This window comes from Paraoerskovia marina DSM 21750, assembly GCF_000701465.1.
GTDB lineage: Bacteria > Actinomycetota > Actinomycetes > Actinomycetales > Cellulomonadaceae > Paraoerskovia > Paraoerskovia marina.
In genome coordinates this window covers 397,190-453,265 of sequence record NZ_JNIY01000004.1, presented here as the reverse complement: position 1 = coordinate 453,265, position 56,076 = coordinate 397,190, and the positions used below count along the sequence as shown (strand labels likewise).

Below are 56,076 nucleotides of genomic sequence, written 5' to 3'. Positions count from 1 at the left end.
CGGGACGGCGCAGACCTACGACGGGGTCCTGCGTGCCGCGGTGCCCCTCTTCGCGTCGACGATCGAGAAGGCCGCGGCCCAGGCGGTACGTGACGCGCTTTCCGCCGAGGAGGTCGCGGGCCGCGAATGGCTCACGGCGCCATAACACCCCGGTAACGATCCGGAAACGAGCCGGACCCCCACAGGTCGCTGACCTGCGACGACGCTTCTTCAGCATTCCGCATCTCCCACCGGCAAGGTCGCTGTCGGTTGACACGCAACCGTGGTAGCGCTTCCATGAACCCACCGATGGAAGCGCTACCACGGCGTTGCCGTCACCGCCCCACAAGACAAGGGAGTCACCGTGCACCGCAGCACACGCACCCGTCGCCTGACCGTCACCGCGACGGCCGGCGCAGCAGCACTCGCGCTCACGCTCACCGCTTGCGGCTCGTCCGACAGCGACGACACCGCCGACAGCGGATCCTCGAACGGCGACGAGGAGATCACCCTCACCGTCGCGACGTTCAACGAGTTCGGCTACGAGGACCTCCTCACCGAGTACGAGGACCTGAACCCGAACATCACGGTCAAGCAGAAGAAGGCCGCCACCGCGGACGAGGCGCGCGACGCGCTGCGCAACTCGCTCGGCGCCAACTCGGGTGCGTCGGACATCGAGGCCATCGAGGTCGACTGGCTCGCCGAGTTCAAGCAGTACCCGGACAAGTTCGCAGACCTGACGAGCGACAGCGTCGAGGGCCGTTGGCTCGACTGGAAGACCGAGGCCGCCACGCTCGAGGACGGCGCTCTGATCGGCTACGGCACCGACATCGGCCCGGAGGCCGTCTGCTACCGCGCCGACCTCTTCGAGGCCGCCGGGATCCCGAGCGACCGCGAGGGTGCCGCCGAGTTCATCGGCGAGTCGTGGGACGACTACTTCGACGCGGGCAAGGAGTTCATGGCGAGCTCCGACGTCCCGTGGTTCGACTCCGCGGGCGCCACCTGGCAGGGCATGATCAACCAGGTTCAGAACGCCTACGAGGAGAACGACGGCACGATCATCGCGACCGAGAACCCCGAGGTCCGCGAGACGTACGACGCCGTCCTCACCGCCGCGGTCGACGAGAACCTGTCCGCCCACCTCGGCCAGTGGTCGCAGGACTGGACCGACTCGTTCCAGAACGACGGCTTCGCCACGATGCTCTGCCCGGGCTGGATGCTCGGTGTCATCGAGGGCAACGCAGCCGGCGTCGAGGGCTGGGACATCGCCGACACCTTCCCCGGTGGCGGTGGCAACTGGGGCGGCTCGTACCTCACCGTCCCGAGCCAGGGCGAGAACGTCGAGGCGGCCAAGGAGCTCGCCGACTGGCTGACCGCCCCCGAGCAGCAGATGAAGGCGTTCGCCGCCAAGGGAACGTTCCCGAGCCAGGTCGAGGCGCTCGACTCCGAGGAGCTCGCCGCGGCCACCAACCCGTTCTTCAACGACGCCCCGACCGGTGAGATCCTCGCCAACCGTGCCGAGGCCGTCTCGGTGACGCCGTTCAAGGGACCGAACTACTTCCCGATCAACACCGCCATGGCGGACGCGATCACCCGCGTGGACGTTGACCAGACCGACGACGCCGACTCCTCCTGGGAGAAGTTCGTCGCGGACGTCGACGCACTGGGCTAGGCCCACCCCCGGCTTCTGACGAAGCCGACGTCCCGGAGGGGCTCGCGGTCGAGACCACGAGCCCCTCCCCCGGCCGACGAGCACGCGAACCGAGGAATCATGGCCACCACTACGCGCACCCCGGCGCCCGCACGGGGCAACACTCCCAGGAAACCCCGCCGGATCGGCTTCGGGGAGCGGTTCAACCGCTGGGACCTGAAGTTCTCGCCGTACCTGTACATCTCCCCGTTCTTCATCCTCTTCTTCATCACGGGGCTCTTCCCTCTCTTCTACACGGCGTTCGTCTCGGTCCACGACTGGGACACGATCATGGGCCAGGGCACGTACGTCGGGATGGAGAACTTCCAGTTCATCCTGAGCAGCCCCGACTTCTGGAAGGCGCTGCGGAACACCTTCAGCATCTTCCTGCTCTCGTCGGTCCCCCAGGTGATCATCGCGATCACCCTCGCCGCGGTGCTCGACCAGAACATCCGTGCGAAGACCTTCTGGCGCATGGGTGTGCTGATCCCGTACGTCGTGACCCCGGTCGCGGTCGCCCTCATCTTCTCGAACCTCTTCGCGGACAAGTTCGGCCTCGTCAACGACATGCTGGGCACCTTCGGGATCGACCCCGTCGGCTGGCACAAAGAGGTTCTCCCCAGCCACTTCGCCATCGCCACGATGGTGAACTTCCGCTGGACCGGGTACAACATCCTGATCTTCCTCGCGGCCATGCAGGCCGTCCCGCGCGACCTGTACGAGGCCGCCGTCATCGACGGGGCCGGCCGGTTCCGTCAGTTCTTCTCGATCACGGTCCCGCAGCTGCGCCCGACCATCATCTTCGTCGTGATCACCTCGACCATCGGCGGTCTCCAGATCTTCGACGAGCCCCGCATGTTCGACCAGTTCGGTCGCGGTGGCGCCGACGGTCAGTGGCAGACGCTGACGATCTATCTCTACGAGCTCGGCTGGACGCAGGGCGACTTCGGGCGGGCATCCGCCGTCGCGTGGCTGCTGTTCATGCTGATCGTGCTGATCGGGATCATCAACTTTGCGATTACGCGTCGTATCTCAACGAGCGGAGACAAGCGATGACCGCCATGCCGAGCGCCCCCGCCCACGTGGCGCCCCGCCCCGGGAACGGCAAGCCCGCCAAGCGTCGCGGGTCGGCCGTGCGCCGACCCGGCTGGGTGACCTACGGAATCCTCGGCGCGTTCCTCGCCGGCTCCGTCTTCCCCATCTACTGGTCGTACCTGATCGGGTCCTGGGACGCGCAGGTGCTCACGCGTGACCCCATGCCCTGGTGGCCCGGTGGGAACTTCTTCACCAACGCAGCGACGGTGATCGACACCATCCCGTTCTGGAAGGCGACGATGAACTCGTTCATCGTCTCGGCCACGACCGCGATGACGACCGTCATCTTCGCGACCCTCGCCGGGTACGCGTTCGCCAAGCTGCGGTTCAAGGGCAAGGGCCCTCTGCTCGTCTTCGTCATCGCCACCATGGCCGTGCCGACGCAGCTCGGCGTGGTCCCGCTCTATCTCGTGATGTCGAAGCTCGGCTGGACCGGGTCGCTCACCGCCGTGATCGTCCCTGCGCTGGTGACGGCGTTCGGTGTGTTCTGGATGACCCAGTACATGGGATCCGCCATCCCCGACGAGCTGATCGAGGCCGCGCGCGTCGACGGCGCGTCGATGATCCGGACCTTCTGGCACATCGGGCTGACTGCGGCCCGGCCCGCGGCGGCGATGCTCGCGCTGTTCACGTTCATCCAGACCTGGACGAACTTCTTCTGGCCGTTCATCGTGCTCGGCCCCGAGAACCCGACCCTCCCGGTCGCGCTGCAGCAGCTGCAGGCCGCCTTCTTCGTCGACTACTCGCTCGTCCTCGCGGGCGCCACACTCGCCACCCTGCCCCTGCTCGTGCTGTTCATCTTCGTGGGTCGACAGCTCGTCGCAGGCATCATGCAGGGGGCGGTCAAGGGATGATGAACCACATGACCAGCTTCCGACCGACGTCTCCGCACGTCATCAGCCCGGCGAACGCCTCCGGCGTCGTGCGCTTCCCCGAGGGCTTCCTCTGGGGCGCCGCGACCGCCGCCTACCAGGTCGAGGGCGCGGCATGGACCGACGGCCGGCAGGACTCCATCTGGGACGAGTTCGCCCGTGTCCCCGGTGCCGTCCTGCACGGGGACGACGGCGCCGTCGCCTGCGACCAGTACCACCGCTACCGCGAGGACGTCGCGCTCATGCGCCGGCTGAACCTCGACACGTACCGCTTCTCGACGTCGTGGTCCCGGGTCCACCCGGCCGGCGGTCCGGTGAACCCCGCAGGACTGGCGTACTACGACCGCCTCGTCGACGAGCTCCTCGCCAACGACATCCTGCCGTGGCTCACCCTGTACCACTGGGACCTGCCGCAGGCCCTCGAGGAGCAGGGCGGCTGGGCCAACCGGGACACGGCGTACCGGTTCGCCGACTACGCCGTCACGATGCACGAGGCGCTCGGCGACCGCGTCGGGGTGTGGACGACGCTCAACGAGCCCTGGTGCTCGGCGTTCCTGGGCTACACCGGCGGCCAGCACGCCCCGGGCCGCCAGTCGACGTCGGACGGGCTCGCCGCGGCGCACCACCTGATGCTGGGCCACGGCCTGGCCGTGCAGGCCCTGCGCGAGCGGGCGCCCGAGGCGAACCTCGGCATCACGCTGAACTTCGAGGTGGAGGACCCGGTCGACCCGGACAACCCGGCGGACGTCGACGCGGCCCGCCGGCTCGACGGCCAGTTCAACCGGATGTTCGCCGACCCGATCATCAAGGGCGCGTACGCCCCGGACGTCCTCGAGGACGTCGCGGGCCTGGGGCTCGAGGACCGCATCCACGACGGCGATCTCGAGATCATCTCGACGCCGATCGACTCCCTCGGCGTGAACTACTACCACGGCAACCTCGTGGGCTCCGAGCCCGCCAGGGCCGAGCGTGGTGGCGAGGCGCCGACGGACCGGGCCACGAGCTCGCCGTTCCCGAACGACGAGGGCGTGTACGTCCATCCGCGCGACCTGCCGGTGACCGACATGGAGTGGGAGATCCAGCCCGAGGGGCTGACCCGCCTGCTCCTGCGTCTCCAGAACGACTACACGGGCCCCGCCGGGATCAAGCTCTACGTCACCGAGAACGGGTGCGCGTACGACGACGTCCCGGACGAGTCCGGCTACGTCGACGACCAGAACCGCCTCGACTTCTACGACGGCCACCTGCGGGCCATCAAGGAGGCGATCGACCTCGGCGCCGACGTCAACGGGTACTTCGCGTGGTCCCTGCTCGACAACTACGAGTGGGCATGGGGATACGGCAAGCGGTTCGGGATCGTGCGCGTCGACTACGAGACGCAGGAGCGGACCGTCAAGGCGAGCGGCCGGTGGTACGCCGACGTCGCCCGCGACGGCCTGGTCCCCGCACGCCCGTGATCACGAATCCTGCCTACCGGCAAGGTTCAGGCAGGATAGAGCCATGATGTCGAGCACCCCCACCCTGGACGAGGTCGCGCGCACCGCGGGAGTCTCGCGGTCGACGGCCTCGCGGGCCATCAACGGCGGCAGTCGCGTGTCGCCCGAGGCCCAGCAGGCGGTGGACGACGCCGTCGCCCGGCTCGGGTACTCCCCGAACCGGGCGGCCCGGTCCCTCGTCACGCGCCGGACGGACTCGATCGCGCTCGTCGTGCCTGAGCCCGACGAGCGGATCCTCAACGACCCGTTCCTCTCGGGAACGCTGCGCGGCGTCAATGCCGCGCTCGGGGCGAGCGACCTCCAGCTAGTCCTCGTGATGGCGCGCCCGGGCGACAGCTCGGGCCGGATCGCCCGCTACCTCCAGTCGGGCCACGTCGACGGCGCGATCGTCACCTCGCACCACCGCGAGGACGGACTCGAGTCGGCACTGCTCGACACGCGGATCCCGTCCGTGTTCGTCGGCCGACCCTTCGACGACTCCGACACGCTCCGGTACGTCGACATGGACAACGTGGAGGGCGGGCGCACCGCGGCCCAGCACCTGATCGACCGGGGCCGGACCCGCATCGCCACCGTCACCGGTCCGCTCGACATGACGGCCGGTGTGGACCGCTTCACCGGGTGGCGCTCGGCCGTCGAGGGGGCCGGGCTCGACGCGGGCCGTGTCGAGCACGCCGACTTCACCCGCGAGGGTGGTGCCGCGGCGATGCGCAGGCTTCTCGACGTCGCACCGGACCTCGACGCGGTCTTCGTCGCCTCCGACCTGATGGCCTCGGGTGCGCTCCGCGCGCTCCGCGAGGCCGGGCGGGACGTTCCCGGCGAGGTCGCCGTCGTCGGGTACGACGACCTCGGGATCGCCGCCAACGCCGCGACCCCGCTGACGACGATCCGCAACCCCGTGATCGAGCTGGCGAACCTGGCGACGCACACGGTTCTCGCACTCGTGGCGGACGACACGCCGCCGGCGCAGACGTCGTTCCCGGTCGAGCTCGTCGTGCGCGAGTCGTCCTGACGGGTCGCTAGCCGCGCTGCGCCGCCCGCACCCGGCGTGACGTCCGCCGACGGGGGTCGGTCTTCTCCCGCTCGAGCTCGGCCGTCGTCGCGTCGATCCAGCCGTCGACGCGCGCCCACTCGCTGAAGAGCCACGTGCCGCGGTCGTCGGCACCGACGGGCAGGACCCCGGGAGCGGTCGACCAGCCCTTCATCACGATGTGCTTGTCCATCGGCAGCTCGCGCCAGATGTCTCCGAAGGTCACGAGCTTCTCGAGCCCCGTGTGCGCCACGACGACCACCCCGGCGCGCGGGCAGGCGTCGAGCGCCGCGAGGAATCCGCCGACGTGCGGCGCCATGACGTGCGGCATCGCCGCGGCCATCGCCGCGAGGTCGGACTGCCCGGCGTCCTGCAGCGCGGCGATCCGCGCGGTCCGGCGCCGCGGCGTGACGTTCCCGCCCTCCGGGAACAGCAGGAGCGCCGAGTCGTCCGACATCGTCCGTGCCAGGTCTCCGACAGCCTCGCTCCCGCCCGGGTCGTCCGCGGCGCGTCGCGAGTGCGGCACGACGAACTCCGCGGGGATCCGGCTGAGCAGGGTGTCGATCGCCGGATCCCACCGCAAGGTGTCCTTCAGGACGATCCGGGGCTCACGCCGGGCGACGTTGAGCAGCGCGTCGACGAGGACGAACGAGTCCCCCGGGCCGGCGTGGCGACTGACCACGACCGCGGGCACGCCGTCGAGTCCGCGGATCTCGTCCGCGTCGATGGTGATGCGCAGCCGCAGGGTCCAGCGGACCTGCCAGAAGAGGACCTTGACCATCCACGCGGCGAACCGGAGGTTCACGGAGCGGAACGCCTTGCGGTCCATCGCGTACCCGAACCCGGACGCCACCCAGATGCCGAAGAACCCCAGCAGGGCCGTGGCCTCCCACAGGATGTAGAACACGGTCATCCAGGCCATCCGCGGTGCCCGGAGGCGGCCGGGCAGCGCCCAGCTGACGACCGCGAGGGCGAGCAGGACCAGCAGGATGCTCGTCGGCGCGAGCAGGACCGCGATCGCGACCATCGCGGGCGCGAGGACGAACCTGCGGACCCACCAAGGAGGTGGGGCGACGTTCACCGGGCGTCCAGATACTCGGCCGAGGACTCGTAGGAGGCGTCGATCCGGGCCCGGGTCGCGTCGAGTCGGCGGAACGCGCCCACCTTCTCGTCCCCGGGCTGGGGACCGCCGGCGGGCAGGACGTGGACCTCGACGCCCTCGGGGACGTTCTTCAGGTCCCGGGAGAAGCGGTGGCGGCGGGAGATCTCGAAGGTCACCTTGGCGACGTCGACGGCGGTCTTCGGCGCGTAGAGCGGCTCGTCGATGCGGCCGACCTGCAGGACGTAGACGCGGTCCGCGCCCCGGCGCACCGCCTCACCCAGAGGGATCGAGCTGACGATCCCCCCGTCGACGAAGTGCTCGCCGTCGATCTCGGTGGGCGGCAGCGCACCGGGGACCGACGCCGACGCCATCACGGCGTCGAGCAGCGGGCCCTCGGTGAACCAGTGCTCCTCGGCCTTCTCGATGCTCGCCGCGCAGACGACGAGCGGAACCTCGAGGTCCGCGAACGTGAGCCCCTCGCCGAGAACCCCGACGAGGAGCGCCCTGAGCGTGTCGGGGTCGTTGAGGTGCGTCCGCGTGCGAGCGAGTCGTTGGACCTGGCGGAACCACGACTCGCCGTACACCCGGCTCGCGGTGTCGGACGACCACGCCGTGAGCAGACGGTCGACCACCTCGAGACGCGGTGTCTTCGCGAGCGCCGCGCCGTTGATCGCACCGATCGACGTCCCGACGACCAGGTCGGGCGTGATCCCTCGCTCGAGGAGCGCGCGGATCATCCCGATGTGGACGGCTCCGCGGACGCCGCCGCCGCCGAGGACGAATGCCGTGGTCATACCGTCGATCGTAGGGGACGGGTCAGTCGCGCTGCATGACGTGGCCGTAGCGGTGCAGCGTGCGGCTGACGGCCTGCTCGTGGAGCACCGCCAGCAGCTCGCGACGCCCGCTGGCGACGACCGGCTGGTCGAGGACCGTCACGAATCCGACACGCTCGGCGGCGGCCTCGCGCAGACCGACGACGTCGCCGACCACGCGGACGCGTCCGGTCACCCGACCGCGGCGTACCTGCTCGGCGAACTCGGCGTCGCTGGTGCCGTGGGCGCCGCTGCGCACCACCCGTGCGGAGACGCCGGCACGTCGGGCCGCCGACAGCACGCGTGCCACCTCCACGGGCCTGGCGCCGTCGCCGACGCGGATCGTCAGCCGGTCCACCGGCCGGTAGCGGAAGACGTTCGACTCGGCCACGAGCCCGCTCGGGTCGTGCTCGACGCCGAACTCGCGCACCCACTGGTGCTCGTCGTCCGCCTCCGCCCAGGCCAACCACGCGTCGGGGTCGGTGTCGCGGTCGGGCAGGGCGGCGTCGTCGTGCCAGGTGCCGAACTGCGCGACGTAGTTGGGCCCGCCCGCCTTGGCGCCGGGGCCCACGGCCGAGGCCTTCCATCCGCCGAACGACTGCCGCTGGACGATCGCCCCGGTGATGTGCCGGTTGACATAGGCGTTGCCCACCTCGACGCGGTCGAGCCAGTGGTCGACCTCGTCCGTGTCGAGGCTGTGGATCCCGCCGGTGAGGCCGTAGTCGACGTGGTTCTGCAGCGCGAGCGCCTCGTCGAGGGTGTCGACCGTCATCAGCCCGAGGACGGGGCCGAAGACCTCCGTCTCGTGGAAGAACGAGCCGGGGGCGACGCCCTCCTTGAGCCCGGGGGTCCACATCTTGCCGTCGTCGTCGAGCTGCCGCGGTCGGACGAGCCAGGACTCTCCCGGCTCGAGCGTCGTCAGCGCACGCTCGAGCTTTCCGCTCGCGGGCTCCGTGAGCGGGTTCATCACCGTCGCGAGGTCGGTGCCCGGGCCGACGACGAGCGACCGGACGGCGTCCACGAGCTGGCGGCGGAACCGACGGCCCGTCTCGGTCCGCGGGTCTCCGACCGAACCGACCAGGATGCCGAGCGACGCGGCCGAGCACTTCTGCCCGGCGTGCCCGAAGGCGGACCGTACGAGGTCGGCGACCGCGAGGTCGATGTCCGCCGCGGGCGTGACGACGAGGGAGTTCTTGCCCGAGGTCTCGGCGAACAGCGGCCGCTCGGGACGCCACCCCGCGAAGAGCTGGGCGGTCTCGAGGGCTCCGGTCAGGACGACGCGGGCGACGCCCTCGTGGGTGACGAGGTGCTGGCCCGCGTCACCGTCGGGGACGCGGAGGAACTGCACGACGTCACGGGCGACCTGCTCGTCGAACGCCGTGTCCGCCGTCCCCTCGGCACACTCACGGGCGACGTCGAGCAGGCCCGCGTGGATCGCGTCGATCGCGATCTCGAAGCACCGTGGGGTGGGCGGCGCGGGCTTGGCGAGCACCGAGGACCCGGCCGCGAGCGCGGCCACGACTCCACCGACAGGGATCGCCACCGCGAAGTTCCACGGCGGGGTCACGAGCGTGACGCCGTCGGGCGTGAAGGTCGCACCGGGAACCTCGTCGAGCTCCTCGGCGGCACGCGCGTAGTAGTTGGCGAAGTCGATCGCCTCGCTGATCTCCGGGTCGGCCTCGGCCACGGTCTTGCCGGGCTCGTGCACGAGCGCCGTCACGAGGTCGGTGCGTGCCTCCTCCAGCCGCCGGGCGATAGCGCGCAGCGCCCGTGCACGACAGGCGGTGGAGACCTCGGACCAGACCTGCGCGGCGCGGTCGGCGCGCGCGACGGCGGCGTCGATCTCGGGGAGCGAGTCGATCTCCGCGGCCTGCACCGGACCGTAGCCCTCGCCCGCGACCACCCGCCGGGCCCACGCGCGGTGGGCGGCGACAGCAGGGTCGGTGTCGGCGACGTTCTCGAACCCGTCGACCGGGAGCTCGGCGGGGTTCTGCTCCTGACGCTCCTGCCGGCGGGGCACGACCGCGTCCCCCGGCTCGCCGAAGCCGCCCTCGACGGACGCCCGGAACGCCGCCTCCTGACCGTCCATGGGCGTCGGGACGTCACCCTCGGGCTCCGGGGCGAACATCGAGTGCACGAAGTTCTGGACCGCGGAGTTCTCCTCGAGGCGTCGGACCAGGTAGGAGACCGCGACGTCAAAGTCCTCGTCCCGAACGACCGGCGTGTAGAGGACGACACGGCCCCCGTCCTTCGCGACCTCGTCGCGCACGGCACGGGACTCGGCCGGGGACATGCCCTGCAGCATCTCGACGTCGAGGGCCTCGGAGACCCCGCGCTCGCGCCCGAGCAGCACCGCGAGCGCCACGTGGAAGAGGTTGTGGGAGGCAGCACCGATCCGCACCGCGTCGGTGCGGGGGGCACGCAGTGCGTGGTCGAGGAGCCGGACGTAGTTGGCGTCGACCTCGGGCTTGGACCCGTAGGGGGCGAGCGGCCAGCCATGGCTCTCGGCCTCGACGTGCTCCATCGGGAGGTTGGCGCCCTTGACGAGCCGGACCTTGATCCGTGCGCCGCCGTCGGCCACGCGGGCAGTGGCGAACTCGGTGAGCTCGTCGAGCGCCCCGAGCGCGTCCGGGAGGTAGGCCTGCAGGACGATACCGGCCTCCAGGCCGTGGAACTCCTCACGGCTGAGCACCGTCCGGAACACGGCGGTCGTCAGCGCCAGGTCGCGGTACTCCTCCATGTCGAGGTTGAGGAACACCCCGTGCTCCTGGGCGGCCCGGTAGAGCGGGAGCAGCCGCTCGACGACACGGTCGCGCGACCCCTCCAGGTCCCACGTGACGAGCTGGGAGGCGACCGAGGAGACCTTGACCGAGACGTAGTCGACGTCGGGGCGCTCGACGAGCGCGATCGTCCGGTCGAGGCGGGCCTGCGCCTCGGCCTCGCCGAGCACGGCCTCGCCGAGAAGGTTGACGTTGAGCGCGTACCCCTGTTCGCGGGTGCGCGCCAGGTGCTTGCCGAGGCCGGGCCCCGCGTCCGCGACGAGGTGCCCGACGAGCTGGCGCAGCCTGATCCGGGCGGCCGGGACGACGACGCCGGGCAGACCGGGCGCGAGCGCCCCGCCGGCCCGGAGCATCAGCCGGTCGACGGGCCCGAGGAAGCCCTGCGCGTGCCCGGCGAGGTCGCCGAGCCGGTTGAGCTGCTTGGCGGCGACCGCCGAGTCGTGGGGGCGGGCGACGTCGTCGACGAACCGGACGGCGAGCTCCAGACCCTTCGGGTCGGAGACGAGAGCGCCGAGCCGGCCTGCGGTGGCCTGCTCAGAGCGGTTCTGGTCGGCGTCCGCAGCGGCGACCCAGGACCTGGCGAGGTCGACCGCCGACTCCACCATGTCGAGATCCGTCACCGCCGGGCTGGAGAAAGTGTGGCTGCTCATACTCCACTGTGCATCCTGTCCTGACGTGCCGTCTTGTACGTTCCGGGCTCAAATAGTCCCTGTGTACGACAACGCCGAGCCGACTCCCCCGCCCCTGCCCGCGGCGGGGCTCGTCGCCGATGCAGGCGCTGACGGCGCGGAGCGGCTCCTGGGCGCCCTGAGCCCCGTGATGATCGCCCTGATGGACCAGCTCGCCCAGACGATGTTCTGTGCCAAGACGCCGTCCGGCCGGTACGTCGCCGTCAACCGGGTCTTCGTCGGGCGCACCAACGCCAAGTCCCGCCGCGACGTCGTCGGCCGGACCGCCGCCGACCTGTTCGTCCCCGAGCTCGCGGAGCGCTACGCCCACCAGGACGCCGAGGTGATCCGCACCGGAGACCCGCTGCGCAACGAGCTCGAGCTCATCCGGCGGCTCGGCGGCACCCCCGGCTGGTTCCTCACGTCCAAGCTGCCCGTCCGGGACGTGCGCGGCGAGCTCGTCGGTCTGGTCTCCGTCTCCCAGGACCTGCACGAGTCCGACGCGGACGACGCCACCATGGACTCCATGACGCGCCTCGCCGCCGGGATCGACGCGCACCTCGGCTCCCCGCTGACGACCGCCGAGCTCGCCCGACTCGCCGGGTGCAGCCCCGACTCCCTCACGCGCCGTGTGCGCCGCGTCTTCTCCCTCACGCCCCGCCAGCTCGTCCTGCGTGCCCGCGTCGACCGGGCCACGGAGCTGCTCACCAGCACCGACCTGCCGATCGTCGACGTCGCCAGCGACTCCGGGTTCTACGACCAGCCGTCGTTCACCCGGACGTTCGCCCGCCTGACCGGGGAGACACCGGCGTCGTTCCGACGGCGCTCGCGGCGCTGAACGGTCTCGACGGGCTCGACCGCCGTCACCCGCCCGTCGAGACCGTCGCGCTGGTCTCGACGGGCTCGACCGCCGTCACCCGCCCGTCGCGCCGGTCGAGCTCGTCGAGACCGGAGCCGCCCGTGCGGAAGACGTGCCGACGCTGCACGGCCCACCCGACGAAGAACAGGATCCCGTCGGTGAGCAGCTTGGCGGGCAGCAGCGCGACGCCCAGGGTCTGGAGACCGAGCAGCATCAGGTACCCCGCAACCACGAGGGACACGGCGAGGGCGACGTAGCGTGCTGCCTCCGCGCGCGTCGCCCGGTGGTCCGTCGACCGGAACACGACGAACTTGTTGAGCAAGAAGTTCACCGAGCCGCTGACGATCCGCGCGCCGACGACGGAGAGCAGGAGGGATCCGGTGAGCGCCTGCAGCAGGAGGAGCATCAGGACGTCGACGCCGAAGGACGCGACGCCGGTCCCGACGAACCGGAGCAGGGGCGCGAGGATCCGGAGCGAGTCGACGACGGGTCGGAAGTGCGACGACTCGTTCTCGTCGAGGTAGACCGTCTCGATCTCGACCTCGTCGACGTCGACCCCGTCCCGGGGCGCCTGCAGGAGGACCGCGAGCTCGTATTCGAACCGCTCCCCCGGGATGCTCCGGAGCCACGGCAGCAGCGACGCCGGGTACGCGCGCAGGCCGGTCTGGGTGTCGTGGACCCGCAGGCCCGTCACGAGCCGGAAGAGGCTGCGCGAGACCGCGTTTCCCACGCGGCTGCGCAGCGGGACGTCACCGACGAAGCGCCGACCGCCGACGACAGCCGTGCCCGGCCGGACGTGGCCCGCCACGCGGAGGATGTCCTGCACCGTGTGCTGCCCGTCGGCGTCGGCGCACACGACGTCGGCCCCCGGGTACCGGGTCTCGACCTCGCGGATCCCGAGCTTGAGGGCGTGGCCCTTGCCGTGGTTTCCCGGCACCGGGTCGGCGACGACGTCGGCGCCCAGCGCGGCGACGTCGTCGAACACGGTCGCATACCCGGCCCCGGAGCCGTCGTCCACCACGAGGACGGACAGGTCGGGCGCCGTGCGCCGCAGGTCGGCCACCAGCGCGAGCAGCCGGTGATCGGGCTCCAGCGCGGGGATCAGGACGACGGCGGAGGTCTGTGTCGGCATCGGGGTGCCCGTCACTCGGCGATGTAGAGGATGTCGGAGGTCCCGCGCTCTTCACCCTTGCCGAGCGGGTCGTTGACGACCTCGCCGTCGTAGTACATCGTCGACGACCCGCCGCCGTCGATGTTGTACGCGGTCGTCGCCCCGAGGCCCTGCATGATCTCGGCGAGACCGGTCATGGTGACGCCCGCGCTGTAGCCGGGGCTGCGCCCGTCGACGACGACGAACACCAGGTGGTTCTCGTCGATCACGCCGATCGCCGTGCGCGGCTGCTCGCCCTGGATGGAGTGGTTCCCGAAGTTCGTGTCGACCTCGACGTCCTCGATCCCGTCGGGGATCTCCCCGTCCTCGAGGATCACCGGGCCGAACGAGAGGGTGTTCCAGACACCGTCCTCGACGAGCGTCTCGGCGTCCGTCGTCGTCTCGTCGTAGGTCTCGACGTGGCCGTCGCGATAGAAGGCCAGCCCGTCGCGCGCCCCCTCGTCGCGGTACACGACGCCGTTGCGGATCACGATCCCCGTGTCGCGGAACCCGTAGTAGTCGCCGTTGATCGCGAAGATCGCGTCGTGGTCCTCGGCGATCTCGGAGGTGTCGGCGATGATGTTCTGCCCGAACTGGTCCTCGGCGAAGGCGGAGCGCAGCTGTGTCATGTCGTCGAGGACGACGTCCGCCACGTAGTACGTCACGGTCTCGTCCCCCGTGCCCTCCACGACCGTCTCGATCTCGATCATGGGGTCCTCGGCGCTGGCCGAGTCCGCATCCGTCGCGTCGGCCGACTGCTCCGCCTCGTAGCTCGAGACGTCGGCGATCTCGACGTGCTCGACCACGAACCGGTCGAGCGCCCAGGCCGCGCTGCCACCCAGTGCGAGGGTCACCGCCACCCCGGAGGCGACGAGCGTTCTGCGAGTCCGTCGTTTCGTCATGCCTCCTGTCTAGACACCGGATCCAGGAGGACGGCATGGGGTTCCTGAGGGATTCCTGTGCGTCGCCGCTCGACGGGCCTGACCACCGGCCGGCGTTGTACGTTGGGCGCATCAGCGATGCCGCTGACCCGGCGGCATCGGTCGACCTCGTACCCGGAGGACCCGTGTCCACAGTGACCACCAGCGCACCCGACTCGATCGCCGCGAGCGGCGGCCCGCTCGGCACCGCGCTCGCCCAGCTCTCGGGCGCCGTCTCCATGCTCGACCTCGACGCGGGGATGCACGAGATGCTCGCCGTCCCGCGTCGCGAGGTGCACGTGAGCGTGCCGCTCAGACGCGACGACGGGTCGACGGTCCTGTTCCGCGGGTACCGGGTGCAGCACAACGTCTCCCGGGGCCCCGGCAAGGGCGGTCTGCGGTTCCACCCGAGCGTCGACATCGACGAGGTCCGTGCCCTGGCGATGTGGATGACGTGGAAGTGCGCCATCGTCGACCTGCCGTACGGCGGCGCCAAGGGCGGCGTGACCATCGACCCGCGCGAGCACTCCGAGTCCGAGCTGGAACGGGTGACCCGCCGATACACCAGCGAGATCAAGCCGGTCATCGGCCCCGACGTCGACATCATGGCGCCGGACATGGGCACGAGCGAGCAGACGATGGCCTGGGTGATGGACACCTACTCCGTCAGCCAGGGATACACGATCCCGGCCGTGGTCACCGGCAAGCCGATCGCCGTCGGCGGGTCCCTGGGACGCGCGACCGCGACGTCCGCCGGTGTCGTGCACACGACGCGCGCGGTGCTCACCGAGGCCGGAGTCGACCTGGCCGAGGCGCGGATCGCCATCCAGGGCTTCGGCAAGGTCGGCGGGCACGCCGCCGAGATCTTCGCCGCCGAGGGGGCCACCGTCGTGGCCGTCAGCGACCAGTACGGCGGGGTGATCAACCGCGAGGGCCTGGACATGCCGGCCCTCATGGAGCACTTCGTCGCCACCGGCTCCGTGGTCGGCTTCGCCGAGTCCGACCCGATCGACAACGACGCGCTCCTCGCGCTCGAGGTGGACGTGCTCGTCCCCGCCGCCGTCGAGGGCGTGATCGACGAGCGCACGGCGCCGACCGTCCGGGCGCGGTTCGTCGTGGAGGGCGCCAACGGACCGACCACCGGCGAGGGCGACCGGATCCTCGCGAAGAACGGGATCGTCGTCGTGCCGGACATCCTCGCCAACGCGGGCGGCGTCGTCGTCTCCTACTTCGAGTGGGTCCAGGCCAACCAGGCGTACTGGTGGGCCGAGCACGAGATCGCCGAGAAGCTCGAGCACCGGATGCACTCCGCGTATGCGGACGTCGCGGCGCTCGCCCGCCGCGAGGACATCCGCCTGCGCGACGCCGCGCTTGCCATCGGTGTCCAACGTGTCTCCGAGGCGCACAAGATCCGCGGCCTCTACCCGTGACCTGCCGGTGCCGGGCGGGCGACGGACCGCACCCCGCCCGGCACCGCGCGGTGCGTAGTATCCGGGCATGATCCGAGAGCACGCACTCCTGCCCGTCCGCCCCGGTCAGGAGGCCGCCTTCGAGGCGGCCTTCGTCGAGGCCCGCCCGCTGATCGCCCAGCAGCCCGGCTTCCTCGACCTGACGCTCTCACGCGGCGTCGAGTCGAGCTCGACCTACCTGCTGCTGGTCGAGTGGGAGTCCGTCGAGGCGCACGAGGAGGGGTTCCGCAGGTCGGCGCAGTTCCCGCGTTGGCGCGAGCTGCTGCATCACTTCTACGAGCCGAAACCCGTCGTCGAGCACTACGTCGAGGTCCCGGCCGGATCAGCCGACGGGACGCTCCCGCAGCACTGAGACCCACGGGCTGACGAACGCGATCGAGGCGATCCCTGCGGCCGCGACGGCGACAGTCTCGTCACCGGGGACGTCGGCGAACCGTGCGACCGCGATCCAGCCGAGCGTCCAGGCGGCGCCGAGCCCCGTCCCCGCCGCGAGCCACGTGCGGGCGGCAGCCCAGTGCGCGACGACGACCACGGCCAGGCCCAGGGCACCGACGACCGCGAGCGCCGTCGTGCGACGGACGGGATGGCCGGCGTCGGCGAGTGCCGCGGCGACGGTGCTCGCCGCCGTCGTGAGGGACCACCCGACTCCCAGGCCGACGACCAGGTCGACGGTGATCGCCTCCGTCCGCCGCTCGGCACCGTCGCGGACGAGGCCCGCGGCGGCTCCGAGGAACGCGGCGGCCGCGAGGACCATGGCGCCGCCCGTCACCGCGCCGTCCGGCATCGTCTGCGCCACGGCGAGGGCGAGCGCCGCCCCCGCCACCCACCAGCCGGTGGCACGCATCCGCGCGCGTGCGGCCTGCAACGGGAGGGTCTGGTAGGTCGCGAGCACCGCGAGTCCGGCGAGGAGGACGTAGCGGCCGAGGTCCGCCTCCTCGGCGGGCGCCAGGAGCGTCGCCGAGGGGTCGAGAGGCTCGCGGTTCCACAGGCCCGCGCACACCGCGAGGACGACGCTGACGATGACGGCGGCCCGCCGGACGTCGTCGCCGGGGGTCGCGTGGTGCGCACGTGTCCGCATATTTCTCAGGATGGCGGGCACGCGCGTGTTTGTCCGTCAGCCGCGCCGACGCATCCCGACCGTCACGAGCGGGGCGACGAGGGCGACCGCGGCCGCGACGGCCGCGGCGACGGCGACCGTCTCGTCGATCAGGGGCCCGTTGAAACGACCGGCACTGATCCACCCGATGCCCCAGGCCATCGCGAGACCGATAGCGATCGCGACCGTCGGGCGCGACGCCGCGAAGATCGCGTAGGCGATCGCGAGTGCCGTCCCGGCGCCGAGCACGACGACGCCCCAGATGCTGGCGTCGGCCGACGTGCCGATGTCCTCCGCGGTCAGCGTCGCGGCGACGTCAGCGAGCGTCGCGACCGACGCCCACCCGAGGTACAGCCCCACTGTTCCGTCGGTGACCAGCGACTCGAACCACCCGCCGGCGGGGATCCGCACCAGCCGGACGAGGATCACCGCGAGCACCGCGACGAGCAGCGCGATCACGACGACGCTGAGCCAGAGCCACCCGCCCTGGATCACCCCGATCCATGCGGCGTTGAGCAGCATCGACGCGAGCACCCACCACGAGACGGACCGGAGACGGTCGTTGGTGGCCTGCGCGGGCAGCGCCTGGTAGACGGCGAAGACGGCGAGGCCCGCGTAGATGACGGACCAGATCGAGAACGCCGGGGAGTCGGGTGCGAGCACCGTGGCGTCGGCGGCGAGAGCGCCCCCGGCGGCGTCCTGGATGGGCTGACCGCCGGCCGCCCCGGAGCCGACGGCGGCACCCGCGATCGCGACGACGGCGCCGATCAGGACGGTGACCTGCCGGACACGGTCCGCACGCGTCGGACCGTCGCCCGTCGTCGTCGCGGCGTCGGAGACCTGCGAAGTATCGTCTGTGCTCATGCTCCGATCATGGCAAACCTCAGCATGCTGAGCATCTTGAACGATCAGGCGAGGGGCTGGCGGGCCGCCCAGTCGGCGAGCGTCGTGCGGGGTCCCGTGTAGAACGGGACCTCCTCGCGCACGTGCCGACGCGCCTCGGTGGCGCGCAGGTCACGCATGAGGTCGACGATCCGGTGGAGCTCGTCCGCCTCGAACGCGAGGATCCACTCGTAGTCGCCGAGCGCGAACGCCGAGACCGTGTTGGCCCGCACGTCCTTGTAGTCCTTGGCTGCCAGTCCGTGGTCGCGCAGCATCGTCCGGCGCTCTGCGTCCGGGAGCAGGTACCACTCGTAGGAGCGCACGAACGGGTACACGCAGATGTAGTCCCGCGGCTGCTCACCGGCCAGGAACGCCGGGACGTGACCGCGGTTGAACTCGGCCTGGCGGTGCAGCGCCGCCACCGACCACACCGGGTTCAGCGCCCGCCCCAGCACCGAGGCGCGCAGGCGCTGGTACGCGCCCTGCACGGACTCGATCGACGGCCCGTGCACCCAGAGCATCAGGTCGGCGTTCGCGCTCAGCCCGCCGACGTCGTACCAGCCCCGCACGACGAGCTCGGCGTCGGTCGAGGCCGCGTCCACGTCGGTCGCCCCGACGGCCCGCTCGGCCGCCGCGACGACCGCGGCCCGCTCCACGTCGTTCTCGGGCAGCGTCTCCGTCAGCGAGAAGACCGACCACATCGTGTACCGGATCGATGCGTTGATCGCGTCGTGGTCGACCACCTGACCGGTGTCGACGTTGACGTGGCCGTCGGGCGCTGCGGGCTGCTCGGTCATGGGGTGTTGCCTCTCGGTTCAGATGGCCGGCCGGGGCCGGGTGGTCAGGAGTAGAGGTCGCCCGAGCACAGGGCGGGAACCCCTGTCGGCTCGGCGTCGCGCCGCAGGCAGCACCCGGGGGCGCAGACGCTGCGGAACGCCGGGAGCGACCCGACGGCGCGCTCGTCGGGGTCCTCGCCGCGCGCGATCGCGGCCCGCTCGAGAAGCAGGTCGACGAGCCCCTCGACGAAGGGAGCGCGCGTGCCGACCGTCCCGGCGCGCACGGCGTTCATGCCGAGCTCCGTGGCCGTCTCCATCGCCTCCGTATCGAGGTCATAGGCGACCTCCATGTGGTCGGAGACGAAACCGATCGGAGAGAGGACGACGTCGCGCAGCCCCTCGCCCGCCCGCTCGGTGAGCAGGTCGTTGACGTCCGGCTCGAGCCACGGCTGGCTCGGCGGACCGGACCGGGAGCAGTACGACAGCTCCCACTCGACCTCGCGGCCCAGCTCACGGCCCACCCGGACCGCGATCTCGGCGCCGACGTCGAGGTGCTGCGCGGAGTATGTGGCGCCGGAGATGCGGCTCGCGGCCTCCATGGTGTCGGGGATGGAGTGCGTGACGAACATCAGCCGGGCGGCGGAGGCGTCCCCGCCCTTGGCCGCGAGGTCGCCGAACGCCTCGACGATCGCGTCGACGTTCGCCTGCACGAACCCGGGGTGGTTGAAGTACGAGCGGATCTTGTCGAACTGGACCCCCGTCGAGCCGGTCTCGTCGAGCTGACCGCGCTTGTCGAGGACGACCGCGAGGTCCTCGCGGTACTGGCGACAGCCCGAGTACGACGAGTAGGCCGACGTGACGAGGGCGACCGCCCGCCGGGCCCCGATCGACTCGAGCTCGGTGATCGCGTCGTCCGTGTACGGGGCCCAGTTGCGGTTGCCCCAGACGACCGGCAGGTCGATCCCCCGTGCCGCGAGCTCCGCCTCGAGCGCCGCCTTGAGCGCGAGGTTCTGCTCGTTGATCGGGCTCTTTCCCCCGAACCCGTAGTAGTGCTCACCGACCTCCTCGAGCCGCGAGTCAGGGATCCCCTTGCCGGCGGTGACGTTGCGCAGGAACGGCACGACGTCGGCGGGCTCGTTCGGGCCGCCGAAGGAGTACAGGAGCAGGGCGTCATAGGGCAGAGCGTTGGCCATGCATCCATCATGCACCGGGTCCGACGTGCTGTGCGCCCGATCCTCGACCTCGGCGATGTGACGTCGATGCGACAGCGCGTCAGATTCGCCGGGCCGGCCTGCCGGCACCCGCGTCAGCCCTTGACCGCGCCCCCGAGCCCCGCACCGGAGAGGAACATCCGCTGGAAGACGAGGAAGATGACGATCGGCAGCGCGGTGGAGATCGCGAGCGCCGCCAGGAAGACGTCGAGCTCGACGTAGTTGGCCAGCGCCGGGAGTCGCACCGACAGCGGCTGCTTCGCCGGGTCGCGGAGCACGAGCAGCGGCCAGAGGAAGTCCTTCCAGGCGGCGATGACCGCGAAGACGGACACGACACCGAGGATCGGCCGGGACATCGGCATCACGATCGACCAGGCGACGCGGAACGGCCCGGCGCCGTCGACACGCGCCGCCTCGAAGATCTCCCGTGGCAGGTTGTCGAAGAACCGCTTGACGAGGATCACGTTGAACGCGCTCGCCCCGGCGGGCAACCACACGCCCCACCAGCTGTTGATGAGCGAGACGTGCACGACCGGCACGTCGAGCACGGTGAGGTAGAGCGGGACCAGGAGCACGACGGCAGGGATGAACAGGGTCGAGAGGACGAGCGCCGTCGCGACCCTCCCCCATGCGGGACGCAGGACCGAGAGCACGTACCCGCCGGTGGCCGCGACGAGGACCTGGATCAGCCACGACCCGAGCGCCAGGACGATCGTGTTGTAGAAGTACAGGTCGATCTCGAACCGGGTCCACGCGGTCGCGAGGTTCGCCCAGTCGACGCCGTTCGGGAAGATCGCCATCGGGGTGCGCAGGGTGTCCTGGGTCGGGGTGACCGCCGACTTGGCGAGCCACAGGATGGGCCCGAGGCCGCCGACCACCAGTCCGGCGAAGAGCAGGACGTGGGACAGTCGGAGCCAGCTGCCGACGCCCCGCCGGCGCCAGTCCGACGGTGAGAGGATGCCGCGGTCGGCGGCCGCCGAGCCGGCCTTCCGTGCCTTGCGAGGCCTCGCACCCGTGGGGGCGACGGGCGAAGAGACGTGGTCGGTCATCACTTGCTCCAGGATGAGGTCGCCTTGAAGTACACGGTCGAGAGCACGGCGAGGACGGCCGCGAGCATGAGGCTCAGCGCCGTCGCCTTGCCGTAGTCGCCGAACTGGAACGCGTAGTTGTAGATCATCAGCATGATCGTCGTGGTCGAGTTCGCCGGCCCCCCGTTGGTGAACAGGTACGGCTCGAGGAAGACCTGGGCGGTACCGATCACCTGCAGGATCAGGGTGATGAAGAGGATCCCTCGCAGCTGAGGCAGGGTCACGTGCCACACCTTGCGCCAGACCCCTGCACCGTCGACCTCGGCGGCGTCGTAGAGCTCGGGCGCGACTCCGGTCAGCGCCGCGAGATAGATGATGATGGTGCCGCCGGCCGCGGCCCAGGTCGCCTCGAGCACCAACGACGGCATGGCCCACGACGGGTCCTGCAGCCACGGGAAGGGGCCGAGCCCGACCCAGCCGACGATCGTGTTGAAGACGCCGTCGGGAGAGGCGTCGTAGAACACCTTCCAGAGCAGTACCGCGACCACCGGCGGCACGACGACGGGCAGGTACGCGAGCGCCGAGAACACTCCCTTGCCGCGGCGCACCTCGCTCATCAGGACGGCCACGACCAGCGGCGCCGGATAGCCGAAGACCAGCGCGAGGAGTGCGAAGTACAGCGTGTTCGTCACGGCGGTGCCGAGAAGCGGGTCGGCGAGCACCGCGGTGAAGTTGTCGAGGCCGACGTACACCGGCGCTGTGACGAGGTTGGTCGTCTGGACGCTCATCACGGTCGCTCGCACGATCGGGAACCAGGAGAAGAGCCCGAAGATCACCAGCAGCGGGAGGCCGAGGATCAGGGTGCTGAGCCCGCCGCCGCGCACCCAGGTCACGGGGGTGCGCCGACGGCGCCGTCGGGCGGACATGATCGACGAGACCGGCGCGTGCGCGGGCGGCGCGTCGGGGGGTTGGGACACGACGGTGGTGGTCACGGTCGAGGCCTTTCGGGTCGTGGTCGGCAGCGCGGCGGAGGGGACAGCACCGGCCGCCCCGGGGATCTGGGGCGGCCGGACCGGTCAGGAGGCGTCGATGATTCCCTGGATGTTCGTCTCCGCGTCGGAGAGCAGCTGGTCGATGTCGGCGTCCTCGTCGGTCAGGACCGCCTGGACCACGGGGTCGAGCGCCGCGTACAGGTCCTGCGTGGCGACCGGCGGCTCGGCGGCGAGCGGCTGGTCGTAGATGTTGTCGGAGTACGGGGCGAACTGCTCGAGCGGGACGTTGACGTAGTCCGCGATCCACTCCTGCGACTCGTCGTACGTCGCCTTGTCGAAGACCGGCAGGACGGGCGCGCCGACCGGCTGGCCCTGGTCGGCGGTGACCTGGGCGTCCGCGACGGCGGCGTCCTCGTCGGTGAGCTTCTCCATGTAGTAGAAGTCGATCCACTCGACGGCTGCCGCCTGCTCGGCGGGCGTGGCCTTGGCGTTCACCGCGGCCAGTGTGCCGCCACCGAGCACTGCGGGATCGCTGCCCTCGAGCGGCAGGACGGTGACGCCGTAGTCGGCCTCGGGCATCGCGTTCTGGGTCACGAGGTTGCCGTAGTCGCCCCCGCCCGAGATGAACATCCCGATCTTGCCCGCGGCGAAGTCGGCGTGGCTCGTGCCCCAGTCATGGTTGAAGTTCGACCCCATCGAGTCGTCCTCCCAGCGCATCGACCGCAGCATCTCGAGCGCCTCGGTGTACTCCGGCGTGTTGATCGTCGCCGTCGTGGTCTCCCCGTCGACGCTCTCGGCACGGCCCCCCAGCGAGTAGACCAGCGTGGTGAGGATCCAGCCGCCGGTGTTGGAGGTGGTCATCTCGGCGTAGCCGGCCTGACCCGTCTTCTCCGAGATCGTCCGGGCCGCCTCCTGGATGCCGTCCCACGTCGTCGGAGGAGCGTCGGGGTCGAGCCCCGCCTCCTCGAACAGCGCACGGTTGTAGTGCAGGCCCTGACCGTAGGCGGCGATGGGGACGAGCCACTGCTTTCCGTCCGCGTCCTGCCCGGCCGAGGCGACGGTCTCGCTGAAGTCCCCGGCGTACGGGAGCTCCGCGATCTGCTCGGACACGTCGGCGATCTGCTGACGCTCGATGAGTCCGCGCCCGTCCGTGAACGGCACCGTGAAGACGTCGGGCAGCGTGCCGCCGGCGAGGTCGGCCGTGAAGGTCGTGCCCACCCAGTTGTACTCCTGGGCCTCGACCGTGATGTTCTCGTGCTCGGACTCGAACTGCTCGATGCGCTCGTTGAACGCGTCGATCGCTCCCTGCTCGAGCCCTTCGTCCATGGCCACCTGGATGGTCACGGCCTCGTCGGTGGCGGCGGTGTCGCCCTCGGCGGCCTCGTCGTCGGACGAGCTGCAGGCCGCGAGGGCGGACAGGGTCAGGGCGCCCACGAGGGTGAGAGCCAGTGTGCGGCGTGATGACGTCATCGTCACTCCTTGATCGGTTCCGTACCGACGGTCGGTGCGGTCGTGCTGCGGACAGGGTGGTCGTGCGGTCGAGAGAACGTGGTCAGGGGCGGTACCAGGCGACGGTGTCCCGAGGAACCTGGCCGTCGACGAGCTCGGCGCTCGCCAGGACGACCTCGGCGCCCTCGGGCAGCGGGACCGGGTCGGCCCCGAGGTTGGCGACGCAGACCAGGTGGTCGCCACGCGCGAAGGCGATGACGTCGTCGGACGGCGTCTCCACCCAGGCGAACGCCTCGGACGCGAGACCGGGGTCGCGGCGTCGCACCGCGAGCGCCGAGCGGTACAGCGAGAGCATCGAGCCGGGGTCGTCCTGCTGGGCCTCGACGGACCGCTCCTCCCACCCGTCGGGGAGCGGGAGCCAGGGTTCCGCCGTCGCACCGTCCGGGGAGAAGCCTGCGTTGACGCCCGACCGGGTCCACGGGAGCGGGACCCGGCACCCGTCACGCCCGGGGTCGACACCCTCCGAACGAAAGTGCATCGGGTCCTGGATGGCCGAGCGAGGAACCTCGACCTCGGGCAGCCCGAGCTCGTCCCCCTGATAGATGTAGAGCGACCCGGGCAGCGCCGCGGTCAGGAGCGCGGCGGCCCGCGCACGGCGCTCGCCGAGGGCGAGGTCCGTCGGCGTGCCGAACCGCTTCTTGAGGAAGTCGAACGACGTGTCCTCGCGGCCGTAGCGTGTCACGGGACGCGTGATGTCGTGGTTCGAGAGCACCCAGGTCGCCGGCGCACCGACGGGGGCGTGCGCCTCGAGCGTCGTCCGGATCGCCTCGTGCAGCTGCTTGCCGTTCCACGGCCGGGTCATGAAGTCGAAGTTGAACGCCGTGTGCATCTCGTCCGGACGCAGGTACTGGGCGAACCGCGCGGGGTCCGGGAGCCAGATCTCGCCGACGAGCACGCCGGGTTCCTCGTACTCGTCGGCGACCGCGCGCCAGGACCGGTAGATGTCGTGCAGCTCGTCGCGGTCCAGGTGCGGGTGCGACCCGTCGGTGAAGGTCTCGGGCAGCTCGGGGAACGTCGGGTCCTTGGCGGGGAGCGCGGCGGAGTCGATCCGGATCCCGGCCACGCCGCGGTCGAACCAGAAGCGCAGCACGTCCTCGTGCTCGCGCCGGACCTCGTCGTCGGTCCAGTTCAGGTCGGGCTGCTCGGGGGTGAACAGGTGCAGGTACCACTGCCCCGGCGTCCCGTCGGGATTCGTGGTCCGCGTCCACGTCGACCCCTGGAAGCTGGAGACCCACTGCGTCGGCATCTCGTCACCGTCGGCACCCGTGCCGTCCCTGAACCAGAAGCGCTCACGTTCCCGCGACCCCGGCGCGGAGTCGAGCGCGGCCCGGAACCACGGGTGCTCGGAGGAGACGTGGTTGGGCACGACGTCGATGATCGTGCGGATCCCGTGTTCGCGAGCCTCGCCGATCAGCGCCTCGGCCTCGGCGAGCGTCCCGAAGGCGGGGTCGATCGCCCGGTAGTCCTGGACGTCGTACCCGCCGTCGGCGAGCGGCGAGAGGTACCAGGGCGTCAGCCACATCGCGTCGACCCCCAGGTCGCGCAGGTAGGGCAGCCGCTCGCGGAGTCCGCGGAGGTCTCCGGTGCCGTCCCCGTTCCCGTCGGCGAAGCTGCGCGGATACACCTGGTAGATCACTGCGTTGCGCCACCAGGTGGCGTCGCGGGACGTCGTCGTCATGTTGGTCACAGTAATCAGTTGACAGGATCAACGCAAGAAATCAACAGCAGCGTTACACAACTGCGATCCTTGGTGCTCAACTTCGCTACGGAAACGACGAAGCCGCCCTGCCTGGAGGGACAGGACGGCTCTGCGGAGGCGGTGCGGCCGTCAGGGACCCGTGGAGGCCGGGGCGGCCGCCGTCGACCCGCGGACCACCAGCTCCGGCTCGAAGAGCAGCTCGTCCCTCGAGACGTCGCCGCCGCCGACCATCGCCGCCAGCAGGTCCACGGCCGCGCGACCCATCGCGTCGATCGGCTGCCGCACGGTCGTGAGTGCCGGGTCGGTCAGGTTCATCAGCGCCGAGTCGTCGTAGCCGACCACCGAGACGTCGTGGGGCACCTGCAGCCCGACGCGACGCGCCGCCCGCACCGCACCGAGCGCGAGCGGGTCGCTGGCCGCGACCACCGCGGTCGCCCCGCGCTCGACGAGCCGGGTCGCGGCGGCCTGCCCGCTCTCCAACGAGTACTGGCTGTGGACGATCAGGTCCGGGTCGAGTACGACGCCCCGACGCTCGGCGAACTCGTGCGCCGCGGCCAGCTTCCGCTCCGAGGGCACGTGGTCCGCGGGCCCCAGAAGAAAGCCGATCCGGCGGTGCCCCAGCGAGATCACGTGCCCCAGGGCCTGGTGCATCGCGATGAGGTCGTCGCACGAGACCTGCGGGAAGTCGAGCTCCTCGATCGAGGCGTTGATCAGGACGACCGGAAGGTTGAGCGCGCTCAGACGTTCGTAGTGCGCATGGTCGGCCGCACGCTCCGAGTACAGGCCGCCGGCGAAGATAACCCCCGAGACCTGCTGGGTCAGGAGCAGGTCAATGTACTCGGACTCGCTGATCCCGCCCGCGCTGCGGGTGCACAGCACCGGGGTGTAGCCCTGCTGGGCGAGCGCACCGCCGATGACCTCGGCGAGCGCCGGGAAGATCGGGTTCGCGAGCTCGGGCAGCACGAGCCCCACGAGCCTGCCGCGCTCACCGCGCAGCTTGGTCGGCCGCTCGTACCCGAGCACGTCCAGCGCGGTCAGGACGGAGTCACGTGTCGCCTGCGAGACCCCCGGCTTCCCGTTCAGGACGCGGCTCACGGTCGCCTCGCTGACACCCACCTTGGCGGCCACCTCGGCCAGACGTCTCGACATGCTCACGACACTACAGGAGGACGCAAGCCGCTTGCGTGACTTGCGCACGGATCGAGGGGTGCAAGGTTTTGCGTGGAGGCCTACCGAATGCCCGTCAGTCGTCTACGCTCGTGGCCGTGCCTCTCGACGACGACCCCGGCCTTGTCCCCGCCCCTGCGAGCTTCCGCCGCGCCGTCGGCGTCTGGGCCCCGACGGGCCGGGTCGACGTGGTCGCCGCGCCGACGCTCGTCCTCGCGGCGCGACGCTGGGCGCACGACGTCGCGACGGCCTTCGACGTCGACGTGTCGGTCCGGACCGACGGCCCCTCGGCACCGGAGAGCGTCGACCCCACCGGTTCGCTGCGGGCACCGCACGTCCGGTTCGAGGTTGCGGACGGGTCCGCCGTCGCCGCGGGCGGGTACCGCCTCACGGTGACCACCGACGCCGTGTACGTCACGGCGCCGGACGCGGCCGGAGCCCTCGCCGCGGTCCAGACCCTGCGCCAGCTCGCCGGGCCCCGCGCGTTCCGGGCCACGGCGCTGCCCGGCACCCGGCTCGAGATCCCCGCGTGCGAGGTCGAGGACCACCCGCGCTTCGCGTGGCGCGGCGTGCTGCTCGACGTCGCGCGGCACTTCCTGCCCACCCGCGAGGTGCTGCGGTTCGTCGACCTCGCGGCCGCGCACCACCTCAACGTCCTGCAGCTGCACCTGACCGACGACCAGGGCTGGCGCGTCCAGATCGAGCGCTACCCGCGCCTGACCGAGGTCGGAGGGTGGCGCACCGAGTCGAACGTGGGCACCTGGCGTGCGGGCGTGTTCGACGGCCGGCCCCACGGCGGCTTCTACACCCAGGACGACCTGCGGGAGATCGTCGCCTACGCGAGGGCCCGCGGCGTCACGGTCGTGCCCGAGATCGACGTGCCCGGCCACGTCGAGGCGGCCGTCGCGGCCTACCCCGAACTGGGGACGCGCAAGCAGCCGCACAGCGTCCGCACCACCTGGGGGGTCAGCACGGAGGTCCTCGACCCGTCCGAGGCGACCCTCGAGTTCTTCGGCCACGTGCTCGACGAGGTCTTGGAGATCTTCGACTCACCGTGGATCGCGATCGGCGGCGACGAGGTGCCGACGAGCCTGTGGCGGCAGGACACCGAGATCGTCGCGCGGGCCGAGCGCCTGGGCCTGCCCGACGTCGCCGCGCTCCACGGGTGGTTCCTCGCCGGGCTCGCCCGGCACGTCTCAGCACGCGGTCGCCGTGCGATCGTGTGGGACGAGGGGTTCGGCCCCCTCCTGCCCGACGACGCCGTCGTCACCTCCTGGCGCGGACTCGCCGCGGGAGCCCGGGCGCTCGAGGCGGGCCACGACGTCGTGATGGCGCCGGAACAGGTGGTCTACCTCGACCACCGGGCCTCCGACCGGGAGGACGAGCCGATCCCCGCCGGGTTCGTCCGGACGGTCGAGGACGTGCTCGCGTTCGACCCGCTTCCCCCCGAGCTCCTGGCCGAGCACCCCATGCTGGACCCCTCCGCCGAGCCTGGCGGACCGGGGGTCGGCCTGCTCCTCGGGGGGCAGGCGGAGGTCTGGGCCGAGTACCTCGACTCCCCGCGCCGGGTCGACTACACGGCCTGGCCGCGCCTCGCCGCGTTCGCCGAGGCGGTCTGGTCGCCTCCGACCGACCGCAGCCCCGGGAGCGCCGTGTCAGCGGAGTTCATGGCACGCCTGCGCACCCACCACCTGCCCCGGCTCGACGCCGCGGGCGTCGAGTACCGGCCGCTCGACGGCCCGCATCCCTGGCAGACACGACCCGGTGTGCAGGGATTCCCCCGCGACCTCGCCGCCGAGATGGCGGCGGCCGGGTGGTCCGGCGCGGGCGGCTGGCGCGAGGACGACGAGGGCAACGAGACCGGGGAGCGCGGATGAGTGCACCGAGCTCGACGCTGCTGGTCCGCGGCGCCGTCCTCCCGCACGAGACGTCCCCCACCGGCCTGTCGGCGCCGGCGGACCTCTCGATCGTCGACGGGACCGTCACGCAGGTGGCCCCGTCGGGGGCGATGCGGGTGCCCGCGGGCGTCCGGGTCCTGGACGCGGCCGGCCGCGTGGCGATGCCGGGCTTCGTCGACGCCCACGTCCACGGCGAGGCCGCGGTGCTGGACGAGGACGTCCAGCACGCCATGCTCCGTCAGGGCGTCACCAGCATCGTGGTCGGCCAGGACGGCGTGTCCTTCGCCCCCACGGCGGACCCGTCCCACCCCGACGGCGACGCACGCCCCGACGCGGGCCGCTGGGCCGCCGGCTACTTCGCGGCGATCAACGGCGACCACCCGACGTTCTCCGGCGGCGGGATCGCGGAGCTTCTCGCCACCTATGACGGCACCACGCCGATCAACGTCGCGACGCTGGTCCCCCACGGAACGGTCCGCTACGCCGTCACGGGCAACGCCGACCGGCCCGCGAGCGCCGACGAGCTCGCCCGGATCGTCGCTCTGACCGAGCAGGCGTTCGACGACGGCGCGTGCGGCGTGTCCACCGGGCTGGAGTACGTCCCGGCGGCCTATGCGGACGAGGCGGAGCTCGTGGCGGTCGCCCGCGTCGCCGCGGCCCGCGGTCTCCCGCACGTGAGCCACATGCGCGGCTACGAGGACCGGGCTGGTACGGCGTTCGCCGAGCTGATGCGGATCGCGTCGGCCTCGGGGGTGGGCACCCACGTCTCGCACTACCACGGCCCGGCGGCCGAGCTCGCGTCGTACGTCGACGACGCGCTGGCGCGAGGTCTCGACGTCACCTTCGACTCGTACCCGTACCTGCGCGGCTGCTCGATCCTGTCGATGGTGGCCCTCCCGACGTGGCTGCCGGTCGCCGACCGCGAGCGGGCGGTGCGGATGCTCGGGGACCCGGCCGTGCTGGACCGTCTGCACCGGGAGCACTTCCCAGGTCTCGCCGACCTGTGGGAGCGGGTGACGATGGCGAACGTCCCCGGACCCCTGCGCTGGTCGGAGGGACTCTCGCTCCCGGCGGTCGCCGCCGAGCTGGGCCTCTCTCCCGCGCAGGCCGCGGTCGAGCTGCTGGTCTCGTCCGGGCTGCGCGCCGGCTGCGTGTTCGCACAGCCGCCGACGAACTCGGCCGAGTCGGTGCGGGCGCTCCTGCGGCACCCGGCGCACGTCGGCGGGTCGGACGCGATCTACGGTGGCGGGATGCCGCACCCGCGGGGGTGGGGCACGTTCGCGCGCTTCCTCGCCGAGCACGTTCGTGTCCGCGGCGACTGGACATGGTCCGAGGCCCGCCATCACCTCTCGACGCGCCCGGCCGCGAGGTTCGGACTCGCGGGACGTGGGAGGCTGGTTCCTGGATCCGTCGCCGACCTGGCGCTCGTCAACCCCGACGAGGTGCAGGACGTCGCGACCTACGACGCCCCGCGCCGCCCGGCCGTGGGTGTCGAGGACGTGCTGGTGGGCGGGGTCCGAGTCCTCCGGGACGGGCACCTGACGGGCGAGCTTCCCGGCCGTGCGCTTCGTCCGGAGGGTCGTCGTGCACCCGAGAGAGAAGGAACTTCCCCGTGACGATCGTCGTCGGCCCCCGCACCAAGGGGCTCCGCCTGGACCGCGATCACGCGGCTGCCGCCCTGCTGGCGGACCAGCCCCGGATCGTCGATGACCCGTTCGCGTGGCCGCTGCTGACCCTCGACGACACGGCGCTGAACCACAACATCGCGTTGATGGCCCAGACCTGTGCGGCGTTCGGCGTCGAGCACGCCCCGCACGTCAAGACGACGATGTCCCGGCAGATCTCGGCCCGCCAGCTCGCGGCCGGCGCCCGTGGCCTGACCGTCGCGACCCCCGGCCAGCTGCGGACGGCCCGCTCCTGGGGCCGGGAGAACCTCTTCCTCGCCAACGAGCTGACGGACCCCCGCGAGCTGCGGTGGCTGCGCCGGGAGCTCGAGGAGTCGTTGCGGCCGGGTGGGACCCCGTTCGAGGTCTGGCTCTACGTCGACTCGACCGAGGGCGTCGGTCTCCTGTCCCGCGCGTTCAGCGGGGCGCACGACGACGTGCTGGCGCGCCTGGGCGTCCTCGTCGAGGTGGGCGTTCCCGAGGGGCGGACGGGCGTCCGCTCCGCCGCAGAGGCGGGCGACCTGGCGCGAGCCGTGGCCGCCTCGGGCCTGCGGCTGCTGGGCGCTGCCGGCTACGAGGGCAGCGTGGCCCACGGCACCGGGCCGGAAGACCTCGACGCCGTCGCCGCGTGGTGCGGTCGCCTGCGCGAGGTCGCCACGGCGATGGTGCGCGACCGCCTCGTCCCGGACGACACCCCCGTCGTCGTCAGCGCGGGAGGGTCGTCGTACCTCGACGTCGTCCTCGCGGAGCTCCCTGGCCCCGTGACCACGCCGGACGGGCGCGAGCACCCCACCCGCGTCGTCGTGCGCTCGGGCGCCTACGTCATCCACGACCACGGGTACTGCGCACGGATGGACCCCTGGGACCGTCTGCCCGCACGGAGTCCCATGCATGCGGCGGCCACCGTGTGGACCCAGGTCGTCTCCGTCCCCGAGCCCGGGCTGGCGATCTGCAACGTCGGGCGCCGCGACGTCGCCGACGACATCGACCTCCCCACACCGCTGTGGCTGCGAACCCTGGCCGACGACACGTGGTCCGCACCGCAGGAGCTGCGTGGCGCGACCGTCACGGGGATCAACGACCAGCACCTGTACCTGCGACTCGACGACTCCCCCGCCGACCGCACGCCCACCACCGCGCAAGTGCGCCCCGGCGACGTCGTCGGGCTCGGGATCTCCCACCCGTGCACGCTTCTCGACCGGTGGCGCACCGGCGCGGTGATCCGCGGCGACGACTCCGGCGGCGACAGCGCCTGCGACGGCGCCCCCGACGAGGTGCTCGAGCTCGTCACGTTCGACTTCTGACCCCCACACACCGAGGAGATCCGATGACCAAGACCGCTCTGTCCACGCCCGACGCCCCCGCGCCGGCGCACACGTTCCACCAGGGTGTCCGCAAGGGGCCGTTCGTCCAGGTCTCGGGCCAGGGACCCGTGGACCCCGCGACGAGCGAGTACCTCTTCCCCGGCGACGTGGCCGCCCAGACCACCCGCACCCTGGAGAACGTCCGTGCGATCGTCGAGGCGTCCGGTGCCACCTTCGACGACGTCGTCATGCTGCGCGTGTACCTGACCAAGCGCGAGGACTTCGCGGCGATGAACGAGGCCTACGGCGAGTTCGTCGAGAAGCACAGCCCCGGCGGGGTGCTGCCGAGCCGCACCACGGTCATGACGGGTCTGCCGCGCGAGGAGATGCTCGTCGAGATCGACGCGTTCGCCGTCACCGACTGACCCGGCACCCACACCACGGCGCCCGTGCCGCCCGTCGTCAGGCGGGGGACACGGGCGCCGTGGCGAGCGGCACGATCACCTCGTCGACGACCCGCGCCATGTACCCCGGGTCGGGCCGCTCGCCACCGATGACCAGGCGGAACGCGGCCATCGCGGGTGCCACGGTCGCCACCATGTCGAGGTCTCGCTCCGGTGGCACCTCCCCGCGCTCCCGCGCGCGCTCGAGCACCGCCCGCATGATGCCGACGCGGGCCACCACGAACCGGTCGTGAAAGACACGCGCGAGCTCGTGGTCACGGCGCAACGCCGGGAGTATCCCGGCCATGACCCGATCGGACCGGTCCCCGCCCTTGAGCCGCTCGAGCTCCGCCAGGTCCCCACGCAGCGAGCCAGTGTCGGGCACGTCGTGCACGCTGACGCCAGGACCGAGTCCCCAGGTCAGGGCATCCACGGCAAGCTCCTCCTTGGTGGACCACCGACGGTAGAGAGTCGACTTGCCGGCTCCGGCGCGGGCCGCGACGGCATCCATGGTCATCGCGTCGAACCCAACCTCGGAGATCAGGTCCCGGGCGGCCGCGACGATCACCTCGTCCCGACCGGAGTCCCGCGGGCGCCCGACGGCGTGGTGCGCGCTCCGGGTGCTGCCGGGACTCGTGGTGTCCCCGTCGGCCATGGTTCCTCCTGGGAATATTTTCGAGACTGCCGAGTTTCGATACTGACGAGTTCAGGAATATCCTCATCCTACCGACCACCGTCAGGAGCACTCCGGATGCCGTCCGCCACCACCGCGGGGACCCCCGCGCCCCACCGCCCGTCCCACCGTTGGTGGGTCCTCGCGACCGTCGCCCTCGCCCAGCTCATGGTCGTGCTCGACGCGACGATCGTGAACATCGCGATGCCGTCCGCCCAGGCCGACCTCGGGTTCAGCGACAACGACCGCCAGTGGGTCGTCACGGCGTACGCGCTCGCCTTCGGCAGCCTCCTGCTGCTCGGCGGGCGGCTCTCCGACATCCTCGGCCGACGACGCACGTTCCTCGTCGGCCTCGTCGGGTTCGCCGGTGCGTCGGCGATGGGAGGTGCCGCGCAGAGCTTCGAGATGCTCGTGGCGGCCCGCGCGCTCCAGGGCGTGTTCGGCGCTCTCCTGGCGCCGTCGGCGCTCGCGGTCCTCACGACGACCTTCACCGACCCGAAGGAGCGCGGCCGCGCCTTCGGCGTGTTCGGGGCGATCGCCGGCATGGGCGGTGCTGTCGGACTCCTGCTCGGCGGATACCTCACCGAAAACTTCGACTGGCGCTGGAACCTGTACGTCAACCTGATCTTCGCCGCGGTGGCCCTGGTCGCGGGTGCGATCCTGCTGCCGCGCGGCGAGCAGACCCGGCGACAGAGTCTCGACGTCCCCGGGGTCCTGCTCGGTTCCACCGGGCTCTTCGCACTCGTCTACGGCTTCTCCCAGGCGGAACCGCGCGGATGGGACTCTGCCTGGACCTGGGGCCCCCTCGTCGCCTCCGTCGTGCTGATCGTCGCGTTCGTCCTCTGGCAGCGACGCGCCCCGCAACCCCTCCTGCCGATGCACGTGGTCCTCGACCGTGACCGCGGAGCCGCGTACGTCGCGATCCTCGTCGCCGGCTCGGGGATGTTCGGGGTGTTCCTCTTCCTGACGTACTACCTCCAGTCGTCGATGGGGTACTCACCCATGACGACGGGGCTCGCGTTCCTGCCCATGGTGATCGCGATCGTCATCACCGCCCAGGTCTCGAACAACATCACCCTGCCCCGGTTCGGACCCAAGGTCCTGGTCCCCGTCGGCCTGGCCACGAGCGCCGTCGGCATGATGTGGTTCACGCAGCTCGCGAGCGACTCGACGTACGCCACCGACGTGATGCCCGGGCTGATCCTCATGGGCATCGGCATGGGGTCCACGATGCCGCCGTCGTTCCAGCTCGCGACGCTGGGCGTCGAGCCCCGGTACGCCGGCGTCGCCTCCGCGATGGTGTCGACGAGCCAGCAGGTGGGCGGGGCGATCGGCACGGCCGTGCTCAACACGCTCGCCGCGACCGCCGCCACGACGTACGTCAGCACGCACCAGCCGGCGGACGCAGCGGTGATGGCAGAGGCGGCGATCCACAGCTACGACGTCGCATACCTGTGGTCGGCAGGGTTCTTCCTGGCGGGCACCGTCGTCACGGCGCTCCTCTTCCGAACCCGCGGCGACCGCGAGGCGCGCCTCGCTCCGCCCGTGCAAGACGGACCCGTCGACGACGCCACCGTCGTCTAGCCTGGGCAGATGCCTCGCACCGTCTTCTACACCGCCTCCAGCCTCGACGGGTTCATCGCCGACGAGGGCGGTGCGCTGGACTGGCTGTTCGCCGTCGACGACGGCGGGGACGAGGCCGACGCGTTCTTCGGCGAGTTCTACGCGCAGGTCGGCGCCCTCGTCGAGGGGTCGACGACCTACTCCTGGGTCGTCGACCAGGAGAAGCTGCTCGCGGAGCCCGAGCGGTGGCAGACGCTGTACGGCACGGTGCCGACCTTCGTCTTCTCGTCGCGCGACCTGCCCACGCCTGACGGCGCCGACGTCCGGGTGGTGCGCGGCGACGTCGTCGACACGCTGCCCTCGATCTGGTCGGCGGCAGGCGACAAGGACGTGTGGGTCGTGGGCGGTGGGGACCTGGCGGGACAGTTCCTGGACGCCGGTGCGCTGGACCAGATCGTCGTCGCCGTCGCACCGGTGACGCTTGGCGGGGGCGCCCCGCTGCTCCCGCGACGGGTCGAGGCGAGCCGGCTGCGGCTCGCCGACGTGACCCGGCGGGCCCAGTTCGCCTATCTGACCTACGACGTCGTCCCCGCGACGGAGGGATAGCCCCGGCCAGGTCAGGGGCGACGCAAGATCTCGCGCACGAGGACCTCGGACTGCTCCCGCAGCAGACCGGGGGTCCGTGCGCGAAGCTCGTCGGCGGTGGACCCGTCCGCCGGCACGAGCTCCACGACGTGCGTCACGCCGCCCGCCACCGCGTCGGTCAACGGGAGTCCGACGCGACCCGTGAGAACGACCACAGGTGGAGGGTCGACCGTCCGCGAGGCCAGGGCCGCGAGCGTCCCGACCACCTTGCCCTGCAACGAGGACTCGTCGAACCGCCCCTCGCCGGTCAGGACGAGGTCGGCCAGCTCCATCGCACCGGGGATGCCGAGCGCGTCGGCGACGAGCTCCGCGCCCGGCTCGATCTCCGCCCCGAGCACCGCGACCAGTCCCGCAGGCACACCACCGGCGGCCCCCGCCCCTGCCAGGTCGTGGACGCGGACACCCGTCGCCGCCTCCAGCACGTCGGCCCACCGACCGAGGGCCTCGTCGAGCAGCACCACGTCCTGCGCCGTCGCACCCTTCTGCGGCCCGAAGGCCCGCGCAGCACCCTGCGGACCGACGAGGGGGTTCGTCACGTCGACGGCGAGGCGCCAGCGCACTGCCGACGCCCGGGCGTCCAGTCCGTCGAGATCGAGCTCGGAGGCCCTGAGCAGGCCCTCACCGCCGGGAGGGACCTCCGCGCCGCGACGGTCGAGGATCCGCACGCCGAGCGCACGGAGGACCCCGGAACCGCCGTCGACGGAGGCGGAGCCGCCCAGCCCCAGCAGGATCTCCCGGGACCCTGCGTCCAGCGCGGCACGGACCAGCACACCCGTGCCCTCGGTCGACGCGTGGACGGGATCGAACTGGCGGTCCGTGACACCGGGGAGCCCGCTCGCCTCCGCGAGCTCGACGACCGCGACCCGTCCCGCCTGGCCCCACCGCGCCGTGCACGGGCGCCCGAGCGCGTCGACCGTCTCGACAGGAACGAGCTCGACGGCGTCCGCAGAGGGATCTGCGGTCGACGCGGCGACGAACGCCCGGAGCGTGCCCTCACCCCCGTCCGCCATGGGGAGGGTCAGCACCTCCGCGTCTGGCGCGGCCGCGAGGACGCCCTCCGCCATCGCACGCGCGGCCTCGTCGGCGGCGAGGGTTCCCTTGAAGGCGTCCGGCGCGACGAGGACACGGAGCGTGCGGGAGGTGGCCGAACGTCGCGAAAAAGCAAAGTCCATCTTCCCGGCCCTTCTGCTGTCGACCTGAAGAATCGTAATCTCCCCCGTGCTTGTCTCGCATCCTGCAATGGACTCCCGCCCGACATGGGAAGTCCTTTACTATTCGCCTGGCAGTCGAGCACGTCGAACCTCCGTCCGCACCAGCGCCGGCGGCAACGGCGCAGAACGGGAGCGTGGATCTCATGAGAATCGGTGTCCCCCGCGAACATCGGCCCGGTGAGCGGCTCGTCGCCGCCACGCCGCGGACCGTCGCACAGCTTGTCGACCTCGGGTACGACGTCGTCGTCGAGTCCGGGGCGGGCGACCTCGCCCACCTGGCCGACGACGCGTACGTCGAGGCGGGCGCGTCCGTCACCGACACCGCGGGCGCCTGGAGCGCGGACGTCGTGACGGCCGTGAACCCACCGGAGCCGGACGACGTCGCGCGCCTCCGACCGGGCGCGACGCTCATCTCGATGCTCAGCCCCGCGAGCCGCCCCGCTCTCGTCGAACAGCTCCGCGCCCAGGAGGTCACGGCGATGGCGCTGGACGCCGTGCCCCGGATCTCGCGGGCGCAGTCGCTCGACGTGCTCAGCACGCTCTCGAACGTCGCCGGGTACCGCGCGGTCGTCGAGGCCGCGACGGAGTACGGGGCGATGTTCGGGGGCCAGGTCACCGCCGCCGGCAAGACCCCGCCGGCCGACGTGTTCGTCATCGGGGCCGGCGTGGCGGGCCTTGCCGCTCTCGGCACCGCCGCGAGCCTCGGCGCACAGGTCCGGGCGTTCGACGTGCGTCCCGAGGTGGGCGAGCAGATCGAGTCGATGGGTGCGACCTTCGTCCAGGCGGCGCAGGCCCAGCAGGAGGTGAGCTCCGACGGGTACGCCAGCGCGCTGACCGAGGAGCAGGAGGCGCTCACCCGCACGATGTACGCCGAGGAGTCCGCGCGCGCCGACGTCGTGATCACCACGGCCCTGGTGCGAGGCTCCGCACCGACGACCATCACCGCCGAGATGGTCGCCGGCATGCGTCCCGGCAGCGTGATCGTGGACCTCGCCGCGTCCGGCGGGGGCAACTGCGAGCTGACCGTCCCCGGCGAGCGCGTGGTCACGGAGAACGGCGTCGTGATCATCGGTGCCACCGACCTCACGTCGCGCATGCCGCAGCACACGGCCCAGCTGCTCGGGACGAACATCGTCCACCTGATGGCGCTGCTCACGCCCGAGAAGGACGGCGAGCTCACCCTCGACCTCGAGGACGTCGTCCAGCGCGGCATGACGGTCACCCACGCCGGCGAGACCCTGTGGCCGCCGCCGCCCGTGCAGGTGTCTGCGGCCCCGGTGGCCGAGCCCGCCGAGGAGACACCGCCCCCGGTCGACCCGGCCGCGCAGGCGTACGCCGCCCAGCAGGCCAAGGAGCGCCGGTCCCGTCGCAACCTCGTCGGCGGGGCGCTCGCCGCCGTCCTGCTGATCCTGGCGCTCTCCTACTCCCCGCCCGACGTCGTCGGGCACGCGACGGTCCTCGTCCTCGCCACGATCGTCGGGTACTACGTGATCTCGCAGGTCTCCCACTCCCTGCACACGCCCCTGATGGCGCAGACCAACGCGATCTCCGGGATCATCATCGTCGGTGCGCTCCTGCAGATCGGGAGCGACAACCTGCTCGTCACCATCCTCGCGTGCGTCGCCGCCACCGTGGCGTCGATCAACATCTTCGGTGGCTTCGCCGTCGCCTACCGGATGCTCGCCATGTTCCGGAAGGACGCCTGAGATGACCCTGACCTCCCTCGCCCAGGCCACGTACGTCGTCGCCGCCGTCCTCTTCGTGCTCAGCCTCGCCGGGCTCAACCGGCAGGAGTCCGCCAAGCGCGGCACCATGCTCGGGATGGCCGGCATGGCTCTCGCACTCGTCGCGACCGTCCTGCTCGCCGCCGACCAGAGCGAGCGACCCGTCGCCGTGACGCTCACGCTGATCGCCGTCGTGTTCGCCGTCGGCGCGAGCGTCGGGCTCTGGCGGGCGCGCAGCGTCGAGATGACGCAGATGCCCGAGCTCATCGCCGTCCTGCACAGCTTCGTCGGCCTCGCCGCCGTGCTCGTCGGGTTCAACTCGTACATGACCGAGCCCGGCGACCCCGCACACCTCGTCGAGGTCTACCTCGGCGTGCTCATCGGAGCCGTGACGTTCACCGGGTCGATCGTCGCGTACCTCAAGCTCTCCGCGAAGATCTCGAGCGCACCGCTGACGCTGCCCGGCCGCAACATCCTGAACGTCGCGGCGCTGGTCGCGTCGGCCGGGCTCCTGTGGTGGTTCCTCGCCACCGGCTCCGTGGTGCCGCTGCTGCTGATGACCGTGATCGCGCTGCTGCTCGGCTGGCACCTCGTGGCCGCGATCGGCGGCGGCGACATGCCCGTCGTCGTCTCCATGCTCAACAGCTACTCCGGCTGGGCCGCCGCGGCCGCCGGCTTCATGCTGAGCAACGACCTGCTGATCATCACCGGTGCACTGGTCGGCTCCTCGGGCGCGATCCTCAGCTACATCATGTGCCGCGCGATGAACCGCTCGTTCATCTCCGTCATCCTCGGCGGCTACGGAGCCGCCTCCGGCGCAGCACCGGCGGCCGCCGTGGACGGCGAGCACCACGAGACCGACGCCGCCGACGTCGCCGCGCTCCTGCAGGACGCAGAGCGCGTCGTCATCACCCCCGGGTACGGCATGGCCGTCGCCAAGGCCCAGTACCCCGTGGCCGACCTGGTCGGGCGTCTGCGGGCGCAGGGGGTCGACGTGCGCTTCGGGGTCCACCCCGTGGCCGGACGCCTCCCCGGGCACATGAACGTGCTGCTCGCGGAGGCTCGCGTGCCGTACGACATCGTGCTGGAGATGGACGAGGTCAACCCTGACCTCGCGGACACGGACGTCGTGCTCGTCATCGGGGCGAACGACACGGTCAACCCGGCCGCCCTCGACGACCCGAGCTCCCCCATCGCCGGGATGCCTGTGCTCACCGTCTGGGACGCGAAGAAGGTCGTCGTCTTCAAGCGGTCGATGGCCACCGGATACGCCGGCGTCCAGAACCCGCTGTTCTTCAAGGACAACACGTCCATGCTCTTCGGAGACGCCAAGGACCAGGTCGAGAAGATCATCCAGGCGCTCTGAGACGGTACGACGAAGGCCCCCACCGTTGGGTGGGGGCCTTCGTCGTGCGAGCGCGGTCAGCGCCCGAGCCGACGCTCCCGGTCCGAGTACGCACGCAGCGCGCGCAGGTAGTCGACGCGCCGGAAGTCGGGCCAGTAGGCCTCGCAGAAGTAGTACTCCGACTGCGCGGACTGCCAGAGCAGGAAGCCGCTGAGCCGCTGCTCGCCGGAGGTACGGATCAGCAGCTCCGGGTCGGGCTGACCCTTGGTGTAGAGATGGGCCTCGATGTCCTCGACGTCGAGCCGCTCGGCGAGCTCCGCGAGGGTGACGCCTCGCCGGTCGGCCTCGCGCAGCGTCTCCCGGACGGCGTCGGCGATCTCGTGCCGACCGCCGTAGCCGATGGCGACGTTGACCTGCAGCCCCTCGATCGAGGACGTCCGCTCCTCGGCGCCCCGCAGGCTCGCAACGATGCGCTCGGGGAGGAGGTCGAGCCGGCCGACGACGCGCAGGCGCCAGCGCCCCGAGTCGGCCAGGGACTGCACGGCGTCGTCGATGATGTCGAGCAGCTCCACGAGCTCCTCGGGCGAGCGGGCCAGGTTGTGGGTCGAGAGCATCCAGAGCGTGACGACCTCGATCCCGAGGTCCTCGCTCCAGCCGAGAAAGTCGGTGATCTTGTGCGCGCCGCGGCGGTGACCGTGCGCGGCGGGTTCGCCGAAGGTCTTGGCCCACCGACGGTTGCCGTCGAGGATGACGCCGACGTGGCGCGGGACGGATCGGCGGTCCAGGGAGTTGGCGAGCCGCCGCTCGTAGAGGTTGTAGAGCGGGTGGGGCAGGCGCACGGCACTCCTCGACTCGGGCGACGGGTCGGCACGCGACATTTCACGCACCCGTACAGCGCATACCGTACCCGAGCGGTCACACACCCCCTCGGCCCGCAGGACATCCCCCGCAAGTTCCGCCACCCTGGACACAGAACCTTCACGTCGGCGCCGTCGAAACCTACGCCTCCGTAACCTACGATTGCGTAGGTAGATCCATCACAGCGAGGAGCACCCGTGGCTGACACAGGCCGACACGCACAACCCGCCGACACGACGACCCGCGTCGCCGAGACCGTCGCGAGCGTGAACAAGGCCTCAGGAGCCGCCGTGGACAACATCAAGGACAGTGCGCTCAACGCGGCGCGGGCCGTCAAGCCCAAGCTGCGGGGGTGGATCCACGCGGGGACCTTCCCCCTCGTCCTCGCGGCCAGCATCGTGCTCGTGGCACTGGCCCCGGAAGGCGCGGCACGTATCTCCTGCGTCGTCTTCGGGATCACGGCCTGCCTGCTCTTCGGGACGAGCGCGGTCTACCACCGTGGACGCTGGTCGGACCGGGTCGCCGGAATCCTGCGACGCGCGGACCACTCCAACATCTTCCTGATCATCGCGGGCACCTACACGCCGCTCGCGGTCCTCCTCCTGCCGGAGCAGACCGCGACCATCCTGCTCGTGACCGTCTGGTCGGGCGCGCTGCTCGGCCTCGCGGCCCGGATCATCTGGCTCAACGCGCCGCGCTGGGTCTACGTGCCGATCTACATCGCGCTCGGATGGGTCGCCGTCTGGTTCATGCCCGCGTTCCTCGAGAACGGCGGGCCCGCGATCCTCTGGCTCGTCATCGCCGGCGGGGTCGCGTACACCGCGGGCGCCGTCGTCTACGGCCTGAAGAGGCCCAACCCGAGCCCGCGCTGGTTCGGGTTCCACGAGATCTTCCACGTCCTGACCGTGGTCGGGTACGGCTGCCACTATGCGGCGATCATGCTCGCGGTCCTCGCGGTGCGCTGACCTCAGCGCGTGCCGGCGGTCCCGGACCGCGGGACGACGTCGTAGCGCCGGTTGGCCAGCGACGGATTCGCCTCCCGGACCTGCGCGAGGGACTGCTGGTCGAGGTCGATCGTCCGCAGCTCCGGTGTCTCCCCGCACTCGAGTCCCACGACGCCGTCAGGCCCGACGAGCACGGACCGTCCTGTCACCCCACGCCCCGCCTGGCCCACGGCCAGCACGACCGCGGTGTTCTCGATGGCACGGGCCCGTGCGAGGGTCCGCCAGTGGTCGGCCTTCATCGGACCCGCAGCCCACGCCGCGGGCACGACGAGCACGTCCGCGCCCGCGTCGACGAGCCGCCGGGCCGACTCCGGGAACCTCAGGTCGTAGCAGGTCATCACGCCGAACCGCAGGCCCGCGACGTCGAGCACCAGCGGCTCCGCGTCGGCGGGCCCGGCCTCGAGCCGGTCCGACTCCCGGTGGCCGAACGCGTCGTAGAGGTGCACCTTCCGGTACACCCCCTGAAGCTCGCCGGACCCGTCGACCGCGACGACGGCGTTGACGGCCCTGCCCGGATCGTCCCCGAGCAGGGTCGTCCCCGCGATGACGGCGACACCGGTGCGCCGCGCCTCACGACGCAGCATCGTCACGAAGGGCCCGTCCAGAGGCTCGGCATGCTCGACGCCGACGCCAGCCGGGTCGAAGCCCGACGCGTACTCCGGCAGCACCAGCAGGTCGGCGCGCACCTCGTGCGCCGAGCGGATCGCACGCCGGGCGACCTCGCGGCCGGCCGCGTGGTCGCCGGAGACCTCGAGCTGCCCGATCGTGACGCGAGCCATCTCAGTCGTCGTCCGACCCCGACGAGGTGTCCGCGTCGGAGGATCCCTCCGGCTCCGCACCGTCGCGCGCCCTCGCCGCCCCGTTCGTCGCGTCGGTCCCGTCGTCGTCCTGCCCAGGGCCGTCCTCCGCGTCCCCGCGGTGCGCCTCGCGGTCCCGGAGCGACTCGTTGTGCTTCGAGCGCCGCAGGTGCTTGGTCAACGACAGGAACAGCAGGATGCACGCGAGCGCGATGACGAACATCACGAGGAACCCGACGAGTCCTGGAGAGACGTCGTACGGGTCCAGCTCGGGGCGAAGGTCCGGGTCCTCCGCGGCGACGAGCAGCGTCGCGAGGCCGCTCATCGCTCGTCCCCCCGAATCCCTGCGAAGAGATCGCGCTCGTACCCGTCGACGGGCACGACGTCGCCGACACGCGACTCCGCGAGCTCGTACTCCTCCCACGGCCAGATCTCGGCCTCGAGGTCGCGCGGGACCGCGAAGAAGAACCCGTCGGGGTCGATCTGCGTCGCATGCGCACGGAGCGCCCCGTCCCGGGCCGCGAAGTGTCCGACGACGTCGATGCGCGTCGTGACCTCGCGCTCCGGGATCTCCTGCGCCTCGCGTCGCTCGACCCACGCACCGAAGGGCGACTCGATCTCGGCCGCGAGGCACGCCTCGTGGACGGTCCGGATCCGCTGCATCGAGAAGTCGTGGTTGTAGTACATCTTCAGCGGCGTCCAGGCGTCGGCGCCGCCGTCGCGGCGGTACCGCTCCGGGTCACCGGCCGCGGCGAAGGCCTCGGCCGAGATCTGGTGGCACTTGATGTGGTCCGGGTGCGGGTAGCCGCCGGACGGGTCGTACGTCGTCACGACGTGCGGACGGAACGTGCGCATCAGCTCGACGAGCGGGGCCGAGGCCTCCTCGAGCGGGACGAGCGCGAAGCACTCCGGGGGCAACGGGGGCAGCGGGTCCCCCTGGGGCAGTCCGGAGTCGACGAACCCGAGCCACTCCTGCTCGACCCCGAGCGAGGCGGCCGCAGCGGCCATCTCGGCGCGGCGCAGCGCCGCCATCGCCTCGGGCGACTCGGGCGCCTCGCCGAAGCTCGGGTTCAGGATGTCGCCGCGCTCGCCGCCGGTGCACGTGACGACGAGCACCTCGACGCCCTCGGCCGCGTACCGGGCCATCGTCGCCGCGCCCTTGCTCGACTCGTCGTCCGGGTGCGCGTGCACGGCCATGAGCCGCAGCGGCTCGCCGTCCCGCGCCCGCGGCGCTGCGTTCGAGACTGGTGAGGCCTGGTCGGCCACGGGTCCTCCTCGGGTGGTGCGGTGGCGACGCGTGGTGGTTTCCGCGCGTCCGGTCAGGGACAATGATCGCGCACCCCGAACGTCTTTCGCACCGTCAGGTTGGTCATGTCCCAGAGCGCAGCACCGCAGCCCGAGTCCGCCGCCGACGCCGGCCCCACCTCGGTGGACACCGCCGCACTGCTCGCCGACCGCTACGGACGCGCGCCGAAGCCCTCGCGCAAGCCCCTGATCTTCGTCATCGTGTTCGTCGTCGTCGGCACGTTCTTCCTGGCGTGGACCACGGTCGAGAACGCCCGCGGTTCCGTCGAGTGGAAGGACGTGGGGTTCGACGTCGTCAGCTCCGAGCAGGTCGACGTGACGTTCGACGTCACGATGGAACCGGGTACGACCGCCACCTGCACGCTCGACGCGCTCAACACCGGGTACGCCCAGGTCGGCACCCGGACCGTGAACGTCGGGCCGAACGACGCGAGGACGACGCGGTACACGGCGACGATCGCCACGAGCGAGGAGGCCACGACCGGCCTCGTCCAGGTGTGCGACGCGTCGTAGGGGCAGAGCTCGGGGCAGAGCTCGGGGCAGAGACTCCCCGCGCACGGGCGAATTTGGTATCCTGAGCGATTCAGCCGCACCAGAAGCACCGGCACTCGCAGGCGCATGGCGGTGGGCACGTACCGATCGAGACCACGTGACGCCCCCGGGCCCCGTCGCTTCACTGGCGCGGAGCAGGGCTTCGACGTGCGCCTCACGCAAGCGGAAGGAGCGACACCTGTGACCGACAACAACGTCACCTGGCTGACCCAGGAGGCTCACGACAAGCTTCAGGCGGAGCTGGACCACATCTCCGGCCCCGGCCGCACCGAGATCGCGGAGCGCATCGCTGCGGCCCGCGACGAGGGTGACCTCAAGGAGAACGGCGGCTACCACGCGGCTCGTGAGGAGCAGGCCAAGAACGAGGCCCGCGTGCGTGAGCTCACCGAGAAGCTGCGACGTGTCCAGGTCGGGACCCCGCCGGACGACGGCAAGGTCGAGCCGGGCATGGTCGTGACCGCGACCGTCGCGGGCGACGAGATGGTCTTCCTCTTCGGCTCTCGTGAGATGGCCGAGTCGACGGACCTCGACGTCTACTCCCCCACGTCTCCCCTCGGCGCGGCGATCGACGGCAAGAAGGCCGGGGACTCGGCGTCGTACGCAGCCCCGAGCGGTGCACAGATCACCGTCGAGATCCTCGACGCGAAGCCGTACAGCTCCTGAGCGCACGGCCCTCCTGCGCGAACACCGCCGTCCCGATGCCGGGGCGGCGGTGTTCGCGCATCTGAGGGGTCCTAGTCGTCCGCGTCCGGGGACGGTCGGCTCTCGTCGTGCGACGAACGTCTGCCGCCGCGGCGCGAGGCTCCGGTGCGCTCCCCGCGCCAGACGAACCGCCGTACGCGGTCGACGTGCTCCTGAGCCGTCTGCGCCTCCGGCACCATGCCGTACTCGGCGTGGCGGACGACCACCGGCAGCGCAGGACTCCCCCGCACGACGGCGTGGTCTGCCGTCCCGAGCTCGGGGAACTTGTCATGGCCGTGAAGGTAGAGCACCACGGTGTTGAGCGTCGCCACGATCGGCACGGCGAAGAGCGCGCCGACGATCCCGGCGGTGAAGGCACCGGCGGCCACGGCGAGGAGGACGGCGACCGGGTGCAACGAGAGCGCGTGACCCATGAGGAACGGCTGCAGCACGTGACCCTCGATCTGCTGGACGAGCAGGACGACCCCGAGCATGATCAGCGCGGTGATCCAGCCCTTCGCCACCAGCGCGATCAGGACGGCCACCGCACCCGAGAGCACCGCACCGACGATCGGGATGAAGGCTCCGACGAACACCAGGAAGCCGAGCGGGAGGGCCAGCGGGACCCCGAGGATCGCCGCACCCGTGCCGATCCCGACACCGTCCACGAACGCCACGAGGATCTGTGTGCGCGCGTAGGCGGACAGGGTGACGAACCCTCGACGCGCCGCCTGGTGCACGACGTCGCGCGAGCGCACCGGCAGCAGGCCGACGCACCACGACCAGATCGTGCGGCCGTCGTAGAGGAAGAAGAAGGTGCAGAACAGCGCGATGGCGATCCCGGCGAAGACGTGGCCGACGGTGGTCGCCGCGCCGACCGCGCCGGAGAGCACCTCGCTCTGCATGCTCGAGAAGGCCGAGAACGCCTCGTCCATCCACGAGCGCAGCGTCTCGACGTCGATGTTGAGCGGCGGCCCGCCGACCCAGTCGAGCATCTCGCGGAAGCCTGCGACGGCCTGGTCGGCCAGGTCCTGGAAGCCGGTGACGATCGACCGGCCGGCGACCGCGATCAGGGCGGCGACGACGATGATCGTCCCGACCAGCGCGGTCCCGGCGGCTGCGCCGCGGTTGAAGCGGAGGTAGCGCTCGAGGAAGATCCTGACCGGCAGCAGGAGCACCGTGAAGAGCAGTGCGATCGCCACGGGCACGACGATGACGTCGAGCTCGACGATCAGGAAGAGGAGGGCTGCCGTGGCGAGCGCGATCACCAGGAGCCGCCACGACCACGAGGCCGCGGTCTGGATGGAGGACGGCACCGGCACCCGGTCCGCGCCCGGATCCGCGTCGACGAGCTCGACCGCCTCGACCGCCGCGACCGGCTCGTCACCCGCGACGGGTTCGTCCGCCCCGTCGGCAGGGTCGACGTCAGGGTGCTTCGTCGTCACGGACGACCCTCGCTGACCTGCACGAACATGGATCCTCGGCACTCACATCTCATCGCCCCAGGCTACGGCGAGACGGCGTCCACGCACCCGGAGCGGCCGTGCGACACGCGGGCGGGCGGGTCCGGGAACATCCGCGGCCCCTGCGCGTGTTCTCCTGACGTGACCCCGACCCGGGGGTCGCAGACGGAGGTTCAGATGTTCGACGCATTGTTCGGTTCGTCCCTGCGGTCCACGATGGTCACCGCGGACAAGGCACTCGCTGGACGTTCGACGCCGGTCACCACCCCCGGCACCCACACCGTCCTCGGCACCCCGCTCGCAGGCCCGTGGCCCGAGGGCACACGCGTGATCTACCTGGCACTGGGCTGTTTCTGGGGTGCGGAGAAGGAGTTCTGGCAGCTGCCGGGCGTCGTCACGACCGCTGCCGGTTACCAGGGCGGGTTCACCGAGAACCCGTCGTACGAGGAGGTCTGCACGTCGCGCACGGGCCACACGGAGACCGTGATGGTGGCCTACGACCCGGCGAAGATCAGCGACGCCGAGATCCTCAAGGCGTTCTGGGAGTCGCACGACCCGACGCAGGGCTACCGCCAGGGCAACGACGTCGGCACCCAGTACCGCTCCGCCGTGTACTGGACGACGCCGGAGCAGGAGCAGGTGGTCCGCGCGACCCACGAGATGTTCGAGAAGAGCCTGGCGGAGCGCGGCTTCGGCCGGATCAGCACCGAGCTGAAGCCGGCCGAGGAGGCCGGCCCGTTCTACTACGCCGAGAACGAGCACCAGCAGTACCTGCACAAGAACCCGGCCGGCTACTGCCCCGTGCACTCCACGGGCGTGGCCTGCTCCATCCCGGCGTAGCCGCCGGGCCCTCGACGACCGGCGCCGATCCCCTCCCCCGGGGTCGGCGCCGGTCCTCTGCGAGCAGGCGCCGACCTGACAGAGTGTGACGGATGACGACGACGCCCGCCCCCACCACCGAGTCCGTCGCCGTTGGGGCGGCGAGAGTTCTCGCGGCCCTGCTCGTCTGCGGGTCGGCGGTGCTGATCTTCGCGGTGCACCTGCGTCCCCTGGGATACGTCCCGCTCGTCGCGGGCGTCGCGCTCGCCCTGCTCGTCGATCGCCGGCTGGGACGAGACCTCGGGCTCGTCGGCGTCGGCATGGCGATCCTCAGCACGATCTCGCTCGCAGCTGACCTCTCGGACGGCGGGATGGTGCGGTTCACGGTCGTGCTGACGGCCGCCGTCGTCGTGCCCTTCGTCCTCAGCAGGTTCGTCCTCGGCGACCGGACGATCACCTTCCCGTGGCGGACGGGCCGCAGGTGGACCCGGACGCAGTGGGCCTACCTGGTCGGCGTCGTCGTGATCGGGTACCTGGTGCTGCCGTTCTACCTCGTCGGGTCGGGCGCCTACCGCAACTGGCCCGAGATCACCGGTGGCGACGAGATCGCCCGGCTCTTCGTCGGCGTCAACGCCGTCGGGCTGTGGGACGAGCTCTTCTTCGTCTGCACGGTCTTCGCCCTCCTGCGCCGTCACTTCCCCCTCTGGCTCGCCAACGTCCTGCAGGCGACCGTCTTCGTCTCGTTCCTCTGGGAGCTCGGGTACCGGGAGTGGGGTCCGCTCCTGACGGTGCCGTTCGCCCTCGTCCAGGGGTGGATCTTCGCGCGTTCGCAGTCCCTCGCGTACGTGGTCACGGTCCACCTGCTCTTCGACGCCGTGGTCTTCATGGTGCTGGTCAACGCCCATCACCCCGGGCTCTTCGACGTGTTCGTCACGGTGCCCCGGTAGGTCAGGCGCCGGGACCGACTCCGGCGATGCGTCGGACGACCGGCTGGATCCTGGCCACCGACTCGTCGAGACGACCACCGCCGTGGAGCGTCGGACGTTCGGTCTCCAGCGCCGCCAGGATCACCCTGCCCGCGGTCTCTGCGTCGTCGCAGTCCATCTGCCCGGACAGGTTTCCGGAGCGCAGGACGAAGGCGACCGCCTCGTGCAGCGGCTTGGCGTGCCCGTCGAGCGCCGCCTGGTCCTTCGGGGAGAGCACCCCGTGGATGTCCGCCGTCGGGCCGCGCTGGACCGAGTACTCGGTGAGCACCAGCGTGGTGAGCAGATCCAGGCGCTCGACGGGGTCCGACCGCTCGGCGAGCTCGCGCTCGCAGAGATCCAGGAACCGGTCCATCTCCCGGTCCGACCACGCGACCAGGAGCGCCGTGCGGTCGGCGTGGTAGTTGTACACCACCGTCCGGGTGGCGCCGGCACGAGAGGCGACCTCCCGCATGGTGACGGCGTCCCAGCCCTTCTCGGCCAGGACCTCCTCGAACGCGTCGAGGATCTGCTCCTGCATGTGCTCGCGGTGCTCCTCGAGCGTCCGCCCGCTGGTCAGTCGCGGCACGAGAGCGCCCGCTGCGCACGGCGTGCGACGAGGAAGGCCAGCGCGATCGTGACGAGCGCGTTGGCCGCGTGCATCGCACCGAGGATCGGTGCGGTGTCGCCGAGCCGCTGCAGCACCGGCTGGACGAGCATGACGGCGAACAGGGTCACCGCGGGCCAGGTGACGGACCAGCGCGGCCAGGCGACGAGCAGGAAGACCATCATCCCGACGCCGACGAACTCGGTGGCGTAGCCGAGCGTCCGGTGCGCGTCGAGGCTGCTCGCCTCGGTCATCGGCATCGACTCGATGGCGAACAGCCCGTAGCCGGCGGTCGCGATCTGCCCCCAGGCCATGGCGAAGACCAGCCACGCCGAGACGTTGACGAGGCGCAGCGAGATCCGCCGCACCGTGGCGAGGGTCGAGCTCAGGCCGGACGGGGCGATCGTGGTGCCAGTCATGGTTGCTCCAGGGTTTTCGAGACGTCGTGTCGTCATGAACGATAGGGCAGTCGTGCCGCCGCGCTCAACGCCCAGACGGTGAGATGCGCCACGCGACCGCGGTCGCTCCTCCGCGCCCCGGCGTCGGCGTCGGCAGGGGTCAACGTCCCTGGCGCCGGGCCCGCTTTCCCTGTGCCGCACGCTTCGCCGCAGCACTCCGCGCACCCGACCGAGCTCCGGCGCCGCTGCCCCGCTTCGCCGACGCCCTGCTCGCGGCCCCGCCCCCGCGTCCCGACGCCGCGGCGTCGGACGAACCGCCCGGGGACTTCTTCTTCGCGGACGACTGCTCCTCGACGGGCCCTGCCTCACGACGACCCCGCGAGCTGTTCGCCGTGCGGCCGCGCACGATCCCCACCATCTCCTCCACCAGGGGATGGTCGCTCTCCCGGGGCCAGACGAGCCCCACGGGCGCCGTCGGACCGTCCGCCAGCTCGCGGTGCACGACGTCCTTGCGGCTGTGGAGCCGGGCCAGCGACTTGGGGACGACGAGCACGCCGACGCCCGCGGCGACGACCGCGACCGCGTCCTTGGTGCTGACGGCCCGCTCGAACGGCTGCTGGCCCGGGCGCGACGCCTCGTCCCACAGCACGTCGTCGAGCGGGTGCTGGACCACCTCGTCCGCGAGATCGGCCAGCGCCACCGTCTCGTGCTCCTCGAGCGCAGCGATCGCGTGGTCGCGGGAGGCCACGACCACCGGCACCTCCTCGTACAGGGCGATGGCGTGGAGCACGTCCTTGTCGACCGGGAGGCGACCCAGCGCGGCGTCCACCGCCCCGTCGGCGAGCGCCCGGGCGACGTCGTGGGCCTCGACCTGCACGAGCTCCAGACGCTCGGTCGGCAGCCGTTCCCGCCACACCCGCGCCCACTTGGCCGGCGTCGCGCCCGGCACGTAGCCCAGCCGGAACGAGGGCTCGACGGCAGAGGTATCCGGTTCCGCAGGTGTCGTGGTCACGTGCCCAGGCTAGTCGGCCCGCGGGGCGACTACTCTGGGACCATGAGTTCCTCGAATGCCTCGCAGACCATGAAGCCGAACACCGCGGCCAAGCGACTCGGCGTCTACCTGCCCGCCACTCCCGAGGAGTTCCAGAACTCGACGGTGACGCGTGCCCAGCTCGAAGAGCTGGAGACCAACCCGCCTCAGTGGCTGAGCGAGCTGCGCCGCAACGGACCGCACCCGCGCCCCGTCGTCGCCGGCCGTCTCAACATCTCGATCGCCGGCCTGGCCCGCGGTGGGGTCACGGACCCGCTGACCACGGAGGAGATCAACGCACTGCGTGACGAGCCGCCGGCGTGGCTGGAGCGCGAGCGCCAGATCCAGGCCCAGGTCCGCGCGGAGGACGAGCGCGTCGCGGAGCGGGACCTGAAGGCGGCGAAGAAGGCCGCGCGTCTCGAGCAGGGCCGCTCCAAGTAGGTCCGCCCGCTACTCGGCGGCGCGTGCCGCCGCCCGGTCGGTGTGCCCCAAGGGCATGCCCGGCGCGACCCGGTCGCGGACGGCGGCCTTGAGCGCGGGGATCTCGGGGAATCCGTGCTGCTCGGCACGGTCCCAGACCACGTCGTCGCCGACCGTGACGACGAAGACGCCTCCGGTGCCCGGGACCAGAGCGATCTCGCCGACCCGTGTCCCGAAGGTCGTGAGCAGCTCCTGGGCGACCCAGGTCGCGCGGAGCAGCCAGCGGCACTGGGTGCAGTAGCGGATCTCGATGCGCGGCCCTGGCCGTGCGGTGTTCGTGTCGTCCGTCTCGTTCACACCGCCCAGCCTCCCACGTGCCGGACAATGGAGGGGTGACCCCCGACGACGTCCTTGCCGCGATCCGCACGCACCCCTCCGACCCGACCGACCGGGTCGCCGTCGACGCCACCGACCGTCTCCTGCTCGACGAGGCCGTGCCTCTCCTGGCGGGACTCGGCGAGGGTGAGGTCGCGGTGGTCGACGACAGGTCGGGGGCGCTGACGCTGTCGCTCGCGCTGGGGTACGACGTCGCGGGCGTCCGCGTGGTCCAGGACCTCGCCTCGGCCGAGGCGACGCTGGCGTTCAACGCGGCCGAGCTGGACGCGGCGACGTCGTACACCTCGCACCAGCTCACCCCGGACGCCTTCGCCGGCGTCAAGCTGGTCCTGTGGCAGCTGCCCCGCTCCGTCGCGGCGACCCGGGAGGTCGCGGAGGCGGTCGCGTCGTCGGCCCATCCTGACGTCACGGTCCTCGCCGGCGGGCGGGTCAAGCACATGACGCGTGCGATGAACGAGGTCCTGGCCGAGTCGTTCGACGACGTCCACGCCACCCTGGGTCGTCAGAAGTCACGCGCCCTCGTCGCACGCGGCCCGCACGGCGAGCGGACGTCGCCGACCTACCCGGTCCGCGCCCACGTCGAGGTACCCGGCCCTGGAACGTCGCGTCAGCTCGAGGTGGCGGGCCACGGTGCGGTCTTCAACGGCACCGACCTGGACCACGGGACCCGCCTCCTGCTGTCCACCGTGATCCTGGGTGACGCGGTCGACGTCGTGGATCTCGGCTGCGGCTCGGGAATCGTCGGGACGACGGTCGCCCTCGCGGCGCCCGAGGCGCGGGTGGTCGCCACGGACGACTCCGACGCGGCCGTGCGGTCGGCCGGGGCGACGGCCCGGGCCAACGGTGTCCGGGCGCGGGTCCGCCTCCTGCGAGACGACGCGGCGGCGTCCCTTCCTGACGGGAGCGCCGACCTCGTCCTGCTCAACCCGCCGTTCCACGCGGGCGCGTCGGTCGACACCGGGATCGCCAAGCGGCTGATCGAGCAGTCTGCCCGGATCCTGCGCCCGGGCGGAACGCTGTGGTGCGTGTGGAACTCGCACCTGGAGTACAAGGGGACCCTCGAGCGGGTCGTCGGCTCGACGCGTCAGGCAGCCCGGGACAAGAAGTTCACGGTGACGGTCAGCCGTCGGCGCTGACCGTCACCGTGAACGCGGTGCGTGGGCGGTCTACTTGACGCCGACGACGTCCACGACGAAGACGAGCGTGTCGCCGCCGCCGATCCCCGCCTGAGGGACGCCGCGCATGCCGTACCCGTGCTCGGGCGGGATCGTCATCAGGATGCGCGATCCGGTGTTCTGGCCGACGAGACCCTTGTCCCATCCGCCGATCACGGCGCCGACCCCGATCGGGAAGTCGATCGTGGCTCCGCGGTCGTAGGAGTTGTCGAACATGCTCCCGTCCCAGACCTGGCCGAAGTAGTTGACGACGATCGTGTCGCCCTTCTGGACGACGCGGCCGTCGCCCTCTTCCAGGACCTTGACGTGCAGGCCCGCGGGGGCCCCGCCCTCGGGGAACGTGATGGTCGGCTTGTCGCCGAAGGTGCCGCTTGCCTGGGGCAGAGTGGTCATGAGTCGCCTCTCGAACGTTGAATGATCGTCACGTCCCAGCCTACGGCGCCACCTGTCGCGGCATGCCTCGCGGGCGTGAACGTGCTGCGTGCCGAAGGTGACAGTCTCACGGAGCCGGCAGCTGCTCGCACGGGCGCAGGGCGCACGACGGCGTTACCTCCCTCACGACGAGAGCCTGCCCCGACCACGTGGTCGGGGCAGGCTCTCGTCGGTGCGGTCCGTCAGGTCAGTCGCTGCTGCCCAGGATCGCGAAGAGGCGCAGGAACTCGAGGTAGAGCCAGATCAGCGTGACGAGCAGGCCGAAGGCTGCGGCCCACGCGAACTTCGCCGGGGCACCCGCCTCGACACCGCGCTTGATCGAGTCGAAGTCCATGATCAGCGACATCGCAGCCAGGCCGACGGCGACGAGGCTGATGACGATGCCCATCGTTCCCCCGCGCAGGCCCCATCCTTCGAGCGAACCGAACATGAGCAGGACGACGTTGGTCAGCGAGAACAGCAGGTAGCCGACCATCCCGATCAGCAGGAACTTGGTGAACTTCGGGGTGACGCGCACCTTGCCCGACTTGAAGAGCAGCAGCGCACCGGCGAACGTCGCGATCGTCGCGACGATCGCCGACGGGACGGCGCCCTCGTAGAACTGCGCGTACGAGGCGCTCAGCCCGCCGAGGAACATTCCCTGCGCGACGGTGTAGAGCGTGATGAGCAGCGGGCTGGGCTCACGCTTGAACGCGTTGACGAGACCGAGCACGAGGCCGGCGATCGCACCGATGATGTACAGCTGCGGCGCGAGGGTCCACGTCGCGGCGGCGACCACGACCAGCAGAGCCAGCAGTCCGCCGGTCTTGATGATCACGTCGTCGTAAGTGAGTCGCTTGGTGTCGGCCGTCGTCGCACTCGGTGCCGCATACATCGCGTCGAGCGACGCGGCATCCGCGCCCACGGCGCCGGCGGTTCCCATCTGGCCGTACGGCGACGACGTCGGAGCTGGTGAGGTCTTCGTGCCCCCGCGCCGCTGCACGGGGTCGCGGAAGGCCTCGTTGTTGCTGAACACAGGGTTGGTCATCAGTCCTCCTGGTCGGGCGACGTGCCGGTGCGCGTCGGGCACCCGGCTGCACAATCGCGAGACAGGATCCATCCTATGCATGGAGGGGCACGAACGGTACGTGCCGCCGGGTGGATTCCGTGTACGTCTCGCGGCGTACGCGACGAGCGAAAGATCATCCTGGTGCACGGCACGGCGCCGGTGCGCCACGCCTAGTGTTGAAGGCGAACCGACGAGAGGCACAAAATGATCGAGGCACGCGGCCTAGTCAAGAAGTACGGGAGCAAGACGGCGGTGGACGGAGTGTCCTTCACCGTCCGCCCCGGTGTCGTCACCGGATTCCTCGGCCCGAACGGCGCCGGGAAGTCCACGACGATGCGCATGATCATGGGGTTGGACCGTCCGTCGGGCGGATCCGTGACCCTCAACGGCAAGCCCTACGCCTCGCACCGCTCCCCCCTCACCGAGGCCGGCGCGCTGCTCGAGGCGAAGGCCATCCACCCGGGCCGCAGCGCCCGCGACCACCTGCGCGCGCTCGCGACCACCCACGGGATCGGCGACCGTCGCGTCGACGAGGTGATCGACATGACGGGCCTGACCGCTGTCGCACGCAAGCGGGCCGGCGGCTTCTCGCTCGGCATGGGTCAGCGACTGGGGATCGCGACCGCCCTGCTCGGCGACCCGAAGACCCTGATCCTCGACGAGCCGGTCAACGGCCTGGACCCCGAGGGCGTTCTCTGGGTCCGCAACCTCGCCAAGTACCTCGCGTCCGAGGGACGCACCGTGTTCCTCTCCAGCCACCTGATGAGCGAGGTCGCGCTCACGGCGGACCACGTCATCGTCATCGGCCGGGGGAAGATCCTCGCCGACGTGCCGGTCTCCGAGTTCGTCGACGACGGCGGCGGCAGCGTTCGCGTCCGGACTCCCGACGCGGCGCGGCTCGTCGAGGTCACGTCGGCCGACGGCGTGACCGTCACCGCCGACGAGCCGGGACTGCTGCAGATCAGCGGGCTCGACGCGCAGCGCATCGGCGAGCTCGCGGCCGAGCACCGGATCGTCCTGCACGAGCTCACCCCGCAGGCCTCGACGCTGGAGGACGTCTACATGGAGCTGACGTCCGACTCGGTCGAGTACCGTACCGAGGCTCCCAGCGCCCACGGCGCGGCAGCCGCACCGGCAGCACCCGCCGCCGCCGACGACGTCCTTTCCGGCTCGACCCAGGGAGATGCCCGATGAGCACCGCCACCGCTCCTGCCACCTCGGCCCCGACCTCGCCGAGCATCCCGAAGTCCGCCCACGTGTCGTTCCTCGGCGCCGTCCGCTCCGAGTGGCTCAAGCTCCGCACGCTCCGCTCGACGTGGTGGATCGCAGGGCTGACCGTCGTCATCATGGCGGGCATCGCCCTGCTCGGCACGTGGTCGTTGTCCACGTTCATCGACACGGACCCCGAGGGTGCCGCCCAGGCGATGGGCGTGATGCCGAACGGCGCCGAGTTCGCCACCTCCGGCTCGCTCTTCGGTCAGCTCGTCCTCGGCGTGCTCGGTGTGCTCGTCGTGACCAACGAGTATGCCTCCGGCATGGTCCGCTCGACCTTCGCCGCGGTGCCCCGCCGCACGCCGGTCGTCCTCGCGAAGGTCGTCGTCCTGACGCTGATCTCGCTCGTGACCTCCGCCGTCGCCATCGGCGCCTCGGCCCTGGTGAGCATGCCGTTCTTCGACACGCTGGACGTCACGATCCCGATGGACTCCGCCGACACGTGGCAGATCCTCGGCGGGGTCGCGGTATTCCTCACCCTGATCGCCCTGATGTCATTCGGCTTCGGTCTGATCCTGCGCCACACGGCCGGCGCGATCTTCACCGTCGTGGCGATCGCGTTCGTCATCCCGCTCGTCCTGCAGGCCTTCCAGACCGACCTCATCCAGAACATCAACAAGTTCCTCCCGATGAACGCGTCGACGGCCTTCACGACGACGACGGACGCCGGGGCAGCGGGGATGGAACTCCTCGACCCGTGGGTCGGCTTCGCCGTCATGGTGGCGTGGGCCGTCGTGCCGATCGCGGTCGGCACGGTGCTGCTGAAGTCTCGCGACGTCTAGCCCGATGACCTCGACGACGCCGGAGCCGGTTCCCCCCGGGGTGCCGGCTCCGGCGTCCCCGTTGACGGAGCTCGACGCGCGCAACCTCGGCCCCGTTCGTCGATGGTTCGCCGTCCACCCGGTCGGGACCGACCGCGTCGTGGTGGGCCTCTACCTCGCGGCGACCGCCCTCGCGCTCGCGGTCACGGATGTCCCGGCGGCCCGGTGGTGGGTCGCCGCGGCCAGCTTCGTCGTCGCCGCTCTCCTGCTCCGGCGCCGCACGCACCCGGTCGGGGTGACCGTGGCCGTCAGCGTCATCGGCGCGATCGGCATCCTCACCCTCGGCGACACCGCGGCCTTCGACCTCGCGGCCGCGTTCGGTGTCTACACCGTCGCGTCGAACCGGCCCGCCCACGACGCCTGGTCGACGGCGGGCGTCGCCATCGTCATGGTCGCCGGCGCGGCGCTGATCGCCTCCCCCAGCGCGACCTACGACGACGGCCTGCGGATCCCCGCCGACGTCCCGCTCGGGACGATCACGGCGGACAGGGTCGTCACCGCCGTGTTCGTCGTCGTCGTGATCCTGATCGCGCTCTCGATCGGGTCCACCGTGCACAGCCGACGGCTCCACATCGCCGACCTGCTCGACCGTGCCAACGGGTTCGCGCGCGAGGCGGAACAGTCCGCGCAGATCGCCGCGGCGGCGGAACGCGGACGGATCGCCCGGGAGATGCACGACGTCGTCGCGCACAGTCTGACGGTGATGGTCGCGCTCGCCGACGGCGCGAAGGCTCTCGGCCCCAAGGACCCGGAGCTGGCCCGCCAGGCGCTCGACGAGCTCACCGAGACCGGACGCACGGCGTTGACCGACATGCGCAGCGTCCTGGGCGTCCTCCGCGCGCCGGAGTCGGGCACCGAGAACGAGCTCGCCACCGGCGCCCCGGACCTCGACGACGTCGTCGCGACGTTCCGGACGGCCGGGCTGCCCGTCCGTCTGGTCCGCGAGGGCGGCGCCGCGAACCTCCCGGTCCCCACTCGTCGCGCCGTCGAGCGCATCGTGACCGAGGCGCTGACCAACGTCCTGCGCCACGCACCGCTCAGTCCCGACGTCCGCGTGTCCCTGGGCGGCGTGTGGAACCCTGACGGGCCCGGCCGCAGCGTCGAGATCGTCGTGCTCAACACCCACGGTCCCGGGCAGTCTAAGAGCACCAGCGGGGCGCAGCAGGGCATCATCGGGATGCGGGAACGCGCCACCGCGCTCGGCGGGACGATCGAGGCCGGACCGTACGGCTCGGGATGGCGCGTGCGAGCTCTGCTCCCGCTGAAGGAGGAGATGTGAGCGAC

General features: G+C 71.3%; 55 protein-coding genes (2 of these 55 only partly in view). 28 read left to right on the top strand and 27 right to left on the bottom strand.

Features of this window, described 5'->3' with window-relative positions; translation table 11 throughout:
• The 6 genes from Q343_RS0108200 to Q343_RS0108175 form a co-directional block, all read left to right on the top strand.
• A protein-coding gene (locus Q343_RS0108200) for a DUF2505 domain-containing protein (RefSeq protein ID WP_029253099.1) crosses the window boundary here: on the top strand, nt 1-145 show its end. It extends 356 nt beyond the left edge of the window; the window shows 145 of its 501 coding nt (coding positions 357-501); its start codon lies beyond the left edge, outside the window; it ends in the stop codon at nt 143-145.
• A gap of 198 nt (nt 146-343) precedes the next feature.
• Nucleotides 344-1,651 carry an ABC transporter substrate-binding protein gene (locus Q343_RS0108195; protein WP_081829716.1) on the top strand — a complete coding sequence of 436 codons (1,308 nt, stop codon included), beginning with the start codon at nt 344-346 and terminating at the stop codon, nt 1,649-1,651.
• Between the two features lie 99 nt (nt 1,652-1,750).
• Nucleotides 1,751-2,725, top strand: a complete 975-nt coding sequence (locus Q343_RS0108190) for a carbohydrate ABC transporter permease (protein WP_029253097.1) — start codon at nt 1,751-1,753, stop codon at nt 2,723-2,725.
• A complete protein-coding gene (locus tag Q343_RS0108185) occupies nt 2,722-3,618 on the top strand; it encodes a carbohydrate ABC transporter permease (protein WP_029253096.1) in 897 nt (298 codons plus the stop codon). Before Q343_RS0108190 ends, Q343_RS0108185 begins: the two co-directional genes overlap by 4 nt.
• Nucleotides 3,619-3,626: 8 nt before the next feature.
• Nucleotides 3,627-5,093, top strand: a complete 1,467-nt coding sequence (locus Q343_RS0108180; protein WP_052367058.1) for a GH1 family beta-glucosidase — start codon at nt 3,627-3,629, stop codon at nt 5,091-5,093.
• A gap of 43 nt (nt 5,094-5,136) precedes the next feature.
• Complete coding sequence (locus Q343_RS0108175; RefSeq protein ID WP_029253094.1) at nt 5,137-6,144, top strand: LacI family DNA-binding transcriptional regulator; 1,008 nt, start codon at nt 5,137-5,139, stop codon at nt 6,142-6,144.
• 7 nt (nt 6,145-6,151) lie between these two features.
• Here Q343_RS0108175 and Q343_RS0108170 read toward each other — a convergent pair whose 3' ends face one another.
• Genes Q343_RS0108170 through Q343_RS0108160 form a run of 3 tightly spaced genes read right to left on the bottom strand, consistent with a single transcriptional unit; the run spans nt 6,152 to nt 11,506 of the window.
• The gene (locus Q343_RS0108170; protein WP_248616783.1) at nt 6,152-7,243 is read right to left on the bottom strand and encodes a 1-acyl-sn-glycerol-3-phosphate acyltransferase; all 1,092 of its coding nucleotides are present in this window, start codon (nt 7,241-7,243) and stop codon (nt 6,152-6,154) included.
• Complete coding sequence (locus tag Q343_RS0108165; protein ID WP_029253092.1) at nt 7,240-8,058, bottom strand: patatin-like phospholipase family protein; 819 nt, start codon at nt 8,056-8,058, stop codon at nt 7,240-7,242. Before Q343_RS0108165 ends, Q343_RS0108170 begins: the two co-directional genes overlap by 4 nt.
• A 22-nt stretch (nt 8,059-8,080) precedes the next feature.
• Complete coding sequence (locus Q343_RS0108160) at nt 8,081-11,506, bottom strand: proline dehydrogenase family protein (RefSeq protein WP_043109797.1); 3,426 nt, start codon at nt 11,504-11,506, stop codon at nt 8,081-8,083.
• A gap of 61 nt (nt 11,507-11,567) precedes the next feature.
• Here Q343_RS0108160 and Q343_RS0108155 point away from each other — a divergent pair, with 61 nt between their 5' ends.
• Nucleotides 11,568-12,362, top strand: a complete 795-nt coding sequence (locus tag Q343_RS0108155) for a helix-turn-helix domain-containing protein (RefSeq protein ID WP_248616782.1) — start codon at nt 11,568-11,570, stop codon at nt 12,360-12,362.
• Between the two features lie 25 nt (nt 12,363-12,387).
• Here Q343_RS0108155 and Q343_RS0108150 read toward each other — a convergent pair whose 3' ends face one another.
• A complete protein-coding gene (locus Q343_RS0108150) occupies nt 12,388-13,515 on the bottom strand; it encodes a bifunctional glycosyltransferase family 2/GtrA family protein (protein WP_081829745.1) in 1,128 nt (375 codons plus the stop codon).
• A gap of 11 nt (nt 13,516-13,526) precedes the next feature.
• Nucleotides 13,527-14,435, bottom strand: coding sequence for a phosphodiester glycosidase family protein (locus tag Q343_RS0108145; protein ID WP_029253088.1), 909 nt, complete (start codon nt 14,433-14,435; stop codon nt 13,527-13,529).
• Nucleotides 14,436-14,599: 164 nt separating this feature from the next.
• On the opposite strand from Q343_RS0108145, the gene Q343_RS0108140 reads away from it, so the two are divergent.
• Together Q343_RS0108140 and Q343_RS0108135 are read left to right on the top strand one after the other, a co-directional pair.
• Nucleotides 14,600-15,883 carry a Glu/Leu/Phe/Val family dehydrogenase gene (locus Q343_RS0108140; RefSeq protein ID WP_407946472.1) on the top strand — a complete coding sequence of 428 codons (1,284 nt, stop codon included), beginning with the start codon at nt 14,600-14,602 and terminating at the stop codon, nt 15,881-15,883.
• A gap of 67 nt (nt 15,884-15,950) precedes the next feature.
• On the top strand, nt 15,951-16,274 hold the full coding sequence (locus Q343_RS0108135; protein ID WP_029253086.1) for an antibiotic biosynthesis monooxygenase family protein: 324 nt from the start codon (nt 15,951-15,953) through the stop codon (nt 16,272-16,274).
• Here the strand turns inward: Q343_RS0108135 and Q343_RS0108130 are convergent.
• The 9 genes from Q343_RS0108130 to Q343_RS0108090 form a co-directional block, all read right to left on the bottom strand.
• Nucleotides 16,245-17,000 carry a hypothetical protein gene (locus Q343_RS0108130; RefSeq protein WP_029253085.1) on the bottom strand — a complete coding sequence of 252 codons (756 nt, stop codon included), beginning with the start codon at nt 16,998-17,000 and terminating at the stop codon, nt 16,245-16,247. The two genes, Q343_RS0108135 and Q343_RS0108130, sit on opposite strands and share 30 nt — an antisense overlap.
• Before the next feature lie 36 nt (nt 17,001-17,036).
• Nucleotides 17,037-17,882: a hypothetical protein gene (locus tag Q343_RS0108125; protein WP_052367014.1), complete on the bottom strand. Its 846-nt coding sequence runs from the start codon at nt 17,880-17,882 to the stop codon at nt 17,037-17,039.
• A 44-nt stretch (nt 17,883-17,926) separates the two neighbouring features.
• On the bottom strand, nt 17,927-18,697 hold the full coding sequence (hemQ, locus tag Q343_RS0108120) for a hydrogen peroxide-dependent heme synthase (protein WP_029253083.1): 771 nt from the start codon (nt 18,695-18,697) through the stop codon (nt 17,927-17,929).
• Nucleotides 18,698-18,741: 44 nt separating this feature from the next.
• Nucleotides 18,742-19,869, bottom strand: a complete 1,128-nt coding sequence (locus Q343_RS0108115) for a ferrochelatase (RefSeq protein ID WP_029253082.1) — start codon at nt 19,867-19,869, stop codon at nt 18,742-18,744.
• A gap of 113 nt (nt 19,870-19,982) precedes the next feature.
• Nucleotides 19,983-20,936, bottom strand: coding sequence for a carbohydrate ABC transporter permease (locus Q343_RS0108110; protein WP_052367013.1), 954 nt, complete (start codon nt 20,934-20,936; stop codon nt 19,983-19,985).
• The gene (locus Q343_RS0108105) at nt 20,936-21,841 is read right to left on the bottom strand and encodes a carbohydrate ABC transporter permease (RefSeq protein WP_211248991.1); all 906 of its coding nucleotides are present in this window, start codon (nt 21,839-21,841) and stop codon (nt 20,936-20,938) included. The genes Q343_RS0108110 and Q343_RS0108105 overlap by 1 nt, the downstream gene beginning before the upstream one ends.
• A 150-nt stretch (nt 21,842-21,991) precedes the next feature.
• The gene (locus Q343_RS0108100) at nt 21,992-23,377 is read right to left on the bottom strand and encodes an ABC transporter substrate-binding protein (RefSeq protein ID WP_029253079.1); all 1,386 of its coding nucleotides are present in this window, start codon (nt 23,375-23,377) and stop codon (nt 21,992-21,994) included.
• Nucleotides 23,378-23,459: 82 nt separating this feature from the next.
• Nucleotides 23,460-25,094 carry a glycoside hydrolase family 13 protein gene (locus Q343_RS0108095; RefSeq protein ID WP_029253078.1) on the bottom strand — a complete coding sequence of 545 codons (1,635 nt, stop codon included), beginning with the start codon at nt 25,092-25,094 and terminating at the stop codon, nt 23,460-23,462.
• 150 nt (nt 25,095-25,244) lie between these two features.
• A complete protein-coding gene (locus tag Q343_RS0108090; RefSeq protein WP_029253077.1) occupies nt 25,245-26,264 on the bottom strand; it encodes a LacI family DNA-binding transcriptional regulator in 1,020 nt (339 codons plus the stop codon).
• A gap of 116 nt (nt 26,265-26,380) precedes the next feature.
• On the opposite strand from Q343_RS0108090, the gene Q343_RS0108085 reads away from it, so the two are divergent.
• Genes Q343_RS0108085 through Q343_RS0108070 form a run of 4 tightly spaced genes read left to right on the top strand, consistent with a single transcriptional unit; the run spans nt 26,381 to nt 31,573 of the window.
• Nucleotides 26,381-28,159, top strand: coding sequence for a beta-N-acetylhexosaminidase (locus Q343_RS0108085; protein WP_029253076.1), 1,779 nt, complete (start codon nt 26,381-26,383; stop codon nt 28,157-28,159).
• On the top strand, nt 28,156-29,796 hold the full coding sequence (locus tag Q343_RS0108080; protein ID WP_052367012.1) for an N-acyl-D-amino-acid deacylase family protein: 1,641 nt from the start codon (nt 28,156-28,158) through the stop codon (nt 29,794-29,796). The genes Q343_RS0108085 and Q343_RS0108080 overlap by 4 nt, the downstream gene beginning before the upstream one ends.
• Complete coding sequence (locus Q343_RS0108075) at nt 29,793-31,148, top strand: type III PLP-dependent enzyme domain-containing protein (protein WP_248616781.1); 1,356 nt, start codon at nt 29,793-29,795, stop codon at nt 31,146-31,148. The genes Q343_RS0108080 and Q343_RS0108075 overlap by 4 nt, the downstream gene beginning before the upstream one ends.
• Before the next feature lie 23 nt (nt 31,149-31,171).
• A complete protein-coding gene (locus tag Q343_RS0108070) occupies nt 31,172-31,573 on the top strand; it encodes a RidA family protein (protein ID WP_029253073.1) in 402 nt (133 codons plus the stop codon).
• 37 nt (nt 31,574-31,610) lie between these two features.
• Here Q343_RS0108070 and Q343_RS0108065 read toward each other — a convergent pair whose 3' ends face one another.
• The gene (locus tag Q343_RS0108065) at nt 31,611-32,246 is read right to left on the bottom strand and encodes a TetR/AcrR family transcriptional regulator (protein ID WP_029253247.1); all 636 of its coding nucleotides are present in this window, start codon (nt 32,244-32,246) and stop codon (nt 31,611-31,613) included.
• Nucleotides 32,247-32,342: 96 nt separating this feature from the next.
• Here Q343_RS0108065 and Q343_RS0108060 point away from each other — a divergent pair, with 96 nt between their 5' ends.
• Nucleotides 32,343-33,848, top strand: coding sequence for an MFS transporter (locus tag Q343_RS0108060; protein WP_052367011.1), 1,506 nt, complete (start codon nt 32,343-32,345; stop codon nt 33,846-33,848).
• Between the two features lie 9 nt (nt 33,849-33,857).
• Entirely contained in the window at nt 33,858-34,433 is a 576-nt protein-coding gene (locus tag Q343_RS0108055) for a dihydrofolate reductase family protein (RefSeq protein ID WP_029253071.1), read from the top strand.
• 11 nt (nt 34,434-34,444) lie between these two features.
• Here Q343_RS0108055 and Q343_RS0108050 read toward each other — a convergent pair whose 3' ends face one another.
• Nucleotides 34,445-35,644: a glycerate kinase gene (locus tag Q343_RS0108050; protein WP_052367010.1), complete on the bottom strand. Its 1,200-nt coding sequence runs from the start codon at nt 35,642-35,644 to the stop codon at nt 34,445-34,447.
• Nucleotides 35,645-35,826: 182 nt separating this feature from the next.
• Here Q343_RS0108050 and Q343_RS0108045 point away from each other — a divergent pair, with 182 nt between their 5' ends.
• Both Q343_RS0108045 and pntB read left to right on the top strand, forming a co-directional pair.
• Nucleotides 35,827-37,389 carry a Re/Si-specific NAD(P)(+) transhydrogenase subunit alpha gene (locus tag Q343_RS0108045; RefSeq protein ID WP_029253069.1) on the top strand — a complete coding sequence of 521 codons (1,563 nt, stop codon included), beginning with the start codon at nt 35,827-35,829 and terminating at the stop codon, nt 37,387-37,389.
• Between the two features lies 1 nt (nt 37,390).
• Nucleotides 37,391-38,773, top strand: a complete 1,383-nt coding sequence (gene pntB / locus Q343_RS0108040) for a Re/Si-specific NAD(P)(+) transhydrogenase subunit beta (RefSeq protein ID WP_029253068.1) — start codon at nt 37,391-37,393, stop codon at nt 38,771-38,773.
• A gap of 56 nt (nt 38,774-38,829) precedes the next feature.
• On the opposite strand, the gene Q343_RS0108035 is transcribed toward pntB, so the two are convergent.
• Nucleotides 38,830-39,591, bottom strand: coding sequence for an isoprenyl transferase (locus tag Q343_RS0108035; protein ID WP_029253067.1), 762 nt, complete (start codon nt 39,589-39,591; stop codon nt 38,830-38,832).
• 309 nt (nt 39,592-39,900) lie between these two features.
• Here Q343_RS0108035 and trhA point away from each other — a divergent pair, with 309 nt between their 5' ends.
• Complete coding sequence (gene trhA / locus Q343_RS0108030) at nt 39,901-40,575, top strand: PAQR family membrane homeostasis protein TrhA (protein WP_248616798.1); 675 nt, start codon at nt 39,901-39,903, stop codon at nt 40,573-40,575.
• 2 nt (nt 40,576-40,577) lie between these two features.
• On the opposite strand, the gene Q343_RS0108025 is transcribed toward trhA, so the two are convergent.
• The 3 genes from Q343_RS0108025 to mca are packed head-to-tail and all read right to left on the bottom strand — an operon-like array spanning nt 40,578 to nt 42,608.
• Nucleotides 40,578-41,393, bottom strand: a complete 816-nt coding sequence (locus tag Q343_RS0108025; protein ID WP_029253065.1) for a carbon-nitrogen hydrolase family protein — start codon at nt 41,391-41,393, stop codon at nt 40,578-40,580.
• Nucleotide 41,394: 1 nt separating this feature from the next.
• Complete coding sequence (locus Q343_RS13980; RefSeq protein ID WP_043109790.1) at nt 41,395-41,736, bottom strand: hypothetical protein; 342 nt, start codon at nt 41,734-41,736, stop codon at nt 41,395-41,397.
• Complete coding sequence (gene mca / locus Q343_RS0108015) at nt 41,733-42,608, bottom strand: mycothiol conjugate amidase Mca (protein WP_043109904.1); 876 nt, start codon at nt 42,606-42,608, stop codon at nt 41,733-41,735. The genes Q343_RS13980 and mca overlap by 4 nt, the downstream gene beginning before the upstream one ends.
• A 174-nt stretch (nt 42,609-42,782) precedes the next feature.
• Between mca and Q343_RS13975 the strand changes: the two genes are divergently transcribed.
• Nucleotides 42,783-43,229, top strand: coding sequence for a DUF4307 domain-containing protein (locus tag Q343_RS13975; protein WP_052367009.1), 447 nt, complete (start codon nt 42,783-42,785; stop codon nt 43,227-43,229).
• Between the two features lie 219 nt (nt 43,230-43,448).
• Entirely contained in the window at nt 43,449-43,931 is a 483-nt protein-coding gene (gene greA / locus Q343_RS0108005; RefSeq protein WP_029253062.1) for a transcription elongation factor GreA, read from the top strand.
• A 71-nt stretch (nt 43,932-44,002) separates the two neighbouring features.
• Here greA and Q343_RS0108000 read toward each other — a convergent pair whose 3' ends face one another.
• Nucleotides 44,003-45,394 carry an AI-2E family transporter gene (locus Q343_RS0108000; protein WP_052367008.1) on the bottom strand — a complete coding sequence of 464 codons (1,392 nt, stop codon included), beginning with the start codon at nt 45,392-45,394 and terminating at the stop codon, nt 44,003-44,005.
• 195 nt (nt 45,395-45,589) lie between these two features.
• Here Q343_RS0108000 and msrA point away from each other — a divergent pair, with 195 nt between their 5' ends.
• A complete protein-coding gene (msrA, locus tag Q343_RS0107995; protein WP_029253060.1) occupies nt 45,590-46,252 on the top strand; it encodes a peptide-methionine (S)-S-oxide reductase MsrA in 663 nt (220 codons plus the stop codon).
• Between the two features lie 92 nt (nt 46,253-46,344).
• On the top strand, nt 46,345-47,178 hold the full coding sequence (locus Q343_RS0107990; RefSeq protein ID WP_029253059.1) for a CPBP family intramembrane glutamic endopeptidase: 834 nt from the start codon (nt 46,345-46,347) through the stop codon (nt 47,176-47,178).
• Between the two features lies 1 nt (nt 47,179).
• Here Q343_RS0107990 and Q343_RS0107985 read toward each other — a convergent pair whose 3' ends face one another.
• From Q343_RS0107985 to Q343_RS0107975, 3 genes are all read right to left on the bottom strand, one after another.
• The gene (locus Q343_RS0107985; RefSeq protein ID WP_029253058.1) at nt 47,180-47,782 is read right to left on the bottom strand and encodes a TetR/AcrR family transcriptional regulator; all 603 of its coding nucleotides are present in this window, start codon (nt 47,780-47,782) and stop codon (nt 47,180-47,182) included.
• Nucleotides 47,770-48,219 carry a hypothetical protein gene (locus Q343_RS0107980; protein ID WP_029253057.1) on the bottom strand — a complete coding sequence of 150 codons (450 nt, stop codon included), beginning with the start codon at nt 48,217-48,219 and terminating at the stop codon, nt 47,770-47,772. Before Q343_RS0107980 ends, Q343_RS0107985 begins: the two co-directional genes overlap by 13 nt.
• 139 nt (nt 48,220-48,358) lie before the next feature.
• Nucleotides 48,359-49,210, bottom strand: coding sequence for a LysR substrate-binding domain-containing protein (locus Q343_RS0107975; RefSeq protein ID WP_029253056.1), 852 nt, complete (start codon nt 49,208-49,210; stop codon nt 48,359-48,361).
• Between the two features lie 42 nt (nt 49,211-49,252).
• Between Q343_RS0107975 and Q343_RS0107970 the strand changes: the two genes are divergently transcribed.
• A complete protein-coding gene (locus Q343_RS0107970) occupies nt 49,253-49,669 on the top strand; it encodes a DUF5997 family protein (RefSeq protein WP_029253055.1) in 417 nt (138 codons plus the stop codon).
• A gap of 9 nt (nt 49,670-49,678) precedes the next feature.
• Here the strand turns inward: Q343_RS0107970 and Q343_RS0107965 are convergent, their stop codons facing one another.
• Nucleotides 49,679-50,005, bottom strand: coding sequence for an Rdx family protein (locus tag Q343_RS0107965; protein ID WP_052367007.1), 327 nt, complete (start codon nt 50,003-50,005; stop codon nt 49,679-49,681).
• 35 nt (nt 50,006-50,040) lie between these two features.
• Here Q343_RS0107965 and Q343_RS0107960 point away from each other — a divergent pair, with 35 nt between their 5' ends.
• Nucleotides 50,041-51,180, top strand: coding sequence for a class I SAM-dependent methyltransferase (locus Q343_RS0107960; protein ID WP_029253053.1), 1,140 nt, complete (start codon nt 50,041-50,043; stop codon nt 51,178-51,180).
• A 30-nt stretch (nt 51,181-51,210) separates the two neighbouring features.
• Here Q343_RS0107960 and Q343_RS0107955 read toward each other — a convergent pair whose 3' ends face one another.
• On the bottom strand, nt 51,211-51,612 hold the full coding sequence (locus tag Q343_RS0107955; RefSeq protein ID WP_029253052.1) for an FKBP-type peptidyl-prolyl cis-trans isomerase: 402 nt from the start codon (nt 51,610-51,612) through the stop codon (nt 51,211-51,213).
• Between the two features lie 226 nt (nt 51,613-51,838).
• On the bottom strand, nt 51,839-52,678 hold the full coding sequence (locus Q343_RS0107950) for a Bax inhibitor-1/YccA family protein (RefSeq protein WP_029253051.1): 840 nt from the start codon (nt 52,676-52,678) through the stop codon (nt 51,839-51,841).
• A 225-nt stretch (nt 52,679-52,903) separates the two neighbouring features.
• Between Q343_RS0107950 and Q343_RS0107945 the strand changes: the two genes are divergently transcribed.
• The 4 genes in view from Q343_RS0107945 to Q343_RS0107930 are tightly spaced (at most 4 nt apart) and all read left to right on the top strand, a layout consistent with a single transcriptional unit that may run on beyond the window.
• Nucleotides 52,904-53,893, top strand: a complete 990-nt coding sequence (locus Q343_RS0107945) for an ABC transporter ATP-binding protein (RefSeq protein ID WP_052367006.1) — start codon at nt 52,904-52,906, stop codon at nt 53,891-53,893.
• A complete protein-coding gene (locus Q343_RS0107940; RefSeq protein WP_052367005.1) occupies nt 53,890-54,753 on the top strand; it encodes an ABC transporter permease in 864 nt (287 codons plus the stop codon). Before Q343_RS0107945 ends, Q343_RS0107940 begins: the two co-directional genes overlap by 4 nt.
• Before the next feature lie 4 nt (nt 54,754-54,757).
• Complete coding sequence (locus Q343_RS0107935) at nt 54,758-56,071, top strand: sensor histidine kinase (RefSeq protein ID WP_052367004.1); 1,314 nt, start codon at nt 54,758-54,760, stop codon at nt 56,069-56,071.
• A protein-coding gene (locus Q343_RS0107930) for a response regulator (RefSeq protein ID WP_081829713.1) crosses the window boundary here: on the top strand, nt 56,029-56,076 show its 5' end (the start). The gene runs 681 nt beyond the window's last position; the window shows 48 of its 729 coding nt (coding positions 1-48); its start codon is at nt 56,029-56,031; its stop codon lies off the right edge, out of view. The genes Q343_RS0107935 and Q343_RS0107930 overlap by 43 nt, the downstream gene beginning before the upstream one ends.

Excerpts from the sequence above, each read along its gene's own strand:
- Q343_RS0108160 (WP_043109797.1), bottom strand. The coding sequence starts at position 11,506 with ATGAGCAGCCACACTTTCTCCAGCCCGGCGGTGACGGATCTCGACATG.
- Q343_RS0108095 (WP_029253078.1), bottom strand. The coding sequence starts at position 25,094 with ATGACGACGACGTCCCGCGACGCCACCTGGTGGCGCAACGCAGTGATC.
- Q343_RS0107990 (WP_029253059.1), top strand. The coding sequence starts at position 46,345 with ATGACGACGACGCCCGCCCCCACCACCGAGTCCGTCGCCGTTGGGGCG.
- Q343_RS0108070 (WP_029253073.1), top strand. The coding sequence starts at position 31,172 with ATGACCAAGACCGCTCTGTCCACGCCCGACGCCCCCGCGCCGGCGCAC.
- Q343_RS0108125 (WP_052367014.1), bottom strand. The coding sequence starts at position 17,882 with ATGAGCACAGACGATACTTCGCAGGTCTCCGACGCCGCGACGACGACG.
- Q343_RS0108100 (WP_029253079.1), bottom strand. The coding sequence starts at position 23,377 with ATGACGTCATCACGCCGCACACTGGCTCTCACCCTCGTGGGCGCCCTG.
- Q343_RS0108025 (WP_029253065.1), bottom strand. The coding sequence starts at position 41,393 with ATGGCTCGCGTCACGATCGGGCAGCTCGAGGTCTCCGGCGACCACGCG.
- Q343_RS0108090 (WP_029253077.1), bottom strand. The coding sequence starts at position 26,264 with ATGTCGAGACGTCTGGCCGAGGTGGCCGCCAAGGTGGGTGTCAGCGAG.
- Q343_RS0108145 (WP_029253088.1), bottom strand. The coding sequence starts at position 14,435 with ATGACGAAACGACGGACTCGCAGAACGCTCGTCGCCTCCGGGGTGGCG.
- Q343_RS0108185 (WP_029253096.1), top strand. The coding sequence starts at position 2,722 with ATGACCGCCATGCCGAGCGCCCCCGCCCACGTGGCGCCCCGCCCCGGG.
- Q343_RS0107935 (WP_052367004.1), top strand. The coding sequence starts at position 54,758 with ATGACCTCGACGACGCCGGAGCCGGTTCCCCCCGGGGTGCCGGCTCCG.
- Q343_RS0107970 (WP_029253055.1), top strand. The coding sequence starts at position 49,253 with ATGAGTTCCTCGAATGCCTCGCAGACCATGAAGCCGAACACCGCGGCC.
- pntB (WP_029253068.1), top strand. The coding sequence starts at position 37,391 with ATGACCCTGACCTCCCTCGCCCAGGCCACGTACGTCGTCGCCGCCGTC.
- Q343_RS13975 (WP_052367009.1), top strand. The coding sequence starts at position 42,783 with ATGTCCCAGAGCGCAGCACCGCAGCCCGAGTCCGCCGCCGACGCCGGC.
- Q343_RS0108080 (WP_052367012.1), top strand. The coding sequence starts at position 28,156 with ATGAGTGCACCGAGCTCGACGCTGCTGGTCCGCGGCGCCGTCCTCCCG.
- Q343_RS0107955 (WP_029253052.1), bottom strand. The coding sequence starts at position 51,612 with ATGACCACTCTGCCCCAGGCAAGCGGCACCTTCGGCGACAAGCCGACC.
- Q343_RS0108045 (WP_029253069.1), top strand. The coding sequence starts at position 35,827 with ATGAGAATCGGTGTCCCCCGCGAACATCGGCCCGGTGAGCGGCTCGTC.
- Q343_RS0107940 (WP_052367005.1), top strand. The coding sequence starts at position 53,890 with ATGAGCACCGCCACCGCTCCTGCCACCTCGGCCCCGACCTCGCCGAGC.
- Q343_RS0108110 (WP_052367013.1), bottom strand. The coding sequence starts at position 20,936 with ATGACCGACCACGTCTCTTCGCCCGTCGCCCCCACGGGTGCGAGGCCT.
- Q343_RS0108055 (WP_029253071.1), top strand. The coding sequence starts at position 33,858 with ATGCCTCGCACCGTCTTCTACACCGCCTCCAGCCTCGACGGGTTCATC.
- Q343_RS0108165 (WP_029253092.1), bottom strand. The coding sequence starts at position 8,058 with ATGACCACGGCATTCGTCCTCGGCGGCGGCGGCGTCCGCGGAGCCGTC.
- Q343_RS0108180 (WP_052367058.1), top strand. The coding sequence starts at position 3,627 with ATGACCAGCTTCCGACCGACGTCTCCGCACGTCATCAGCCCGGCGAAC.
- Q343_RS0107980 (WP_029253057.1), bottom strand. The coding sequence starts at position 48,219 with ATGACTGGCACCACGATCGCCCCGTCCGGCCTGAGCTCGACCCTCGCC.
- Q343_RS0108150 (WP_081829745.1), bottom strand. The coding sequence starts at position 13,515 with ATGCCGACACAGACCTCCGCCGTCGTCCTGATCCCCGCGCTGGAGCCC.
- mca (WP_043109904.1), bottom strand. The coding sequence starts at position 42,608 with ATGGCCGTGCACGCGCACCCGGACGACGAGTCGAGCAAGGGCGCGGCG.
- Q343_RS0108050 (WP_052367010.1), bottom strand. The coding sequence starts at position 35,644 with ATGGACTTTGCTTTTTCGCGACGTTCGGCCACCTCCCGCACGCTCCGT.
- msrA (WP_029253060.1), top strand. The coding sequence starts at position 45,590 with ATGTTCGACGCATTGTTCGGTTCGTCCCTGCGGTCCACGATGGTCACC.
- Q343_RS0108065 (WP_029253247.1), bottom strand. The coding sequence starts at position 32,246 with ATGGCCGACGGGGACACCACGAGTCCCGGCAGCACCCGGAGCGCGCAC.
- Q343_RS0108115 (WP_029253082.1), bottom strand. The coding sequence starts at position 19,869 with ATGGCCAACGCTCTGCCCTATGACGCCCTGCTCCTGTACTCCTTCGGC.
- Q343_RS0108060 (WP_052367011.1), top strand. The coding sequence starts at position 32,343 with ATGCCGTCCGCCACCACCGCGGGGACCCCCGCGCCCCACCGCCCGTCC.
- Q343_RS0108105 (WP_211248991.1), bottom strand. The coding sequence starts at position 21,841 with ATGTCCGCCCGACGGCGCCGTCGGCGCACCCCCGTGACCTGGGTGCGC.
- Q343_RS0108135 (WP_029253086.1), top strand. The coding sequence starts at position 15,951 with ATGATCCGAGAGCACGCACTCCTGCCCGTCCGCCCCGGTCAGGAGGCC.
- Q343_RS0107945 (WP_052367006.1), top strand. The coding sequence starts at position 52,904 with ATGATCGAGGCACGCGGCCTAGTCAAGAAGTACGGGAGCAAGACGGCG.
- hemQ (WP_029253083.1), bottom strand. The coding sequence starts at position 18,697 with ATGACCGAGCAGCCCGCAGCGCCCGACGGCCACGTCAACGTCGACACC.
- Q343_RS0107950 (WP_029253051.1), bottom strand. The coding sequence starts at position 52,678 with ATGACCAACCCTGTGTTCAGCAACAACGAGGCCTTCCGCGACCCCGTG.
- Q343_RS0108190 (WP_029253097.1), top strand. The coding sequence starts at position 1,751 with ATGGCCACCACTACGCGCACCCCGGCGCCCGCACGGGGCAACACTCCC.
- Q343_RS0108175 (WP_029253094.1), top strand. The coding sequence starts at position 5,137 with ATGATGTCGAGCACCCCCACCCTGGACGAGGTCGCGCGCACCGCGGGA.
- Q343_RS0108130 (WP_029253085.1), bottom strand. The coding sequence starts at position 17,000 with ATGCGGACACGTGCGCACCACGCGACCCCCGGCGACGACGTCCGGCGG.
- Q343_RS13980 (WP_043109790.1), bottom strand. The coding sequence starts at position 41,736 with ATGAGCGGCCTCGCGACGCTGCTCGTCGCCGCGGAGGACCCGGACCTT.